Below are 56,934 nucleotides of genomic sequence, written 5' to 3'. Positions count from 1 at the left end.
TAAGTCTCATCGTCCATGCTCTAGTTCTACGATGGTAGAAAGCGGGGCCGATAGTGTAAGTGCCTCTAGGAAGTGGGCCGTTATCTTTTACACACTCATTAGCAGAATCATTTTTATATCCAGGTCTGCCAGAATATTTAGCATCAAATTGATAGGTTCCATTCAGATAAAAGTTGTGGGCGCTTACTTTATAAACCCAAGTCATTACGCTGCCTCCTTATTTCCGTTCCATGAATCAGAATGAATTATATTTCCATCAAGATAATGCCAGGTGATTTTTTCATATGCCAAATAGAATGCTTCAAGATGGTTGTGTTTTTCAAATGTAGGGTTTTTTATGTCAAACATGAAAGGTTCAATTTCATTAATTCTGACATTATCCATTGTTACACGGAAATATTCTTCTTCTTGTCCGTTATAGTTTATGCGGTAGAACTTCAATACAGCTTGTTTAAATTTTCTGCCGGATGATACACCTTGATAGAGGTAAGGAGATGAACAATCGACTTCTTTGATTAGTGCGTAATCACCATGCTGGCGCTTACTGGTGATCTTTCCGGTTTTGTCGTCAGTTGGTAACTCTACATTATGCATAAGCTCTAAAATCTCTATAGAATCTTCTCTACCATGCACATCAACACTGCCTTTAACTTGATTTCCTGCATCATCGGTAAGCCATAGATACACAGGTATTGCCATATCAAAATCCCTCTTAATTATGCTGGTATTGAGCGTTAATTGTACTACTTATGGATGTATACGGAGAATATTTTTCCGAGAAACCTATTGAAATAAAAGTGATTTAAGTAAAACTACATTGGGTGTTAGGGTAATCCCCCCGAAAAACCGGTGAGATAAGCACTGTGATAAATGCTGTGTTAAATCGAAAATTCTTGCTCCTGGGGCTAAGCCCCGGTTACACTAAATATCTACACATTTTCAATGTGTAACTGATTGTTTTATAAATGAAATGACTCGGGGTGCCCTTCCTTGTGAAGGCTGAGAAATACCCGTACCACCTGATCTGGATAATGCCAGCGTAGGGAAGTCTGACACTGCTCGTGTCCCTTCTTTCACGCGGGCAGGAGCTGAACCATGCAGCCTGACCTGCACAGCCGCGCACTCGCGGCCCACGCCTTACAGCAATTTAGAACCCTTTCTCCACTCACACATTGTATGACCAATGAGGTCGTGCAGAATTTTACCGCCAATACGCTTCTGGCATTGGGCGCGTCACCTGCGATGGTGATTGAACCCGAAGAAGCCAGCCAGTTTGCGGCTGTTGCCCATGCAGTGCTGATTAATGTCGGTACGCTGACCGAGAGCCGCGCCATTGCTATGCGTGCGGCGGTCGAGCAGGCGCAGCGGGCGAATACGCCCTGGACGCTCGATCCTGTTGCCGTTGGGGCACTGGAGTTTCGCCGTCGTTTTTGCCTGGATTTGCTCTCGCTCCAGCCTGCTGCCATTCGCGGTAACGCCTCTGAAATACTCGCGCTAGCGGGAATGCGCGGAGGTGGGCGCGGTGTAGATACCACCGACACAGCAGCCGCTGCGCTGCCGGCGGCACAGGCGCTGGCATGCAGGGTCGCCTCCATCGTCGTGGTAACCGGGGAGGTGGATTACGTTACCGATGGCCAGCGTACCGTGAGTATTCGCGGTGGCGATCCATTGATGACGCGTGTCGTTGGCACCGGATGTGCGCTGTCGGCGGTGGTGGCTGCCAGCTGTGCGCTGCAGGGGGATCGGCTGAGTAATGTCGCGTCTGCCTGTAGCTGGATGAAGCAGGCCGGTGAATTCGCCACTGAACACTCGACAGGGCCAGGAAGCTTTATTCCTGCATTCCTTGATGCTTTATATAACCTGAACGCGCAGGAGCTGGCATGAAACGGATTAACGCATTAACAATTGCCGGAACCGATCCCAGCGGTGGTGCAGGTATTCAGGCGGATTTAAAAACATTCTCTGCGCTCGCGGCCTATGGCTGCTCGGTCATCACGGCTCTGGTGGCGCAAAATACGCGTGGTGTGCAGTCGGTTTATCGGATCGAACCTGATTTTGTTGCCGCGCAACTGGACTCCGTGTTCAGTGATGTGCGCATAGATACCACCAAAATCGGTATGCTGGCAGAAACGGATATTGTGGAAGCGGTCGCCGAGCGTTTACGCCGCTTTCAGGTACGAAATGTGGTGCTTGATACAGTGATGTTGGCGAAAAGCGGCGATCCGCTGCTGTCCTCCTCTGCGGTAGAAACACTGCGTACTCGCCTGCTGCCGCAGGTGTCGATCATTACCCCGAATCTGCCGGAGGCCGCCGCATTGCTCGAAACAAGCCATGCCCAAACGGAGCAGGAAATGCTGGCGCAGGGGCGTGCTCTGCGGGCATTGGGCTGCGAGGCGGTGCTGATGAAGGGCGGTCATCTGGATGACGCGCAAAGCCCTGACTGGCTGTTTACTCGCGAGGGCGAGCAGCGCTTTACTGCGCCAAGAGTGAAGACCAAAAACACCCATGGCACCGGTTGTACGCTGTCGGCAGCGCTGGCGGCGCTACGCCCGCGTCATGCAAACTGGGCCGATACGGTGCAGGAGGCCAAAATATGGCTCTCGGCGGCACTGGCCCAGGCAGATTCCCTGGACGTGGGCGAGGGGATAGGTCCGGTACACCATTTCCACGCGTGGTGGTAACAGGGATAAATGCGTATACTGGCTGAAGATTCAGCGGTCAGGAAAAAGATAAATGGAACAAGCGCATACCCAGCTTATCGCGCAACTGAATGAACGCATTTCGGCGGCGGATAACACGCCGCTGTACCTTAAATTCGCCCAAACGGTGAAGAACGCTGTCCGCAGCGGCATCCTCGAGCATGGCAATATTCTGCCTGGTGAGCGCGATCTCAGCCAGCTGACCGGCGTTTCGCGCATTACGGTGCGTAAAGCGATGCAGGCGCTGGAGGAAGAAGGGGTAGTGACCCGCGCCCGTGGTTACGGAACGCAGATCAACAATATCTTTGAATATTCGCTAAAAGAAGCGCGCGGCTTTTCTCAGCAGGTGGTGTTACGCGGAAAAAAACCAGATACGCTGTGGGTCAATAAACGCGTGGTGCCGTGTCCGGAAGAGGTGGCGCAGCAGCTGGCGATTACCGCCGGCAGTGACGTTTTTCTGCTTAAGCGTATTCGCTATGTGGATGAAGACGCCGTATCCATTGAAGAGTCCTGGGTCCCTGCGCATCTTATTCATGATGTGGATGCCATCGGCGTCTCGCTGTACGACTATTTTCGCAGCCAGCATATTTTCCCGCAGCGTACGCGCTCCCGCGTCAGCGCCCGCATGCCGGATGCGGAGTTCCAGTCGCACATTCAGATGGACAGCAAAGTGCCGGTGCTGGTGATCAAGCAGGTCGCGCTTGACCAGCAGCACCGGCCCATTGAATACAGCATCAGTTACTGCCGCAGCGACCTATACGTCTTTGTGTGCGAGGAGTAACGCGCCGCGCGAGGGGGCGCAATCGCCGCCGCGATGCCCGACCACCCACGATCCCACCGCGTTGCCAAGCAACACGGCATCGGACAGCGACCAGCCAGATGCCAGCCCGGCCAGCATGCCGCCTGCGTGACTGTCGCCAGCGCCAATGGTGTCAACCACGTTCGTTGGAAATGCAGGCACGCAGCCGGATGTCGTTTCACTGAAATACCATGCGCCGTCTTTATCGTGGCGAACTACCACCGGCGTGGCAAAGCGCTTCACCCACTCAGCGCCAAAACCCTCGACATCCACGCTTAACCTGAACCGTTCTGCGGCAATGTCTGCTTCCTGCCGATTCAGTGACACCAGCGGGTGACAGGCCAGTATTCGCGCCATTAAGGTATCGGAGATGTCGCCGATGCGTGGCCCAAAATCGATAAATGGCGTCACCTCATCCAGACTCTCCAGCCACTGCACCAGCAGCTCGCCGCACGGCGAAGCCAGCTGATAGCCGGAAAGATACACCAGACTGTGGCGCGGGATCGTCAACTGCGCAAGCCAGTCGGCGTTCCACTGATTTTCGACGCCGCTGAAGGACATAAAGGTGCGTTCACCGTCCGGCTCAACTAGCGCCAGACACCAGCCATTATCACCTTCGGCATGATCAATCAGACTGTGTAAACCCTCTTTTGCCATCCGGTTGCGGATGATATCTGCCCACACGCCTTGACCTAGCGGCAAGGCATTGCTGGCGTCGATACCTAAACGCTTAAGCGCGACGGCGATGTTCAGCGCACAGCCGCCAACATTAACGCCTTGTTGTTTAAGCTCGATGTCACAACCGCGCCAGGGCAGGGCATACGCATCGGCAATCACATCGATCACCGCTGCACCGACTACCGTCACCGGGCGTTGGGTGTGCAATTGCGGGATAAGTGCCTGCAAACGCGTGGTGCTCATCGCGCCTCCCGTTGCTCACGCAGGCGCATTAATCCGCTGGCGTAGCGGGTAAAGTCCAACTGATTGACCGCATCCAGTTCCTGTTTCAACACAGGGTCAATCGCGCCGACGCCGTGCAGTGCGCCGCAAATTGCCGTCGCCATGGCACCGATGGTGTCGGTGTCACCGCCAAGATTCGCGCACAAAATAGCGCAGCGCTTAGGGTCGGTGTGTGCCAGTTCCACCATGGCGATAGCGCAGGGCACGGATTCAATGGTGCTGGTGCCAGCTCCCACCACCTGATACAGCTGCTCACTGGCAGACTCGATACCGTTAGCATCGCGGACGATTTTCAGTGCCAGTTCGAGGCGCGCCGCGAGCGATGCGCTAAAGGTGGTGATCCGTTTTTGCTGGGCGTGGTGGGCAATGGCGGGAAGCGCATCGACAATATCGCACCATTGTTCGCCGTCGATCGCGCGCGACACTGCCCACGCGATAACCACGGCCCCGGCCACCGCCAGATCCGATTTATGCGTCGGGCTGGACGCCAGCGCCACATCATCAATGAAGGCATCAAGATCGTGTGCGGGTAGCAGGCAGCCTAACGGTGAAACGCGCATGGCCGCACCGTTGGTGACACCGTTGTTTTCCAGCTCAGTAACGGGTTTTCCGTCGCGGATGGCCTTAAGGGCAATCTTCGAGGTGGGGCCCAGCACGTTTTTATTGAAGGCATCGAAATCTTCCGCCCAGGCCAGGATATTTCGGCCAATGACGTCGGGGACAATTTTCCCGTCGCATTCCAGCAGAGCATCTGCAAGGCACAGCGCCATGGCTGTGTCATCAGTGAACTCCGCCTGGTTAAAATAGCAGGCGGCGTTATTTTCCGCGGGGCCGGGCAAAAAGCGGTCAATCCAGCCAAAGTGTGCTTTCACGCGGGTTCTGGGCCATAGCTCTGACGGCATGCCCATCGCATCCCCTAACGCCTGCCCATAAAGAGCACCGAGAATACGCTCTGCTTTCATTTTACTTCCCCTTTTTTCAATGCCAGATCGCGGTCGTTCACGTTAATTGCGGTGATTTCTTTGTCAGACTCGCGAAAGAAAATCATAAACAGTACGGCAATGACGGCAATCATGACTGCGCCAAATCCCCACATGCCCGCCCAGTTAAAGGTGAGACCGTTAACCGGTTCTTTATACGCAAACATTTTTTCCATCATCACCCCGCCCAGGCGATAGCCCAGCAGACTACCGAATCCCTGACAGCAGAGGGTGATCAACCCCTGTGCGGCGGTACGCATATGCACAGGCGCTTTTTTATCCACGTAGATATAGGCCGTAACATAGTAGAAATCGTAACTGACGCCGTGCAGCAGAATGCCGAGAAACAGCAGTGCGTAGGTGAAATATTCTTCCGCGCCGCCGTAGACGAAAAAGCCATAGCGGATCGCTGCAGTAATAAGACCAAGCAATAATACCTTTTTAATGCCAAAGCGCTTAGTAAAGAACGGCAGCGCCAGCATAAAGAAGATTTCCGAGAACTGACCCAGCGTCATCCAGCCGGTGGCATTTTTCATTCCGACTTCGGTCAGGTAACCATTGGCGAAGATGTAGTAAAACGCCAGCGGCATTGCAAACAGAAACGAACAGAAGAAAAAGACAAGGAAGTTCTTATCACGCAGCAGGATCAGTGCATCCAGCCCCAGCATGACTTTGATATCCATCTTGCCGGTACTTTTTGGCGGCGTATCCGGCAAGAAGAAGGCGAAGACACCCAGCAGCGCGGAGCTCCCGGCGGTGATCAGCAACGGGATATTGGTGGGGGAGATATCGCTGTAGCCCAGCATTTGCGGTAAGAACCCGCAGGCTAAACCGGAGGCAATCCAGCCAATGGTGCCCATCACGCGGATGCGTGGGAAGTCACGCTCGACGTCCGGGACGTTGGCAAAGGCAATACTGTTGGTCAGCGCAATGGTGGGCATATAGGTCAGTGAATACGCCAACAATAGCGGGAAGAAGCCGCCGAAGGTGGTCTGCTGCGCGGCGAAGTACATCAGAATGGCGCCGACGAACATTAACACCGCCAGGACTTTTTGCGCGGAGAAAAAGCGGTCAGTGAGCGAACCGACAAAAATCGGTGACAGGATTGCGGCAATGGCGGTACAGGCGTAGGACCAGCCAATTTCTCCGGCGCTGAATCCGCTTTTACTCAGCCACAGCCAAAGCGGTACAAACCAGGCGCCCCAGATAAACCACTCCACGAACATCATGAACGACAGCTTTGCTGTAGTTTTCATCTTTACATCCTTCATGACAGGTAAGGTACGTTTTCATAGTACCAGTAGATAATACCTTTAAAATACCTTTGTGTTTTAATTTTGACCGCCTTAACGTTTTTTAATGCCTGAATCGAGCCAGCGGAAATGACTGAAAAGTGCGCTAAAGATGGAAAAAAAGCGCAGTCGGTACCAGGCTTATGGCTGCCCGCAACAAGGCGGGTCAGGACAATTCACATTCCGGTATCCAACCGGAACTTACGGGAGCATAGCTATGACTGATATTGCGCAGTTGCTTGGCAAAGATGCCGACAACCTTTTACAGCATCGTTGTATGACCATTCCTTCTGACCAACTTTACCTGCCAGGGCATGATTACGTCGACCGCGTGATGGTAGACAATAATCGCCCGCCTGCCGTGCTGCGTAATATGCAGACGCTGTACAACACGGGCCGACTCGCTGGCACGGGATACCTGTCGATTCTGCCGGTCGACCAGGGCGTGGAGCATTCCGCCGGGGCCTCGTTTGCCGCCAACCCGTTGTACTTTGATCCGAAGAATATTGTGGAGCTGGCTATCGAAGCGGGCTGTAACTGCGTGGCGTCGACCTACGGCGTGCTGGCTTCCGTATCTCGTCGCTATGCACACCGTATTCCGTTCCTCGTAAAAATTAACCACAACGAAACGCTCAGCTACCCGAATACCTTTGACCAGACGCTGTATGCCAGTGTGGAGCAGGCATTCAATATGGGCGCGGTGGCGGTCGGGGCTACGATCTATTTTGGCTCAGAGGAATCGCGTCGTCAGATTGAAGAGATTTCTGCAGCGTTTGAACGTGCGCATGAACTGGGGATGGTGACGGTGCTGTGGGCCTATCTGCGCAACTCCGCATTTAAGAAAGACGGGGTGGATTATCACGTTTCCGCCGACCTGACCGGGCAGGCAAACCACCTGGCGGCCACCATCGGAGCGGATATTGTTAAGCAGAAAATGGCGGAAAATAACGGCGGGTATAAGGCCGTTAACTTTGGCTATACCGACGATCGCGTCTACAGCAAGCTGACCAGCGACAACCCGATTGACCTGGTGCGTTATCAACTGGCGAACTGCTATATGGGCCGCGCCGGGCTGATTAACTCCGGCGGTGCGGCAGGGGGCGAAACCGATCTCAGCGATGCGGTGCGCACGGCGGTAATTAACAAGCGTGCCGGTGGTATGGGTCTGATCCTCGGACGTAAAGCGTTCAAGAAAACCATGGCAGATGGCGTTAAGTTGATTAACGCCGTGCAGGACGTTTATCTGGATAACAAAGTAACCATTGCGTAAATTATCGCGGGTTGTGGTCATGTCACGGCAACCCGCGTTTCTTGAAAAATTAAATTCAAAATATCATTTCAGTATAATCGCAATATTAGTCCGATCTACCTCACGTTTCTCCTGCCTTTTGTGAAAAGCATCACCTCTCCCTGTGCACTTGCACAGAAAATAGTCATGCCTTAGCGCGGAATGTCCGAGGCAAAGTTGCTTTTTTGCACATACATTTAGATGTGAAACAGCATTTCAAAGTTGCGCTAAGGACCCAATAATGAAAATTGAAGCTATCAATGTCTCCGTCTTCCAGTATCCCACCCGCCGGGTTTCTGATACCGCCGGACATTCCCATCCGGGGCCGGAAAGCCTCGCCAAAATGGCCATGCTGACCATTACCGCCGATGACGGAACCCAGGGGTATTCGTTTGCACCGCCGGAAGTGGTGCGCCCGTTTGTGGTGAATACCTTTTTTCGCAAAGTGATGGTCGGTCAGGACCCGTTTAATCGGGAGCGCATCTGGCAGGATCTGGTGCACTGGCAGCGGGGAAGCGCGCATCAACTGACCGAACGCGCGCTGTCTTTTGTTGAGCAGGCGCTGTGGGATTTGATAGGCCGCAAGCTCAACATGCCGGTCTACAAGCTGCTGGGTGGTTTTCGCGATAAGGTCCCGGCCTACGGCAGCACCATGTGTGGTGACGATCTGCCCGGCGGACTGTCGACGCCGGAAGAATATGCCTGCTTTGCCGAAAAACTGGTCGCTCGTGGATATAAGGCGATCAAACTGCATACCTGGATGCCGCCGGTCTCCTTCGCGCCAAATCCGAAGATGGATGTGAAAGCCTGCGCCGCCGTGCGCGAGGCGGTCGGACCGGATATTGATCTGATGATCGACGGCTATCACTGGTACAGCCGTACAGAAGCGCTGTACATCGGCAAGGAACTGGAAAAACTCAACTTTGCCTGGTTTGAAGAGCCGATGGAAGAAGAGAGCATGGCGTCTTACGCCTGGCTTGCCGAAAATCTCTCCATTCCGATCATTGGTCCGGAAAGCCTCGGTGGAAAACACCACAGCCGCGCGGACTGGGTGAAGGCGGGCGCATGCGACATTTTACGTGCTGGTGCCAACGGTGTGGGGGGGATCTCGCCCACCCTGAAAGTGGCCAACCTGGCCGAGTCGTTTGGCATGGACTGCGAAGTACACGGCAACGGTGCGGCGAGCCTCGCGGTGATTGGCGCGATTCGAAACTGTCGCTGGTACGAGCGCGGCCTGCTGCATCCGTTCCTCGACTACGACGAACCGGCCGCCTACCTGAACAGCATTGTTGACCCGATGGACGCCGACGGTTTTGTGCATCTGCCACAGCGCCCCGGTCTGGGGGAAGACATCAATTTTGCCTATATCGAAGCCAACACCGTCAGCCACGACTGACTGAAAACAATAAATGCCGGATAAGCCAAGCGTCATCCGGCAACATGTACCCTACAGTACAGGCAAACAATAGATGAAAAAAACTTCCTTACTGGGCGCGTGTTTACTCGCACTCGCCGTGTCGATGGGGAGCAGTGCGGCGTACGCCAAAACGCCGCCCGATCAGCTCATCATTGGTATGAACATGAATAACCTGCTGACTCTCGATCCGGCCGCCATGACCGGCAACGAAGTGGTGGGCATTGTGGTGAATTTATATGACTCGCTGGTGGAGTTGGATCCTGCCCAGTTGACCCATGTGAAACCCGCGCTGGCGACATCCTGGGATGTCAGTCCGGATGGCACCACCCTGACTTTTCATCTGCGCGATGACGTGACCTTTCACTCCGGTAATCCGTTGACTGCTGACGATGTGGTGTGGTCGATGCGTCGGATCCTGCACCTGAATCTGGCGCAGTCGTCGGTGTGGAAATCCTACGGCTTTAGCAAAAAAAATATCGACCAACAGGTCAGCGCCCCGGACAGGTTTACAGTGAAAATCACGCTGCCCAAAGCCAACGATCCGCAGTTGATTATCTATTCACTGGGGGCGCTGGGGAATCTCGGCGTGCTGGACAGCAAAACCGTGCAGCAACATGTGCTGAATAACGACTGGGGCAACCACTGGCTGACCACCAATGAAGCCGGGTCTGGCCCGTTTACCCTTGATACCTGGCAGGCGAAAGATGTCCTGCGCATGACGCGTAACCCGAACTACTGGCGCGGCGAGGCGAAAATGAGCCGCGTGGTGTTGCGTCATTTTCAGGAATCCCAGACCCTGCGTCTGATGATTGCCAAGGGCGATCTGGATATTGCCAGTAATATGGCGGTTTCAGACATCAATGCCCTGCGTAGCGATCCTGACCTGAGCGTGGATGCCGTCCAGCGAGGCACGATGTATTACGTGGCAATGAGCATGAAGGAGGCGCACTTCGCCAATCCGAAAGTCCGTGAAGCCGTGCGTTACCTGATTGATTATCAGGGGATCAATAAAGCGCTGATGCCGGGATACGGCGTATTGCATCAGCGACCTATCAAGGCAGGAATGCCCTCCACGCTGCGTGACCCCGGCTATCGCCTCGACATTCCGCGCGCTAAAAAGCTGCTGGCGGAGGCGGGATACCCGGACGGTTTCGACACCACGCTGCGGGTGCTGGCTGACCAGCCTTTCCAGAATATCGCGATTGCCGTGCAGTCCACGCTGATGCAGGCGGGTATTAACGCCAAAATTATCACCGGAACCGGTAATCAGATCTACGGCGCAATGCGCGAGCGTAAATTTGACATGCTGGTCGGGCGCGGCGGCAGCGGCATGGAACCGCATCCGCACTCCAGCCTGCGGGCGCTGGTCTATAACCCGGATAACAGCGATGCAGCCCGGCTTACCAACTTTCAGGGCTGGCGCACAGGTTTCTACGATAAACCGCTTAATGACATGATCGACAGCGCCCTGCTGGAGCGTGACCCGCAAACGCAGACTCGCGCGTATCAGGCGATCCAGACCCGCTACGACCAGCTCGTTCCCGCGCTAATTCCGCTGTCGCAAATGGTGGATTCGGTCGTTGTGCGCCGTGAGGTGCAGAATTATCAGCCGCATCCGTCGGCCACCACGTTTTTGCGTGATGTGTATAAAACCGGAGGTGAACAATGAGCGTTGCCATACTTGCACCTGGCTCACGCGCCCGGCGTGTCTCGACCCGTCTGATACAGGTGGCAATGACGTTGTTTGGATTGCTGCTGCTGACCTTTTTTATCGGTCGCGTCATGCCGATCGACCCGGTACTGGCGATCGTGGGACCTGATGCGGATCAGAGCACCTATCAGCAAGTGTATCACCAGTTAGGCTTTGATAAATCGCTGGCGGCGCAGTTTGGTATTTACTTCACCAATCTGCTGCACGGCGATCTGGGTAATGCGCTGCTGACCGGTAAGCCGGTGATGGATGACATTGTACGCGTTTTCCCGGCCACCATTGAGCTGGCGACGATGGCCATTGTGGTAGGGGCGGGTCTGGGGATCCCGCTGGGGGTGTTGGCGGCGGCACGACGCAATAGCCTGTCGGATTACGTGGTGCGCATCATTAGCCTGGCAGGTTATTCCACACCGATTTTCTGGGTGGGGATGATGGGGCTGCTGGTGTTCTACGCCTGGCTAAGCTGGGTGGGCGGCGCGGGGCGTCTGGATCTCGGACTGGACGGGCTGGTGCCACGCCAGACCGGATTAATGACCGTCGACGCGCTGTTGGCCGGTAATGCCACCGTGTTCTGGAATGCCATTAATCATCTGGTTTTGCCTGCTGCGCTATTGGGTTTTCACTCTCTGGCTTACATCAGCCGTATGACCCGTAGCTTTATGCTGGCGCAGCTTTCACAGGAGTTCATTATCACCGCGCGCGTCAAAGGGCTGACCGAGCGTCAGGTCATCTGGAACCATGCGTTTCGCAATATTCTGGTGCAACTGCTCACGGTGGTCGCGCTGGCCTACGGTTCGCTATTGGAAGGCGCGGTGCTGATTGAAACCGTCTTTTCCTGGCCCGGTTTTGGCTCCTATTTAACCGGCAGCCTGCTGCTGGGTGACATGAATGCGGTGATGGGCTGCGTGCTGCTGGTTGGGGTGATTTTCGTCATGCTCAATCTGCTCTCCGACATGCTGTATCAATTCTTTGATCCGAGGACAAAATCATGACGGTTTCTCTGGATACGCCGCGGGATAGCGGCAATAGCGAACAACGTCTGCGGGCGAAGCAGGCGCTGCTGCGAGCGCGCGGGTTCATGGGCAAGATGGCGCGTAACCCGCTGACCGCCATTGGCGGCGGAATTATTGCGTTGTTACTGCTGGTGGCCATTTTTGCCCCGCTTATCGCACCGTACAACCCGTTGGTGCAGGATTTAAACAGTGCGCTGGTGGCGCCGAACGCGCAGCACTGGTTCGGGACCGATGAGTTTGGCCGCGATATCTTTAGCCGCCTGGTGTATGGCTCGCGCATCACGCTGTATATCGTGCTGCTGGTGTCGGTCACCGTAGGGCCGCTCGGTCTGCTGCTTGGCGTCACGGCGGGTTACTTCGGTGGCAAGGTCGACATGGTACTGATGCGCGTCACCGACATTTTCATTTCTTTTCCAAGCCTGGTACTGGCACTGGCCTTTGTCGCGGCACTCGGTCCGGGGCTGGAGCACGTAGTAATTGCCATTACGCTGACCGCCTGGCCGCCGATTGCGCGTCTGGCTCGTGCGGAAACGCTCTCGTTGCGTCAGGCCGATTTTATCTCTGCCGTTCGCCTGCAGGGGGCATCGGCAGGACGTGTGCTGTGGCGTCACATCGTACCGCTATGCCTGCCGTCGGTGATTATTCGTATCACCATGAATATGGCGGGGATCATTCTGACCGCTGCGGGCCTTGGGTTTCTGGGGTTAGGGGCTCAGCCACCGGATCCGGAATGGGGGGCGATGATCTCCAGCGGGCGCACCTACATGATGGAATGCTGGTGGGTAGTGACTATTCCGGGGCTGGCGATTTTGATCAACAGCCTGGCGTTCAACTTCTTAGGAGATGGCTTACGTGACATCCTCGATCCTCGCAGCGAATGATTCGCCTCTGCTTGATGTGCGTAACCTGCACGTCGATTTTATCAACGGCGGCGCGGTCACCCAGGCGGTGCGCGGCGTCTCCTTTCAACTCGGACGTGAAAAACTGGCGATTGTGGGTGAGTCAGGCTCCGGTAAATCCACCGTCGGGCGAGCGCTGCTGCACCTGCATCCGAAAAAAGCACGGGTTACGGCAGACAAAATGCAGTTTAGCGATGTGGATTTAGCCCATGCCAGCGAGGCGCAGATGCGGCAAATTCGCGGCAAGCGTATCTCGATGATTATGCAGGACCCGAAATACTCCCTTAATCCGGTGGTGAGCGTTGGCGATCAGATTGCCGAAGCCTGGCTTACCCATCATCCGGGGCGCAAGGCTGAGGCCAAAGCCAGGGCGCTGGAAATGCTGGAGGTGGTGCGTATTCGTCAGCCGCAGCGGGTGTATCAGCTCTATCCGCACGAGATTTCTGGTGGCCAGGGGCAACGTGTCATGATCGCGATGATGTTAATCACCGATCCGGAACTGGTGATTGCCGACGAACCCACCTCGGCGCTGGACGTGTCGGTGCGTCTGCAGGTATTGGGGCTGCTTGACTCGCTGGTGGAGTCGCGTGGGTTGGGGCTTATTTTTATCAGTCATGACATCAACCTTGTGCGCAGCTTCTGCGATCGCGTCCTGGTGATGTATGCCGGGCGGGTGGTGGAATCCATCGCTGCAGGCGATCTCCACCATGCGCAGCATCCCTATACTCAGGGGCTGATTAGCGCATTGCCAGAAATCTACAACCGCCGGGCGGTGCTGCCGGTGCTGCAACGTCAGCCCAGTTGGCTGAGTGAGGAGGGGATATGATCGACGTTAAAAATCTGAACCTGGCATTTGGTGAGGGAGAAAAACGCAATCAGGTGCTGTATGACGTGACGTTTGGGGTTCAGCCCGGAGAGGTCTACGGTCTGGTTGGGGAGTCTGGTTCGGGAAAGACAACCGTACTGAAGTGCCTGGCTGGATTGTTTACCCATTGGCAGGGTGAACTGGCGATCGACGGACAAGCCCTGGGTCACCGTATTCGCCGCGAACGCTGCCGCCTGGTACAGATGGTATTCCAGGACCCATATGGTTCACTGCATCCCCGGCATACCATCAGCGATATCCTCGAAGAGCCGCTGTTGATCCACGGCATTGCTGACCGGGATCGGCGGGTTAACGGGCTGCTGGATAAGGTCGGTCTGAACCGGGCATTTCGCGACCGGTATCCGCATCAGCTTTCTGGCGGGCAGCGTCAGCGTGTGGCGATTGCTCGGGCGCTAATCCTCGAACCGCAGGTGCTGTTGCTGGACGAGCCGACCTCTGCGTTGGACGTATCGGTACAGGCCGAAATTCTTAACCTGCTGGCTGAATTGCAAAAGGAGTCCAGCCTGACCTATCTGCTGGTCACCCACGATCTGGGGGTTATTGCGCATTTGTGTCAGAAAGTGGCGGTGATGCAATACGGAAAAATTCTTGAAACGCTCACCGTGGATGCGCTGGTCAACGGTGAGGCGCAAACCGAGTATACCCGGATGTTAATAAGCGGCAGCCAGCGCTATTCCCGCGATCTGGCGCGGGAAGTGGCGGCGTACTAGCGTAACAAGGGACAACCAGGCGGTAACCGGCAGCGCAGCGCGGCGGGGAGGATTTCGATGTGAAATTCCTGCCCGCTTAGCGGTTCGCCATCGAGATTAAACGTGATTTCATGCGGGGCACGGATATCAAACCAGGATGACGCGCCATCAATAATATTGGGGTTGTCGTCGGATTGGGTAAGTGCCGAAAGTAGCGCCGGAAGAAGCTCATCGCCGGTAAAAATGCGCAGTTGCAGCAGACCGTCGTTGATCAGTGCCGTGGGGCAAAGTTGCTGCCCGCCGCCAGCCTGACGACCATTGCCGATGCCGATCACCAGCGCGTCTCCCTGCCAGTGAAAGTTTTCCCCGCGAATTTCGCAGCTGTCGGGCTTCAGCGTGTCCATGCGCATGAGCCCATGAATAAAGTACGACACGCCGCCCAGCGCGGCTTTGAGTTTTTCTGGTGTTTCTGTCGTGACCCGCGTGCCGAATCCGCCCGTCGCCATATTGATAAAACAGGTTTTATCATTGACCTGCACCATATCTATTTCAACCGCATTGCCGGCGATGGCCAGCTTCAAGGCTTTATCCAGAACATCAGGAATACCCACGCTGGTGGCGAAGTCATTTGCGGTTCCCAGCGGCAAAATCCCCAGTGCGGGTATATCCTCCCCCTGGCAATGGATGAGCGCGGTGGAGACTTCGTTGATGGTGCCATCACCGCCGCCCGCAATGACGGTGGCAACGCCCAACTGGCGGGCCTCATCAACGTAACGCCGGGCGTCGCCTTTTTCCCAGGTGACGCGCACATGGATCTCAACGCCCTCATCGCGTAGCAGGGCAATCGCCTCGCGCAGCGGGGGATTATCAGCACTTTTTCCATTCAGGATCAGTAAGCTGGCTGGGAATGCTATCATCCTGTTGCCTCACTTTTATCGTTTTAACAAGTGTATGCCAGGAATGGGTTTATGGCGTAAGAACTGACCGAAAGCGCGGACGTTAAACGTAAAAAGCCGCGATTTGCGGCTTTTTCAGGTAAGGCAGGGATTACTGCGGGAACCACTGATCGCTGATTTTTTGATAGGTACCGTCAGCTTTAATGGCGGCCAGCGCAGTGTTCAGTTTTTCCAGCAGCGCGGTGTTATCCGGGCGAACGGCAATGCCAAGGCCGGTGCCGAAGTATTGCGGGTCAGTTACTTTGTCCGTTGCTACGCCTAACTGCGGATTGGTTTTCAGCCACTCGTTAACTACGGCAGTGTCGCCAAATACGCCATCAATACGCCCGTTTTTCAGGTCAATGATCGCATTCTGGTAGCTGTCGTACGCCACGGTTTTCACTTCAGGATGTTTATCCTGCAGGTATTTCTGGTGCGTGGTGCCGTTTTCCATGCCGATACGTTTGCCTTTCAAATCAGCAAAGGTTTTATAGGTGTCTTTTTTCGCAATGACCAGCGCTGAGTTGGCATAGTAGGGCTGAGTAAAGGAGACCTGCTTACTACGTTCTGGCGTGATGTCCATACCGGAAATCACCGCATCGTATTTTTTGAATTTCAGCGCGGGGATCAGGCTGTCGAACGCATGATTAGTAAAAGTACAGTCAGCCTGCATTTGTTTGCACAATGCTGAAGCCAGGTCGATGTCAAAACCAACAATTTTATTGCTGGCATCCAACGATTCGAATGGCGGGTAGGTTGCTGAGACACCGAAATTGATTTTATCAGCAGCAGAGGCGCCGGTGGCGAAGGTAGCAAGTAATGCGGCCAGGACTAACTTTTTCATGGTGGAACTCCCGTCTGTCAATCTTATGATGATTCACCGTGTCTGCGGCGTTGATTTACAATGCCATTTAATGAATTTGTATGCAATAAAAATGATTAAATATTTTATGTGGAATAAAAAAAAGCGGACAGTCCAGAGACATGTCCGCCTTTACTATTCAGCTTTATGCAGTTATTGACTTAATTGCGGTGTTCAAACGCCAGTGCTTTACGCTCGATTAAGCGCATCATCAACGTCAGCAGGCCGTTAACAATCAGATAAATCACGCCCGCCGCGCCGAAGACCATGACGTCATAGGTACGACCATACAACAGCTGGCTGTAACCCATGACTTCCATCAGCGTGATGGTGTAGGCCAGGGAGGTACTTTTGAACACCAGCACCACTTCGTTGGAGTACGAGGAGAGGGCGCGTTTAAAGGCGTACGGCAGCAAGATGGCCAGCGTATCTTTCTTGCTCATCCCCAATGCACCACAGGATTGCCACTGACCTTCCGGGATTGCGCGAATAGCGCCGTAGAACAGCTGCGTAGTATACGCGGCACTGTTTAACGACAGCGCAATCAAGGCGCACAGCCAGGGTTCTGACAGCAGATGCCAGAGGACCGGATACTCCTGCAGCGCGGGAAACTGCCCCGGACCGTAGTAGATCAGGAAGATTTGCACCAACAACGGCGTACCGGTAAACAGCGTAATGTAGGCGCGTACCAGCCACACCAGCACCGGGGTTTTCAGCGTCAGGATGACGGTGAAAATCAGCGCCATGACCAGCGCAACCACGATGGAGGCAACCGTCAACGTCAGGCTGGTATGCAGCCCTTTCATCAGTTCTGGTAAATACTCAAGCATCAGCCCGGTCTCCGTTCAAAACGTGTCGCGCGCAGGTCAATGCGTTTGAGAATGTACTGACTCAACAGCGTTATCACCAGATAAATGGCCGCCGCCACGATGTACCAGGTAAACGGCTCCTGAGTACGTGTGGCAATGCTTTTGGTTTGCAGCATCAGATCGTTGACGCTGATCAGGCTTACCAGCGCGGTATCTTTCAGCAAAACCAGCCACTGGTTACCCAGTCCCGGCAGGGCATGACGCCACATTTGCGGCATCACCAGACGAAAGAAGATCGCGGTTTTGGACAACCCCAGCGCCTGACCAGACTCCCATTGCCCGAGCGGGACGGCTTTCAGTGCGCCACGCAGCGTTTGCGACGCATAGGCCGCATACAGCAATGACAGCGCAATGACGCCGCACAGGAACGGACTGACGTCGAAGTTTTCGATCTCCATCTGCACCGGGATCTGCACGATGCCAAGATTTATCGTAAACCCATCGGCCAGCGTCAGCAGCAGCTGAGAGGAACCGAAATAGATAAACAGAACCACCAGAATTTCCGGCAGTCCGCGCAGGAGCGTCACCAGGGCTGAACCCGTCCATGCCACTGGACGCCATTTAGCAGACTCCCAGACGGCAAACAACATTGCGAGAGCCAGGCCAATGATCAGCGCACAAACGGCAAGGCCGACGGTCATCCCGGCGGCGCTTGCTAAAGGAAAAAATTCATTCATCTAATATTACTTCTGGAACCATTTGTTATAGATGGTTTCGTACGTCCCATCTTTCTTCACTTTTTCCAGCGCAGCATTGAATTTCTGCTGCAGCTCGGTATTGCCCTGGCGCATGGCGATGCCCAGACCGGTACCGAAGTAATCTTTATCGGTGACTTTATCGCCAACGGCGGCCAGTTTCGGATTGTCCTTCAGCCATTCGGTCACGACAGCGGTATCACCAAAGACGCCATCAATACGCCCGTTCTGCAGGTCGAGTTTGGCATTCTGGTAGCTGTCATACGGGACGGTGGTGACTTCCGGATGTTTATCCATGATGAATTTCTGGTGCGTGGTGCCGTTTTGTACGCCCACTTTCTTGCCTTTCAGCTGGTCAATGCTGGTGTATTTACCCTGTTGACCAACAAACAACGCGGAGTTGTCATAGTAAGGCGTAGTGAACAACACCTGCTTTTCACGCTCCGGCGTGATGTCCATTCCGGCCATTACCGCGTCAAAACGGCGGAATTTCAGGCTTGGGATCAGGCTGTCGAAAGCCTGGTTAGTGAACGTACAGGTGGCGTCGATCTCTTTACACAGCGCATTTGCCAGGTCAACGTCAAAACCCACGATGTTGTTATTAGCATCAATGGATTCAAACGGAGGATAAGACGCTTCGGTAGCGAAGCGAATGGTTTGGGCTGCGGTAGCGGAAAGGCTAAAACCTGCGATTAGCGCGGCAATCAGAACTTTTTTCATTGTATTGTCCCGAATCTTAGTGAGAGAGATAGTTTTTAAACGCTTCGGTTTGCGGGTTGGCAAAGCAGCTCGCATTCCCAAACTCGACGATATGACCGTTTTCCATATACACCACACGACTGGCCGTTTTACGGGCGACTTCCACTTCGTGGGTGACGATCACCTGAGTAATATTGGTTTCTGCCAGCTCACGAATGATGCTGACTATTTGTGCGGTAATTTCCGGGTCAAGCGCTGCGGTCGGTTCATCAAACAGCAGCACCTGTGGCTCCATCATTAACGCGCGGGCAATGGCCACACGCTGTTGCTGGCCGCCGGAAAGATGCAGTGGGTAACGATCGCTATAGGGCTTCAGTCGCAGACGTTCCAGCAGCTTCTCGGCACGCGCCAGCGCCTGGTCCTTGCTCAGACCCAGCACGCGGCAGGGCGCTTCGATCAGGTTCTGCTGCACAGTAAGATGCGGCCAAAGATTGTATTGCTGAAAGACCATGCCCACGTTCTGACGCAGTTCGCGAATGGCTTTATCAGAAGGTGTTTTCGTGAAGTCGAAACGGTTACCGGCAATAGAGAGCGTGCCCGAACGCGGCATCTCAAGCAGGTTGAGTACGCGCAGTAGCGAGCTTTTCCCAGCTCCACTTGGGCCAAGTAACACCAGTGTTTCGCCCTGAGGGCAATCCAGCGTGATATCGAACAGCGCCTGATGTGCGCCGTAGAAGCAGTTAATGCCGTTTAATTGAATACTCATTGACACTCGTATACTGGCAGTCTGATAGCTATTGAAGCCGCAGATACTACCTTTGGCAGAATAGTTATGCAATATTTATGCGTTAAAAGTTAAATGCAAACCGCATTCTTCTCTAAACATAGCACAAAATAGCGGGGTCACCAGTGGGCAAGAATAATTGTCGGCATTCTATGCAGAATGCCAGACAATTTATGGGGTTTATGATTTGAACGAATGAATGGCGGGATTAACGGTTTTCGACAGACTGGCGCAGCGTCCCGGCTGGCGCATGTACACTACCGCCCAGATAGCGAACATCATCCACGACCCAGCACTGGCCTTCACGGATCATCAGTACTTCATCACGCCAGGTTTGATTACCCTGCTTAAGCTCTACGCGCAGCGGAATGTTACGTGCATCACTATTCGGAATGGTCGAGGCGCTGGCGACACTGGCGCTGTCCGGTAAGGTGGTGCGGCTGGAGAAGGGGTCGCTGGTCAGCAGCTCGCGGTGCGAGTTATCGCGGCTGGCATCGGTCAGCAATTTCGCCAGGTTGTCACTTAAGTACGGACGCAGGGCGGTGATGTCGTTGCTGCGATGCTGAATGCGGTAATCATAGAACTGTTGTGCCACGCTGTCTGGCCCGCCTTCCACGCAAGCGCCGCTACGCGGGCCGTTGTCTTTATAAGCCGGAGTTACGGTGGTACAGGCGCTGAGAAGAAGTGCACAGGGGACCAACAGAGAGAGTTTCGAGTAGCGCATAATGATTTCCTTATTAGCTTTCTACTAATAGTATTCTACGATGAAAAATTCTATCCTTTCAATGACTGTGTAATCGATTAACACTTTGTTTTTACTTGCATAACTTCGCAAATTTCACCGACTGGTACATCTGTGGCTATTGACTACTTACCTCGGTTCAGTATATCAAACTGCGGCATGATGTTGTCGCCAAGGATGCTCCCTATAGTGTATAGACCATCCACGTATCTGCATGCTTATTTACGAGGCAACAAAATGTGGAAGCCGGACTGCGACGGTATGTATAAGTGCACAATGACGGAGCAGTCCTTAGGCTATCAGGGTATCCGGATGGCTAAAATAAGGGTTGATTAATTCCTGGGCTCATGCGTTAATAGTTGAGTCGGTTTGAATAATAGACGATTTACAAAGTAGTTTACTTCCGCAGTTCTCATTTTCAGGTTTATCCATTTATCCCTTCTTTGAGTCACTCCGCTAAGCACTAAGTCGATTCTGTAATAAAACCAAATATGCCGAAGGGCTCAAATTAAGGAATAAAATATATGTCTAATAAAATGACGGGTTTAGTTAAGTGGTTTAATCCTGAGAAAGGTTTTGGATTCATCACGCCCAAAGATGGTAGCAAAGATGTGTTTGTGCATTTTTCTGCTATCCAAAGTAACGACTTTAAAACGCTGAATGAAAATCAGGAAGTCGAGTTTAGCGTGGAGCAGGGACCTAAAGGCCCATCCGCTGTTAATGTTGTGGCGCTCTAAGGTAACTATTATTACTAATCATATTCACTTTCGCTGCCCATGTTGCCATGGTTCGCAGTACAGAACATCGAGCTTCGATGTGACTGAGGGAAATCCGTTTGGCGCGAAATGTATTTTTTGCAAATCTAAAATGATTACATTTGATAATGTTGCAATGTACATTCAGTCCGGCCAGACTCCGCTGGATTTCAGAAAATAATTTTTTAGGCCCCTTCAAGGGGCCTTTTTTAATGACTTAACAGATGACCCTACCTGTTTATCGTGAGATCGTCATCTTGACGTTGTTGTCGTGATGCCAGAACATCGTTTACTGCGAACCTGCCTTCAGCCCCTCTCTTATCGTTTAATATGCAAACAATTTCTGGGTGTGTAATGACCAGTTGCGCCTGGGTTATTGAATCTTTTTATCGTATAGTTTATAGATATCCATGGTTATACAGATAATACTATCTACTGGCGCGTTGATGCCGTTACAGACCAGAAGAGGTGCATAATGGACGTCGAGAAATTAAAAAATAAAACTGAAGCGGATATATCTGAGTTCATCACAAAGAAAATTGTTGAGCTGAAGAAAAAGACCGGGAAAGAAGTTTCCGATATTCAGTTTATCGCTCGTGAGAAAATGACCGGGCTTGAAAGTTATGACATTAAAATTAAGTTGATCTAATTTTCAAATACCATCCAGTATGCGTTAAAGCATCGCCGTCCAGCTGAGGCGGTGCTTTTTATTTTTATAATTTCAAAATGAAATTATAAGTGTGATCTCTTCCGTGTGTGAACGAGGCGGTGGCAAAAGTGTGTGAATTTCAGCCGTACGCGATAACCCAGTATTTCATCCTGGTGGATATTTATTATCACAGGCGTAGGATGATTTTGCTGTCGACAAGATAAGACGTTCGTCCTGTCGTGTGCGGGCTTCTGATTATTCATTAACGACGAGGTGGTGCTGGTAATGAGTACACTGATCATTCGTTTATTGTTCTTAACGATTATATTGGCCCCTGTTTCATTACGCGCCGATGAACAGAGCGGAATGCAGCTTGAGCGTGTTGTCATCGTCAGTCGTCATGGCGTCAGGGCACCGACAAAGTTCACGCCGCTTATGCAGCAAGTCACTCCCGACCGCTGGCCGCAATGGGACGTTCCTCTGGGGTGGTTGACTCCTCGCGGCGGGGCACTCATTACTGAATTAGGACGGTATCAACGTTTACGCCTGGCGGACAAAGGTCTGCTGGATAATAAAACGTGTCCAACGGCAGGGCAGGTCGCGGTCATTGCCGATAGCGATCAACGTACCCGTAAAACGGGTGAAGCATTCCTGGCAGGACTGGCCCCGGAATGTAAAGTACAGGTTCATTATCAACAAGATAAGTCAAAATCTGATCCCCTTTTTAATCCCATCAAGGCGGGGCAGTGTTCGCTGAACACATCGCAGGTGAAAGAGGCCATCCTGACCCGGGCTGGCGGAAGTCTTGATGAGTACACGCGCCACTACCAACCCGCATTTCAAGCCCTGGAGCGGGTGTTAAATTTCTCCCAGTCAGAAAAGTGTCAAATAGCCGGGCAGCCTGCTCAATGTACGCTAACCGACGTCTTACCTGCTGAACTCAAGGTCTCTCCTGAAAATGTATCGTTGTCAGGCTCATGGGGACTGGCTTCAACCCTGACGGAAATCTTCCTGCTGCAACAAGCACAAGGGATGTCGCAGGTGGCCTGGGGGCGTATTCATGGCGATAAAGAATGGCGTACATTATTAAGTCTGCACAATGCGCAGTTTGACCTTCTGCAGAAAACCCCGGAGGTTGCCCGTAGCAGGGCCACACCGTTACTTGATTTGATACGTACAGCGCTCGTAACACAGGGGGCAACAGAAAATAAATACGCAATTCAGTTGCCCGTCTCTTTGTTGTTTATTGCGGGGCATGACACCAATCTTGCCAATATCAGCGGGGCATTAGGCCTTAACGTGTCTCTGCCCGGTCAGCCAGATAATACGCCGCCGGGTGGAGAGTTTGTTTTCGAAAGGTGGAAACGGGTTAGCGATCATTCTGATTGGGTGCAGGTTTCTTTTATGTATCAGACATTGCAGGAAATGCGTGATATGCAACCTTTGTCGTTGCAATCGCCTCCCGGAAAAATTGTGCTGCCCTTAGCGGCCTGCGATGAGAAAAATACGCAGGGAATGTGCTCATTAAAAAGTTTTTCTACACTCATTGATTCCGTTCGCGTGTCCGAATGTGCTGAGAAATAATATTTTTATTGCATCATTTCGATCATGTTGAAAATTAAATAATCGGAACCTTTCAATGATAGGGTATTGGTTCGATAATGCTTTAAGGCAGCGTTGTTAGCGTAATAAGGAGACATACCATGCAGTTTTCGACCACCCCTACTCTGGAAGGGCAAAGCATCGTGGAATACTGCGGTGTGGTAACCGGTGAAGCGATTTTAGGCGCGAATATCTTCCGCGATTTTTTTGCCGGGATCCGGGACATTGTTGGCGGTCGCTCTGGCTCATACGAAAAAGAGCTGCGCAAAGCGCGTGAAATTGCCTTTCAGGAACTCGGCGAACAGGCGAAAGCGTTGGGAGCAGATGCGGTCGTTGGTATTGATATTGATTACGAAACTGTGGGTAAAGATGGCAGCATGCTGATGGTGAGCGTCAGCGGTACTGCGGTGAAAACTCGCCGATGAAGCGTCTGTTATGGCTGCTGGCATTTGCTGTGTTGCTGACGGGCTGTGCCCGCGAGCCAGGGATTGTCGACAAAAACGGGTATCAACTGGATACCCGACGCCAGGCGCAGGCGGCATATCCACGCATTAAAGTGCTGGTAATTCACTACACGGCTGATGATTTTGACTCATCGCTGGCCACGCTGACGGATAAAAACGTCAGCTCGCACTATCTGATCCCGGCAGTACCACCGCTGCACGGCGGCAAGCCGCGGATCTGGCAGCTGGTCCCGGAAAAGGATCTGGCCTGGCATGCAGGGATCAGCTTCTGGCGAGGCGCTACGCGGATTAACGACACGTCGATTGGGATTGAACTGGAAAACCGTGGCTGGCAAAAATCAGCGGGCGTGAAATATTTTGCGCCATTTGAAGCGACGCAGATCCAGGCGTTGATCCCGCTGGCAAAGGACATTATTGCTCGCTACGACATCAAGGCGCAGAACGTGGTGGCGCATGCGGATATCGCTCCGCAGCGTAAAGAAGATCCCGGCCCGCTGTTTCCGTGGCGTGAACTGGCGGCGCAGGGTATTGGCGCCTGGCCGGATGCTCAGCGCGTCGCGTTTTATCTTGGCGGACGCGCACCCCATACGCCGGTGGACACCGCATCGTTACTTGATTTGCTGTCGCGCTACGGCTACGAGGTGAAACCGGACTTGACGCCGCGTGAACAGCAGCGGGTGATTATGGCGTTCCAGATGCACTTCCGCCCGGCGTTGTGGAACGGCGTGGCGGATGCCGAAACTCAGGCCATTGCCGAAGCGCTACTGGAGAAATACGGGCAAGGTTAACGCGGCAGCTTACCGTGGTCGCGCAGCCAGGCCGCGGTACGCTCAATCCCTTCATCCAGCGTCACGACAGGCTGATAACCCAGCTCTTCCTGGGCGCGGGTGGTGTCCAGCGTAAAGTCAAAATTGAGCTTTGAGACACCGTAGTGTGTGAGCTTGGGTTCTTTTGCCGATTTATTCCCCAGACGCTCCATGCTGCGGGCAATCATGTCCAGCATTGGATAAGGCACGGAGCGGATGCGGCAATCAATATTCAGTTCGTCAATCAGCTTCTGCACGATGCTGCGCAGCGTGCGATGCTCACCGTTGGTAATGTTATACACGCGACCTGATGGCAGATTGTCACAGGCTTCCTGACTTGCCAGCCACATCGCGTGAATCGCATTTTCATAGTAGGTCATATCCACCAGTGCGCTGCCGCCGTGTGGGAGCAGGACGCTGCCATAGTGATGCATCATGTGCGCCAGGCGGGGGATAAAAACTTTATCATGCGGGCCAAACAGGCTCTGCGGACGTAGTACCGTAAAGCGAGTTTGCGGATTGGCCTGGGCTAACAGCGCAATCACGTCTTCGCCGGCTGCTTTACTGCGGGCGAATTCGTTGGCGAAGCGGTGTGGGCGAAAGTCCTCTTTGATATCGCGATGGTGGTGATAATCAAAATAGAGCGACGGGGAGGAGATATGAATAAAGTTACGCACGCCCCAGGCAACCGACCACTCGCCCAGACGGCGGGTGGCGCGGACGTTAGCCAGGTCAAAGGCTTCCTGTGTTCCCCACGGCGAGGTAAAACTGGAACAGTGCCATAGCGTGTCGATGCCTGCGAGCATCACTTTTGCTTGCGAAGAGACCAGCTCGGTCAAATCCGCATGCACAAATTCTGCGCCCATTTTCTCCAGCAACTTACCCATCGCTTCGTTGCGACCGGTAGCTCTGACGCTGATGCCTTTCTTGCGTAAAAACTCAACCGCGTTTCGGCCTAAGCCGCTGGTGGCTCCGGTAACCAGTACCTTCATATCAATCCGCTGTGTTTAATAGAACTTCGTGCGCATTCTTCCGTGAATTACGCCTGTATGCAATGGGAAACATGAAAGAATACAGCCTCTTTTTGTCTTTAGTCTGTGATTTGTTCTGCAAGTTTGGCGATACGCTTTGCCATCCCCCTGAAAATAAACAGGTGAGCCGGGATCATCAGCAGCCAGTAGAACAGACCGGGCATACCGTGCGGGTGCCACCAGGCGCGGACGTCAATGCGACGGCGATCGCCTTTATCTTCCAGGGTAAAACTCAGACGACCGAGTCCTGGCGCCTTCATACCAAATAACAGTGTTAGCTGCTTTTCCGGTTCGACGATAATGACCTTCCAGCTATCCACGGTATCGCCGACCTGTAAAAGCGGACGCTCCGGCCGACCTTTTGCCAGTTTATGCCCCACCAGCAGATCCATGGCTGCGCGCGTCTTCCACAGAATATTGCCAAAGAAATAGCCCTCTTTGCCGCCGAGGCGATTCACCACTTGCCACAGCGCCTTCAGGCTGGCGGATGTCTCGACACTAAACCCGGCCTGTTTGGCGAAATAGCCGTATTCCGGTCGCCAGCGGGCAAAGGCCTGCGCGTCGTATCCCCACTCGCTGGAGTCGACCAGTTTCTCTTCTTCCTTCAGCGTGCTGCGTACCGCATCGTCAAAGGCGATGAGCTTTTGGGGGATCAATGCCCTCAGTTCGGTGTCATCGGCCAGCAGATCGTGTTTCAGGCCCTGTATCAGCGCCTGGGCGGTCGTCGGTGGAACCGAGGTGATCACATTTAAAAACCACACTGAAATCCAGCGGGTCGGGAAAGGGATAGGGATAAGCAGGCGATGCTTGCCGCTGACCGCCATAAAATGTTCGAACTGCTCTTGATAGCTTAATACCTGCGGCCCCGCCGCTTCGAGTACGCGGTGGCCGTTTGCCGGGTGCGCCAGCAGCGCAACTAAATAGTACAGCAAGTTCTCCAGCGCAATCGGTGTGGTACGCGATCGTACCCAGCGCGGTGGGGTGAGTACCGGCAGGTTGTAGACCATATCACGCATCACCTCAAAGGCCGCAGAGCCCGCGCCGACGATAATACCCGCCCGTAACTCCGTAACCGGGACGCCGGATTCGCGCAACGTGTCAGCCGTTATCTGCCGTGCGCGCAGGTGATCGGACTGTTCATGTTTGGGGGCCTGTAAGGAGCTCAGGAAAATCAGCTGGTTGACGGGCGTATGGCGCAGGGCGTCGCGGACATTCTGCGCCACCTGACGCTCGTGGGCGATAAAATCACCGCCTTCACCCATCCCGTGCACCAGGTAATAGACCGTATCAACGTCGGCTAGCAGCGGCGTCAGGGTATCTGGTTCGTTTAAATCAACCTTATGACAACTGACGCCGGGCAGTTGCTGTTTGTCCAGTCGCTCGATGCGACGTGCCGCCGCCAGCACCTGATGCCCTTGCTGGCTGAGCGCTTTTACCAGATGTTGACCAATGTAACCACTGGCGCCAAGTACCAAAATCCGTTGCGGCACGCCGGTCTCCTTAGCGGTTTAAAAAAGCACGCCAGTGAGCGGCGACTTCAGCAAGCTGTTCACGCGAAACGTCCAGATGCATCACCAGACGCACAATCGGCGAGGCGTTAATCAGCACGTCTTTAGATTTCATGTACTCGCCCAGCGCAGCAGCGTGTTCTTCACCCACGCGGACAAACAGCATATTGGTGTCGTGACGCATAACGTCGGCACCCGCTTCACGCAATTGTTCTGCCATCCAGGCAGCGTTGTCGTGATCAATTTGCAAACGCGCCACGTTATTTTTGAGCGCATACAGCCCGGCAGCCGCCAGAATACCGGCCTGGCGCATACCGCCGCCGGTCATCTTGCGCCAGCGAATCGCACGTTTGATGTAATCATGGCTGCCGACCAGCAGTGACCCGACCGGCGTCCCCAGCCCTTTGGAGAGGCAAATGGTGAACGAGTCACAATATTGGGTGACGTCCTTAAGCTCACAACCGTAGGCGACGATGGCGTTAAAAATACGCGCGCCGTCAACGTGCAGCGCCAGATTTCGTTCGCGGGTGAATTCCCAGGCCTCCTTCAAATACTCACGCGGCAGCACTTTACCGTTATGGGTGTTTTCCAGACTGAGCAGGCGGGTACGGGCAAAATGAATATCATCGGCTTTGATTTTAGCGGCGACTTTGTCCAGCGGCAGCGTGCCATCCTGCGCGGCGTCGATAGGCTGTGGCTGAATGCTGCCGAGCACCGCGGCACCACCGGCTTCGTATAAATAGTTATGCGCGCCCTGGCCTGCGATGTACTCCTCGCCGCGCTGACAGTGGCTGAGCAGCGCCACCAGATTTGCCTGGGTGCCGGTCGGTAAGAAAATAGCCGCTTCTTTACCAGAAAGTTCAGCGGCATACTGCTGAAGGGCATTGACGGTAGGGTCGTCGCCGTAGACGTCGTCCCCGACCGGGGCCGCCATCATCTCTTCCAGCATGGCGCGACTCGGGCGGGTGACAGTATCACTACGTAGGTCGATCACGGGCATTCCTTTTTAAGTGAGGTAATGCCCACTGTTTTACCTTAGCCAGTTGGTTTTCGCCAGTTCGATCACTTCATCACCGCGTCCGCTGATGATAGCGCGCAGCATATACAGGCTGAAACCCTTCGCTTGTTCGAGTTTGATTTGCGGCGGTATGGCGAGTTCTTCTTTCGCGACCACCACGTCGACCAGCACCGGGCCATCAATCGACAGCGCTCTTTGCAGCGCCTCATCGACGTCCGACGATTTTTCCACGCGGATACCGGTGATCCCGCAGGCTTCGGCAATGCGGGCAAAGTTGGTGTCGTGCAGTTCCGTTCCGTCGGTCAGATACCCACCGGCCTTCATCTCCATTGCGACAAAGCCCAGCACGCTGTTATTGAACACGATGATTTTCACCGGCAGCTTCATCTGCACCACCGAAAGAAAATCGCCCATCAGCATGCTGAAGCCGCCGTCGCCGCACATGGCGACCACCTGGCGTCCGGGTTCCGTTGCCTGTGCACCCAGCGCCTGCGGCATGGCGTTCGCCATCAACCCGTGATTAAACGACCCGAGCAGGCGGCGCTTGCCGTTCATTTTCAGATAGCGCGCGGCCCACACCGTGGGGGTGCCGACATCGCAGGTAAAGATGGCGTCATCAGCGGCGAAGTGGCTGATTTGCTGCGCCAGATACTGCGGGTGAATGGCTTTTTCGCTGGGTTTGGCTAAATCATCCAGTCCTTTGCGCGCATCGCGATAATCACTCAGGGCTTTATCGAGGAATTTGCGGTCGGTTTTTTCTTCTACGAGCGGCAGCAGGGCACTCAGCGTGGCTTTGATATCTCCAACGAGCGCCATATCCACCTTGCTGTGCGCACCAATGCTTGCCGGATTGATATCAATCTGAATAATTTTGGCGTCGGTGGGGTAGAAGGGGCGGTAGGGGAACTGGGTGCCCAGTAAAAGCAGCGTGTCGGCATTCATCATGGTATGAAAACCGGATGAAAAACCGATCAGTCCGGTCATACCCACATCGTAGGGGTTGTCATATTCGACGTGCTCTTTGCCGCGCAGGGCGTGGACAATCGGCGCTTTGATTTTTGCGGCAAACTCCACCAGCTCTTTGTGCGCACCCGCGCAACCACTGCCGCACATCAGCGCAATGTTGCTGGAATAGCGCAGCAGTTGCGCCAGTTTTCTCATCTCTTCTTCCGCCGGGGTAACCACCGGTAACGGCGCATGATACCAGTGCGTGCTGGCACTTTCCGGCGCGGCTTTCAGCGCAACATCGCCCGGGAGCACGACGACTGACACACCGCGGTTTAACACCGCTTTGCGCATGGCAATCGCCAGCACCTGTGGGATCTGTTCAGGGCTGGAAACCAGCTCGCAATAGTGGCTACATTCGCGGAACAACTCTTGCGGGTGGGTCTCCTGAAAATAGCCGCTGCCAATTTCACTGGAGGGGATATGTGCGGCAATCGCCAGCACTGGGACATGGTTGCGGTGGCAATCAAACAGGCCGTTAATCAGGTGCAAGTTTCCCGGTCCACATGAACCGGCACACACCGCCAGTTCACCGGTCAGTTGCGCTTCCGCGCCTGCGGCGAAGGCGGCAACTTCTTCATGCCGGGTTGGCATCCAGTCGATCGTTCCCATGCGATTGAGACTGTCACTAAGACCATTCAGTGAATCACCCGTTACGCCCCAAATACGTTTCACACCAGCCTGTTCAAGCGTTTTAGCAATAAAAGCGGCAACCGTTTGTTTCATGGTTTTCCATCTCCTTTAATGTGATACCGGTTACAAGTTTAGATGAAGATAATAGTTATGCTTCTCATTACCCCTTATTTTCGGCAGCTTACATTTGACGAAGATAACGCGTAGCTTGACTGTGGACATGGAAAACAAGGAACGAATTCAAATGGTTACGAACTTATTAAATGCAGTAAATCGCATGCTGACGCATGAGGACTTTGGCAAGTTTTTGTTACGCCTGGCGGTGGGGGGACTGATGCTGTTTCACGGTCTGCATAAACTGTTTGCCGGAATTGATGGCATTAGCGGCATGCTAATAGCGAAAGGTTTTCCGGGTTTCATTGCCTACGGCGTTTTGCTTGGCGAGGTGCTGGCACCGTGCCTGATTATTCTCGGCATTCTGACGCGTCCGGCTGCGTTAGGGTTGGCATTCACTATGGTTGTCGCGTGGCTGATGGTCGGAATGGGCGAAACCTGGTCGCTGGATAAAACCGGCGCATGGGCTATTGAAAGTCTGGTGTATTTCTTTATTGGCGCACTGGCGGTGGCATTTTTGGGTGCCGGAAAATACGCATTGGGCGGTCAGTCGGCCTGGCGCTAGTTTGCCATCGGACGACAAATGCGGAGGCGACAACGTAGTTACATTGCTGCTCGCCTCCTGATTCTATCAGGTCGTTAGTCTTCCTCGTTACGGTCCCAGCGTTTTCGCCGACGTCCCACCGTGCCTTGTGTCAGGGCGTTTGCCATCGCTGCGCCGATTTCAGCGCTGACGACCAGACCCTGAATAAAAGGGCGGTCGTGCATTAGCCATGGCAGCCCGCCAAAGGCGATGTGACCACAGGCATCCTTTGGCGCACGCAGCGTATAATTTTCGCTGATATCCGGGATCTCGTCACCACAGGCGAGGAGTTGATGGCGCAACGTGGGGAACGGGATATCTTTGCTCTTCAACGCTTTTTGCCCTCGGGCATCAATAAACACATCAAATTCGCTACGCTGATTGTTGTGGTAAATAACCGTCATACCTTGCTCATTTTGGCGTTGATAATCTGAGCCCAGCGCGAGGATTTCAATTAACCCGGCCTCATGCAGCGCCAGCAGGCGGCGAATGGATTCCGAAGGGATCGCCGCATAGTTATCGATAAACACGCGTGCCAGACCGTGCTTGAAGCGTTCTCTGTCGCCATCGTCAAGATGAGGCACGACCTGTTCGATGACCTCATGCAGCCGCAGCAGGGTATAGCGCCACGTGACGGTGCGTTGCTCCTGCTTGTTGCGTTCGACTTCCTGCAGGTTGCGTTTCGCCCAATCAAAAGCATTGTGCTGAATTCGGTCAGCAAAATAGATGTCAGAAAACGTATCTGCCGTCAGCGTCTCAAGCGCTATCTGCTGGCTCCACTGCGGTGCCGCGTCTTGCAGTTGTTTGACGATAAGCGAGAAGAGGCGATCCAGTAATCCGCGTTGACCCTGTTCAATGACGTGTTCAATCGCCTGACCGGTGGCGATGTTCAGCGGTTCATAAGGGAGAGGGCAGTAAAAATCGGCCTCCGGCAGCACACCGCTGCGTGACATCAGAGTCAACTTCAGGCTTTGACTACCGGGTTTGCGCGTAAAATGGAGGGTGTTATCAGCATCGGTGGTGAAGGCGCCATGTTGACTGACCACGGCTACTGCCGCATCGATAGCGCTTAACGACGTACCCAGAATGCCCACTCTGCAGGCGTTAATTTGTGCGTCCATCAGGCCGGTCCACGGGCTGGGGAAAAACTCACGTGGTGTGTCGTCTCCCTCAGGCCACAGATGGCCGGTGGCGATAACTGCAAAATCCACCTCGACAGGTTGTGGTGCGTGGTTTACCCACAACGTAACACCCTGCGGGTTTGCGCGCAGATCGGTGACTTCGCTGGACTCATGAACACAAACCTCAAAACCGGACTCACGGGCTTTATCGACAATGGCTAAAAAGCGATCGCGAAAATAGTCGCCAAGGATCACGCGGGGTAAAAATTGCCGTTCATGCAATGACGTGCGTTCTATACCAAATTGTGTCAGGTAGTCATCGCTTTGGTTTTGTAGCCACGTCAGATAGGTGATGTAAATCGGCGGGATTTCAATACTGGCAATATTCGCCAGCATATGGTCCGCGTTATTGTCGTTGTTGTAAGGCATGCCCACACCCGCTTCTTCCGCTTGCTCGTAGAGTTGCACGGTCATCGGTTCACCGCGTTCAACCAGGGCATGGAAGGTATAGATTCCAGTGGGGCCGACGCCGACGATGGCCACTTTTTTCATGGGGATCCTTTTTTGAAAAGCTCGACGATGGTCGGGGATATTGATTAGTTTGTGAATGTTAATTGTGGTTGAAATATTGAGGGGTGAAATGTTTATGCTCACCTTTTTGCGGCTACGATCCCCACACAGACTCACCAATTTCTCAGTAACCTGTTAAAAATAAAAGCCTTTACGCCATAGGTTATGTACCTAACCGCGTACCAGCACGCCTGCGCTGAAGTTGAGCGGCAAGGGGTCGCGGGAGGCGGGTTTGATACTGGAGTTGGTGGTGAAAGCAGTGGGGTAAAGGAAGGGGCGGTATCAGGGGGCATCCCCGAGTAGCCCGGACGAGGCGCATAAGTACCGACTCCGGGGACGTTCCCGGCGTCACTTCGTTCGGCCGGGCTACCCGAAGATACTTTTGTCAGCAATCTGAACCCAGCGATAGGCTGGATTTTTTAGACGGCGGTGTTGATGTTGTGGACTGTCTCAAGCATGGAATAAGACAAATGAATATAAGGACAAGATTAGCTCTATCCACTGATATAGAGGGTATTTTTGAAGTCAGAACTTCGGTTAAAGAAAATCATCTCAGTCGAGAAGAAATGGAGCAGATGGGAATTACCGAGAGCGTTGTCACCGATATGATTGAGAAAAGTCATTGCGCATGGGTTGCCGTAGATGACGGAAAAGTGATTGGTTTCTCGATGATTTTGCCAGATGAAGGATGTCTTTTTGCGGTCTTTGTTCTCCCTGAATATGAAGGCAGAGGTGTAGGTCGCAGCCTTGTTGACCTCGCAGAGCAGGAATTATTCAAACACCATAAGGCAGTCTGGCTTGAAACCGACAAAAACAGTCGTGCGGCAAAATTTTACATGCGACTGGGTTGGGTTAAAAAAGAAAATATTAGTGAATCTGATATTAGATTGGAGAAACCCCGCTGCGTTTAAGCAAAGATCCTCTTCTTTAATATCCGCTCCTGGCACGTAGCGGACATTGCTGACTGAGCTGAAGGTCCGCTGTGAGCGAAGTATAGTCATTCGCACCCTGAGAATTACACTTTTTAGTTATTCAGGATAAGATGTAGTTATTCAAACCATCACAGGTATATTGCAGCTTCATCGCATCAATAAATATTCAGGAGAAGTCAATGCCATCAGTTTTACAACATCGTTTCATTCTTACAGGTGGCCCAGGGTCAGGCAAAAGTACGATAATTGATACGATTATAAAACGAGGATTTTGGTGTTCTAAAGAAGCTGGAAGAGGTGTGATACAAGACCAGGTTAACATCGGCGGCGATGCATTACCGTGGGCCAACCAGACTGCATTTGCAGAGCTGATGCTATCCTGGGAAATGCGTTCGTGGCATGAAGCGGAGGGGCAAACACAACCCTGCTTCTTTGATCGTGGTGTTCCTGATATTGCGGGTTATTTACGTCTTTCTGAGCTTACCATACCGAGGCATCTGGAGAACGCCATCGAGAAATTTCGCTATAACCGAATCGTATTTATTGCACCACCCTGGCGTGACATATATGTACAGGACACAGAGCGTAAACAATCTTTCGATGTTGCCATCGCGACATATCACGCAATGGTGAAAACCTATCGTAGGTATGACTATCAGTTGATTGAATTACCATGCGCTTCAGTAGAGGAGCGTGTGGATTTTATCCTTTCCAATATATAGCACATCAAATATAGCCTAAATGTTTAAAAATTCTCTGATAGATATCGTGTACCACTTTACTTTTATTTTCATGATATTTTTGAATGTCAAAGCTGCAACCTTTAACTGCCTCAAATTTGGCATCAGCGTACAGTTTACAGTCTTTTTCTGACTGTCTAAGCCAATCTCGAAAAAGCAAATGCCGAGCTGTTTCAGGGGTGTCCCGAGTAAAAATATGTAGGTTAACTCTAGGATTTTCATAATGAAAAAGTCGATGGCCATGAAAGCGGGGTTCACGAACAATGAGTTCGTATCCAAGGTTTTCAAGTGCTAATAAATATATTCCTTCATCCGCAGCATCGGCAACCGTCACGTCAATATCAATAACGGGTTTAGCGGCCAGACCAGGTACTGCCGTGGAACCCACATGATCAATTTTTAGTAGATTCGAACCTAATTTATTCTTAATTTTAGATTCCAATGCTGAATATATTTCCGGCCACGAGGGATCATAAACAACGACCGTAATATTCTCAATCGGCGGTACACCATTAACAAAGTAGCTGTCCTGAGGGTCGATGACATAATGCTCCATCATCTCTTTTTTGCTAATCATAAACTGATACCCATAGATCATTCAAATTATGAACAATAGTGTACAGGACATGGGGTTGGATGTCTCTCAAGCGACCGCTTTTGGCACATGGCAGACAATCACCTCAACATACACAACCTGCAAATCACCATACGTGCCTCACAAGCAAAAAAAAGGCCGCCCAGCATAACCAGGCAGCCTTTTAATCTCAGATGCTCAGCAACTACGCCAGCACTAAATCACCCTGCGGGTGGCAGGAGCAGGCCAGTACGTAGCCTTCGGCGACTTCCGCATCGGTTAGCGTCATGGTGCTGGAAACCGTGTAGTTACCATCAACCACTTTGGTTTTGCAGCAGCCGCACACGCCTGCACGGCATGCGGCGACAACCGGCACTTTATTGCTTTCCAGTGCTTCCAGTAGCGTGCTGCCTACCGGCGCATAAAATTCTTTTGCCGGTTGTAGCTTGGTGAACTTCAGACCACTGGTGGCGGCTTCCGCTACCGGCGTGAAGAACTGTTCTTTAAAGAAACGCGTTACGCCGAGCGCTTTCACTTCTTTTTCGACCAGATCCATGTACGGAGCAGGGCCGCAAGTCATCACGGTACGTGAAGTTAAGTCCGGAACGCTTTTCAGCAGGTCGGTGGTCAGTCGGCCAGAAACAAAGCCATGGGTGGCATTGTTTTCAGCGACCAGCGTCACCGGATACTCGCGCCATTCGTCGGCAAAAATGACATCTTCCGGCGAACGAACGTTAAAGATTACCTGCACATCGGCCTGCGGACGGTACTTCGCCAACCAGCGACGCATCGACATGATAGGCGTCACGCCACAGCCGGCCGCCAGCATCAGGAACTTGTCTTCTGCTTTATCTTCACAGGTAAACTCACCCATGGCATCAGACAGCCAGATATAGTCGCCGCGCTTCACGTCACGGGTTAGCCACTGTGAACCCGCACCGTCGTCAATGCGGCGGACGGTCAGCGTGATGTACTCGCTAACGCCTGGCGTTGAAGAGATGGTGTAGGCACGTAGCGTCTCCGCTGAGTTACGTACGCTGACCAGTGCATACTGCCCGGCACGATAAGGATAATAATCGTGGCACAGCAACGAAATCGTCCATACATCCGGCGTTTCCTGATGGATGTGATGAACCTGCATCCGCCACGGGCACTGATGGGTTGGCATTGTCATGACTTAACTCCTTACGCGCTCAGCAGCTGCTTCATGTCTTCTTCAACGGTGGTCACGGAACGCAGACCGAATTTCTCGTTGAGCACAGCCAGCAGGTCCGGCGTGAAGAAGCCTGGTGCAGTCGGGCCAGTGACGATATTTTTCACGCCCAGAGACAGCAGGGTCAGCAGAATAACAATCGCTTTCTGTTCGAACCAGGAGAGCACCAGAGACAGCGGCAGGTCGTTCACGCCACAGCCCAGTTTCTCAGCCAGGGTCACCGCCAGGATGATGGCAGAGTATGCATCGTTACACTGACCGGCATCAACCAGACGCGGCAGACCTTCGATATCACCGAAATCCAGTTTGTTGAAACGGTATTTACCACAGGCCAGGGTCAGGATCAGGCAGTCGTCCGGTACGCTGGTGGCGAAATCGGTGAAGTAGTTACGTTCGCCGCGTGCGCCATCGCAACCGCCGACCAGGAAGATGTGACGCAGTTTTTCGCGGCTCACCAGGTCGATCAGCGTATCAGCAGCACCCAGCAGCGTCTGACGACCGAAACCTACGGTGATCAGGTGCGGGATTTCGCTGTACGGGAAGCCTGCCATTTGTTGTGCCTGCGCGATAACCGGACCAAAGTTGTCGCCTTCGAGGTGGCTCACACCCGGCCAACCGACGATGCTACGGGTCCAGATGCGGTCGTCGTATGCACCAACGGTTGGATCGATGATGCAGTTAGAGGTCATCACGATTGGGCCAGGGAAGCGGGCGAACTCAACCTGCTGATTCTGCCAGCCGCTGCCGTAGTTACCGATCAGGTGTTTGAATTTACGCAGTTCCGGATAGCCGTGTGCTGGCAGCATTTCACCGTGGGTGTAGACGTTAACGCCGGTGCCTTCGGTCTGCTCCAGCAGATTGTATAAATCTTTCAGGTCGTGACCTGAAATCAGGATGCATTTACCTTCGGTCGCTTTAACGTTGACCTGAGTTGGGGTTGGGTGACCGTATTTGGTGGTTTCACCAGCATCCAGAATGCTCATCACTTTGAAGTTCATCTGGCCGATTTCCATAGAGCACTCCAGCAGAGCGTTCATATCGGAAGGCCAGGTACCCAGCCACGCCATGATTTTGTGGTACTGCGCGTAGATATCGTTGTCGTACTGACCCAGAACGTGCGCGTGCTCCATGTAAGCTGCCGCACCTTTCAGGCCGTACAGGCACAGCAGACGCAGGCCGAGAATGTTCTCGCCGATAGTCGCTTTGTCTTTGTTCGGGGTAAATTCAGCCGCCTGGCGCTGCAGGTCGCCCAAATCGTCGCTCACCAGCTGCAGGTCAGCCATTGGGTTTTCAACCGTTGCGTTGGCATCAATGTTCAGACACTGCGCTTTCAGGGCGTCACGCATGGCAATGGCTTCACGGGCATAGCCGACGATACGTGGGGAGTCGAAGTTAACGTTGGTCAGGGTAGAGAAGAATGCGCGCGGGGCAAAGTTATCCACTTCATGATCGATGATACCGTATTCACGCGCTTTAACAGCCCATGCAGACAGACCTTGTAGGGAAGCAATCAGCAGATCCTGCAGATCGGAGGTTTCTGCTGTTTTACCGCACATACCTTGCGCGTAAGAGCAGCCGTTCCCTGCCGGAGTACGGATGGTTTGTTCACATTGCACACAAAACATGGTCACACCTTTTAAAGTTATATTTAATATACATGTTTAAGATTATGCCTGCGCGCGAAGGGATTAAAGGGATTTCTGCTACTACTTGCAGGGAGATTGATTTAGCGCAATTTTGGCGGTAGGTGACTACCGCCAGAGGGGTATTTGTGCTGTATCAGGCGGAGAAAAAGGCCATCAACAAAGGCACTAGCAGACTAAGAATAAAGCCGTGAACGATGGCCGCAGGTACCATTTCCAGCCCGCCGCTGCGTTGTAAAACGGGTAGGGTGAAATCCATTGAGGTGGCGCCACACAGTCCTAATGCGGTGGAACGACTGCGGCCGACTAAGCCCGGAATCAGCATAATGGCGATCAGCTCACGAGCCAGATCGTTGAAGAAGGCGGCGCTGCCAATGACGGGACCGAATGACTCGGTCAACAGAATGCCGGACAGGGAATACCAGCCAAAACCCGAGGCCATCGCCAGCGCGGTTTTCAGCGGCAGTCCGAGGATCAGCGCATTAATCACGCCAGCCAGCATTGAACTTGCCACCACGACGACGGCCACAATCATACCCCTACGATTCAGCACAATCTGTTTTAAGGTCATGCCGCTGTTACGCAGTTGGATACCGACCAGGAACAATAAAAAGATCAGCGTATATTCGCTGGCTTCGGTGGCGTGCTGTAAGAATGAGAACCCGGTGAGTCCCAGCAGAAACCCCAGCACAACAACGCCACAAAGTTGTAGCGACTCCAGCGCCATGGCAATGCGTGATGGCAGCTTTTCCTGCCGATGGTTGTGCCGCCAGGGAAGTGAACGCTCGAGCCACAACAGCGCGGCGATATTACATAGCAGAATGACCGTCACGCTGACCGCAGAATAATGCAATATCGATAGCAGATTGCTGGCGAGATTATCCAGAAACGCCAGACTGATACCCATAAAGAAGAGAATAAGGTAAACGATCCAACTCAACAGGCGATTGATGAGTTTTAATGCCGCTCTGTGCCTAAGCGGAATAAGATAGCCCACAATAAGTGGAATCAGAATGATTAACAGCCCTGAAAACATGAAAACCCGGTCCTTGCTGAGAAGTAAGACGAAATGCGCCACTATAACCTAAATAATTCAAGTTGCAGGAAGGCGGCAAGGGAGTGAATCCCCGGGAGCGTACATAAGTACGTGACTGGGGGGAAAGAGCGCAGCCAACACATCTGCAACTTGAAGTATGACGGGTATACACACTACTGAAAGCAAAGAGGGGAGTAAAGTTGCAAATAAAAGGAAATAAAGCGGGGAGGAAAAGACCTGACGTAATGCCAGGTCTTTTTCGTTATCGATTAATCACGCTTTTCCAGCAGCGTGCGATAAATAAGGCCACCGATGATTCCGCCGATAATCGGCATAACCCAGAACAGCCACAGCTGTTGTAACGCCCAACCGCCCTGGAAGAGGGCTACCGCGGTGCTACGCGCCGGGTTTACAGAGGTGTTAGTTACCGGAATACTGATCAGGTGAATTAGGGTCAGTGCCAGACCAATAGCAATCGGTGCAAAACCTGCCGGAGCATGTTTATCCGTGGCGCCATGGATCACTAACAAGAAACCTGCGGTCAGCACAATTTCAATAACAATGGCAGAAAGCATGGAATAACCGCCTGGCGAATGTTCGCCATAGCCGTTTGATGCAAAACCGCTGGCCGTGGCGTCAAAGCCTGCTTTACCGCTGGCGATCAGATACAGCACCGCTGCCGCAACAATCCCGCCGATAACTTGCGCAACAACATAACCAATCACGTCTTTTGCCGGGAAGCGACCGCCCGCCCACAGGCCTAATGTCACGGCCGGGTTAAAATGGCCGCCTGAAATATGTCCCACGGCGTATGCCATGGTTAATACTGTCAGACCGAATGCCAGTGCGACACCGGCAAAACCAATTCCTAACTCCGGGAATGCTGCGGCCAGCACGGCGCTTCCGCACCCACCAAACACAAGCCAAAACGTACCGAAGAATTCAGCTGCTAATTTCCTGAACATAACCACCTCAATTAAAAGTTCCGGGTTCGTTTTCCTGGCCCGGTATTTCATCGCTAAAAGGGACGATGATTAAAGAGCGTGTATTCTAGAAAAAAATATCATCCCTTTGCCACTTAAATTAATGAAAAAATTTGATTTAAGGCAATATGATGTGAATCCTTTTTGGTGTTGAGGTGAATACAGCATAGTTCAATTAGCGAAAAGCAAATGGTTGTCCCCTGTAATAATATCTGGCGTGAATTTAAAGAAGAATATTCTTATTTTTTATTGTTCTGATTTCTGTCTGTGCGATCTCAGGTGTTCTGCACGCCAGCTTGACGCTATACTCCTGATAACTTGAAGGAAAAAGTTAGCATTTCCGGAGGCTATATGATTCTCGAACGCGTTGAGATTGTTGGGTTTCGTGGTATTAATCGGCTGTCGTTGATGCTGGAGCAGAACAACGTGCTGATTGGGGAGAACGCGTGGGGTAAGTCCAGCCTGCTGGATGCACTGACCTTGCTGCTGTCACCGGAATCGGACTTGTATCATTTTGACCGTGAAGACTTCTGGTTTCCGCCGGGCGATATCCAGGGCCGGGAACATCATCTACATATTATTCTTACTTTTCGTGAATCGCAGCCGGGCCGTCATCGGGTGCGCCGCTTTCGTCCGCTGGAAGCCTGCTGGTCTCCCTGTCACGATGACTATCACCGTATTTTCTATCGTCTGGAAGGCGAGTGTGCGGATGACGGTAGCGTCCTGACGCTGCGCAGTTTCCTTGATGGCGAAGGGCGTCCGCTCGCGCTCGACAATATTAACGACCTGGCTTGCCACCTCGTGCGTCTGATGCCGGTGTTGCGACTGCGCGATGCGCGCTTTATGCGGCGTATCCGCAACGGCACGGTGCCGAATATTGCGGAAGTCGAAGTGACTGCCCGCCAGCTGGATTTCCTGGCGCGTGAACTGGCAACCCGGCCACAAAATCTGACGGACGGCCAGATCCGCCAGGGGCTATCGGCGATGGTACAACTGCTGGAACACTACTTTTCTGAGCAAGGCGCGGGCCAGTCTCGCTATCGTCTGATGCGTCGGCGTTCCAATAATGAGCAGCGTAGCTGGCGTTATCTGGATATTATCAACCGGATGATTGACAAGCCTGGCGGACGTACGCATCGCGTGATCCTGCTGGGGCTGTTTTCAACGTTGCTCCAGGCCAAAGGTACGCTCAGGCTGGACAAAGACGCCCGTCCTTTGCTGTTGGTCGAAGATCCGGAAACGCGTTTGCACCCCATCATGTTGTCAGTGGCCTGGCAGTTGCTGAATCTGTTACCTCTGCAGCGTGTGGCGACTACCAACTCCGGTGAATTGCTGTCGCTTACCCCCGTTGAACATGTGGTGCGCCTGGTGCGTGAATCTTCCCGTGTCGCCGCCTGGCGTTTGGGACCAGGCGGTCTGAGCGCGGAAGACGGGCGGCGGATTGCCTTTCATATTCGCTTTAATCGCGCATCGTCATTATTTGCCCGCTGCTGGCTGCTGGTGGAAGGCGAAACGGAAACCTGGGTGATCAACGAACTGGCTCGTCAGTGCGGTCATCACTTTGATGCCGAAGGGATTAAAGTGATTGAATTTGCCCAGTCCGGGCTTAAGCCGCTGGTGAAATTTGCCCGGCGGATGGGAATAGAGTGGCACGTGTTGGTTGATGGCGATGAAGCCGGGAAAAAATATGCCGCCACCGTACGCAGTCTGTTGAGTAACGACCGTGAAGAAGAACGCGATCACCTGACAATGCTGCCCGCGCTGGATATGGAGCACTTTATGTATCGCCAGGGCTTCTCAGATGTCTTTCACCGGGTGGCACAAATCCCGGAGAATGTGCCGATGAATATGCGTAAAATTATCTCCAAGGCGATTCATCGTTCGTCAAAACCGGATCTGGCGATTGAAGTGGCGATGGAAGCAGGGCGGCGCGGTGTTGATGCCGTTCCCACCCTGCTGCGAAAAATGTTTTCGCGCGTGCTGTGGCTGGCACGCGGACGTGCTGATTAGTGGCGGAACATCAGCGACAGCTGTTCGTGGATAGTGTCCAGTAATTGATAGCGGCGGCGATATTCAGCCCGCTTCTTACTGGCAATCTCCGCCTCGCTTTTTCGTGCCAGCGTGCGTGGAATATGGTAATACCCGCGGCTGTCGCATTCACCGCCAACCGACGCCCAAAACGCATTATAGTCGGAGAGAATAACCTTATTTTTATCATGGTAACGTGGGCTGCGAAAGATATGCTGTTCATTGCTGACAGCCATCACGTTTTCTATATTCAACCGTTCGGCTAAACGACAAATCGCTTCCATCACAATCCGTTTTGGGAAAATTCCGTGACAGGACTTCGTTGCTTTTTGTGTTGTCTCGTGAGGCAATTGTGAATTGCCCTGCATGCCACCAATAAAAAGCGTACTTTTTCCGTGATATTCGCAGAACGTAAAGGTTATTTTAGTCAGAACATCTCCAGCGCCATTTTGTACCAGAATGGTACTTTCTCCCTCTTTGTCCAGTACCGGGAACATCATCATGGTGACGGTAAATATTTCGTCGTCTTTGCCTTTAATTTGTGCCAGTTGTAAGCCGCTATTACTTAACAATGCTTTAAATTCAGCAGGTAAAAATGTCTGGCGGATGACATGATAGTGAAAACGCACGGCATCTAAGCGCATTTTACGATCGAAGTTAGCGGCAAGGTAAGGGCGATGCAAACGAACTGGGATTCGGGGCTGGCGGGTGAGCAGGCTATCAAGATCCGGCCACTGAGCCAGTTCAGTCATCCATTCTCTGGTGAGGTGGGGTATTAGTAAAGAACGCCAGATAAACTTACGGCGAAAACTCCGTTTATCCCAGCATTGCCCGGGACGTAATTGACCACGGCTTAGGCTGTAAAAAAGGTTAAAGCTGGTGACAGGATTGCTGGAATGAAAAGTGCTTTCAGTTAGCTGACTCATAATATAAATCCGATGGAAGCCTGAGACGTATTTGTAGTAATTTCAGCACAGCGGATCTTAACCATTCATCAATAACTCTGTTATTCTTGGCGCTTTTCAACGGCTATTTATTTATCGTTGACGTTTAACACTCCACTCTGGTGGACGTTTTGGGGGAATTGGGACATTTATGAAGCTCAAGGGAAAAATCAAAAAACGCTATTTTATCTTCGCCGTCATCATTATTGTGGCGGTAATTGCACTTTGGCGAACGCTTAATGCGCCATTGCCGCAATATCAAACATTAATTGTGCGACCCGGCGATCTTCAGCAAAGTGTATTGGCAACCGGGAAGCTGGATGCGCTGCGTAAAGTTGACGTCGGGGCGCAGGTGAGCGGGCAGTTAAAAACGCTGTCCGTGGCGATTGGCGATAAAGTTAAAAAAGATCAGCTGCTTGGCGTTATTGATCCTGAGCAGGCGCAAAACCAGATCAAAGAAGTCGAAGCCACGCTGATGGAATTACGTGCCCAACGTATGCAGGCCGAGGCCGAGTGGAAACTGGCGCGGGTGACGCTTTCTCGCCAGCAACAGCTTGCGAAAACGCAGGCGGTTTCGCAGCAGGATCTCGATACAGCAGCCACGCAGATGGCGGTCAAACAGGCGCAAATTGGCACCATTGATGCACAAATTAAGCGTAATCAGGCTTCTCTTGATACGGCAAAAACGAACCTCGACTACACCCGTATTGTGGCGCCAATGGCTGGCGAAGTGACGCAAATTACCACCCTGCAGGGGCAAACCGTGATCGCCGCCCAGCAGGCACCTAACATTCTTACGCTGGCTGACATGAGCACCATGCTGGTTAAAGCCCAGGTTTCCGAGGCAGATGTCATTCACCTGCATCCGGGGCAAAAAGCCTGGTTTACCGTGCTGGGTGATCCGCAGACACGCTACGAAGGTACGCTCAAAGATGTGCTGCCGACGCCTGAGAAAGTGAACGATGCGATTTTCTACTATGCCCGCTTCGAAGTACCCAACCCGAAAGGGATCCTGCGCCTGGAAATGACCGCGCAGGTACATATCCAACTGACGGACGACAAAAACGTCCTGACCATCCCGCTGGCGGCGCTGGGCGAGCCTGTTGGCGACAACCGCTATAACGTCAGGCTGCTGCGCAACGGCGAAACCCGCGAGCGCGAAGTTTCTATCGGCGCCCGTAACGATACCGATGTGGAAATCGTCAAAGGGCTGGAAGAGGGTGATGAAGTCATCATCAGCGAGGCGAAACCCGGAGCGGCACAATGACGGCGTTGCTTGAGCTGAGCCATATCCGCCGCAGCTACCCGTCAGGCGAAGGGCAGGTAGAGGTGCTAAAGGACGTCTCTTTGAGCATCCAGGCGGGTGAAATGGTGGCGATTGTCGGGGCGTCTGGTTCGGGGAAATCGACGCTAATGAATATCCTCGGCTGTCTGGATAAGCCTTCCAGCGGCACGTATCGGGTTGCGGGGCGTGACGTCTCCACGCTCGATAGTGATGCGTTAGCGCAACTGCGGCGCGAGCATTTCGGTTTTATTTTTCAGCGCTATCATTTGCTCTCGCATTTAACGGCGGCGCAAAACGTGGAGGTGCCAGCGGTCTATGCCGGAACCGAACGCAAGCAGCGTCTGGCGCGGGCACACGCGTTACTGCAGCGCCTGGGGTTGGGCGATCGTGTGGATTACCAACCTTCCCAGCTTTCCGGTGGCCAGCAGCAGCGCGTCAGTATTGCGCGTGCGCTGATGAACGGCGGACAGGTCATTCTCGCAGACGAACCTACCGGTGCGCTGGACAGCCATTCCGGCGAAGAGGTGATGGCCATTCTGCATCAGCTGCGCGATCGCGGGCATACGGTGATTATTGTCACCCACGACCCGCAGGTTGCGGCGCAGGCTGAACGGGTGATTGAAATTCGTGACGGTGAAATTGTGCGCAATCCACCGTCGCACAAAACAGCCAGCGGACACGGCATAACCGAACCTACGGTAACGACGGCATCCGGCTGGAGTCAGTTTGTCAGTGGTTTTCGCGAGGCGCTGACCATGGCCTGGCTGGCCATGGCTGCCAACAAGATGCGTACGTTGCTCACTATGCTGGGCATCATTATTGGTATCGCGTCGGTCGTGTCGATTGTGGTGGTCGGCGATGCAGCAAAACAGCTGGTACTGGCCGATATTCGCGCTATCGGCACAAATACTATTGATATCTATCCCGGCAAAGATTTTGGTGACGATGACCCGCAATATCAGCAAGCGCTGAAGTATGACGATCTGACGGCGATTCAGAAGCAACCGTGGGTCAGTTCCGTGACGCCTGCCGTGTCGAAGAATCTACGGCTGCGTTATGGCAACATCGACGTGGCAGCCAGCGCTAATGGCGTGAGCGGCGATTACTTCAATGTCTATGGTATGACGTTCAGCGAGGGAAACACCTTTAACGCCGAGCAGTTAAATGGTCGGGCGCAGGTGGTGGTGCTGGACAGTAACACCCGACGCCAGTTGTTCCCGAATAAAGCGAAGGTGGTGGGTGAGGTCGTGCTGGTCGGCAATATGCCGGCCACCGTCATTGGTGTGGCGGAAGAGAAGCAGTCGATGTTTGGCAGCAGCAAAATTCTGCGGGTCTGGCTGCCTTACAGCACCATGTCCGGGCGCATTATGGGGCAATCGTGGCTGAACTCTATTACCGTTCGCGTGAAGGAAGGTTTTGACAGCACTCAGGCGGAGCAACAGCTTACCCGACTGCTGTCGTTGCGGCATGGTAAAAAAGATTTCTTCACCTGGAATATGGATGGCGTTCTGAAAACCGCTGAAAAAACCACGCGCACCTTACAGTTATTCCTGACGCTGGTGGCGGTCATTTCGCTGGTGGTGGGCGGGATCGGTGTGATGAATATTATGCTGGTTTCCGTCACCGAACGAACGCGCGAGATTGGCATTCGTATGGCGGTTGGCGCGCGCGCCAGTGATGTACTGCAGCAGTTTTTGATTGAAGCGGTGCTGGTGTGTCTCGTTGGTGGGGCGCTCGGTATCAGTTTATCGATGCTGATTGCTTTCACGCTACAGCTTTTCCTGCCCGGTTGGGAAATCGGATTCTCACCTTTCGCCCTGTTGACGGCTTTCTTGTGTTCAACGGCGACCGGGATTTTGTTCGGCTGGCTCCCGGCGCGCAACGCGGCAAGGCTGGACCCGGTGGATGCCCTGGCGCGGGAATAACGTGTTGTATTGAAAAAGAAATAAAAATGCCAGCTCTGGGGGCTGGCATTTTGTCTGCAGGATGTACACAATGAGACAGAAGAGCTATGCGACAGCTTCTGCTTCAAGTACGGGCACAATAAGACTGGCGTGATTGCCTTTTGGACCCTGGTGGACATCAAACTGGACAGATTGTCCGGCTTTTAGCGTTCTGTAACCATCCATCTGAATGGTGGAGTAATGAGCGAAGATATCTTCGCCGCCGCCTTCAGGGCAGATGAAACCGAACCCTTTGGCATTGTTGAACCACTTAACAGTACCCGTTTCCATACTTCGACATCCTTCGTAAATCTTATATAAGTAAGATGGAATGAACCGGTGGCGGAGTGGGGGCTGTTCAAAACCTCGCCAACTCTCGAGACTACAATTTAGAGAAATCAGGCGGGGCGTCAAGCGCCAGACGGGCGGAATCGGGTAAAAATGCATCAAAATTTGAAGCAGTTAACGCTATTGTCGGATATGTGACAGATGTCGCGGATGACACTGATAGATGATAGTTATCTAATAATTGAGGTAGATTGATTGTGCGCATAGGCTCTTGTCAGCGGCAAGTTATTCTGCCGGTAACCGTAACTGAAGATGACGACTGACAATGGGTAAGACGAACGACTGGCTGGATTTCGATCTGCTGGCGGAAGATAAATTGCGCGACGCGCTAAAACCGCCATCTATGTATAAAGTGATATTAGTCAATGATGATTACACTCCGATGGAGTTTGTTATTGACGTGTTACAAAAATTCTTTTCTTATGATGTAGAACGTGCAACGCAACTGATGCTTGCTGTTCACTATCAAGGTAAGGCTATTTGCGGCGTATTTACCGCCGAAGTGGCTGAGACCAAAGTGGCGATGGTGAACAAATATGCGAGGGAGAACGAGCATCCGTTGCTATGTACGCTGGAAAAAGCCTGAATCAGGCATAAACATTGGGGGAGGTGCCTATGCTCAATCAAGAACTGGAACTCAGTTTAAACATGGCTTTCGCCAGAGCGCGCGAGCACCGACATGAGTTTATGACCGTCGAGCACTTGTTACTGGCGTTGCTCAGTAACCCATCGGCCCGCGAAGCGCTGGAAGCGTGTTCTGTGGACCTGGTGGCGCTCCGTCAGGAACTCGAAGCCTTCATTGAACAAACCACTCCCGTATTGCCTGAGAGCGAAGAAGAGCGCGACACGCAGCCGACGTTGAGTTTTCAGCGTGTGCTGCAACGCGCGGTCTTCCATGTTCAGTCCTCGGGGCGTAATGAAGTGACGGGCGCCAATGTACTGGTTGCCATCTTCAGCGAGCAGGAATCCCAGGCGGCCTATCTGCTGCGTAAGCATGAAGTTAGCCGACTGGACGTGGTGAATTTTATTTCTCATGGCACGCGCAAAGACGAACCGAGTCAGTCTGCTGACTCCGGTAATCAGCCAAATAACGAAGAGCAAGCTGGCGGGGAGGATCGTATGGAGAACTTCACCACTAACCTTAACCAGCTCGCTCGGGTGGGTGGGATTGACCCGCTCATTGGCCGCGAAAAAGAGCTGGAGCGGGCTATTCAAGTACTGTGCCGTCGTCGTAAAAACAACCCGCTGCTGGTCGGTGAGTCTGGCGTCGGTAAAACCGCGATTGCCGAAGGTCTGGCCTGGCGTATTGTCCAGGGCGATGTGCCGGAAGTGATGGCCGACTGCACGCTTTACTCCCTGGATATCGGTTCGCTGCTGGCGGGCACCAAATACCGTGGGGATTTCGAAAAACGCTTTAAAGCGCTGCTGAAACAGCTGGAACAGGATACCAACAGCATTCTGTTTATCGATGAGATCCACACCATTATCGGTGCGGGTGCGGCATCGGGCGGCCAGGTGGATGCGGCAAACCTGATCAAACCGCTGCTCTCAAGCGGTAAGATCCGCGTGATTGGCTCAACCACTTACCAGGAGTTCAGTAACATTTTCGAGAAAGACCGTGCGTTAGCGCGTCGCTTCCAGAAAATTGATATTACGGAACCGTCGGTGGAAGAAACCGTGCAGATCATCAACGGGCTGAAACCGAAATACGAAGCGCACCATGACGTTCGCTACACCGCCAAAGCGGTACGTGCAGCGGTGGAACTGGCGGTGAAATACATCAACGATCGTCACCTGCCGGATAAAGCGATTGACGTGATCGATGAAGCGGGCGCGCGGGCGCGTCTGATGCCGATCAGTAAGCGTAAGAAAACCGTCAACGTGGCGGATATCGAGTCCGTGGTAGCCCGCATAGCGCGGATCCCGGAGAAGAGCGTGTCGCAAAGCGATCGCGATACGCTGAAGAATCTGGGCAACCGTCTGAAAATGCTGGTATTCGGACAGGATAAAGCCATTGAGGCGCTGACCGAGGCCATCAAGATGAGCCGTGCTGGCCTGGGCCACGAGCACAAACCTGTGGGATCGTTCCTGTTTGCCGGTCCGACTGGTGTCGGGAAAACCGAAGTGACGGTGCAGTTGTCCAAAGCGCTGGGCATTGAACTGCTGCGTTTTGATATGTCTGAGTATATGGAACGCCACACCGTCAGCCGTCTGATTGGTGCGCCTCCGGGATATGTCGGCTATGACCAGGGTGGTTTGCTGACCGATGCGGTCATTAAGCATCCGCACGCGGTGCTGCTGCTGGATGAAATTGAGAAAGCGCACCCGGATGTCTTTAACCTGCTGCTGCAGGTGATGGACAACGGTACGCTGACCGACAATAACGGGCGCAAAGCGGATTTCCGCAACGTGGTGCTGGTGATGACCACCAACGCCGGGGTGCGTGAAACCGAACGTAAATCGATTGGCCTTATTCATCAGGACAACAGCACTGATGCGATGGGGGAAATCAAAAAAGTATTTACGCCGGAATTCCGTAACCGTCTCGACAATATTATCTGGTTCGATCACCTCTCTACCGAGGTAATCCATCAGGTGGTCGATAAATTTATTGTTGAGCTTCAGGTGCAGCTGGATCAGAAAGGCGTCTCTCTGGAAGTGAGTCAGGAAGCGCGTGACTGGCTGGCAGAGAAAGGCTATGACCGTGCAATGGGCGCACGTCCGATGACGCGTGTAGTCCAGGATAACCTGAAGAAACCACTGGCCAACGAACTGTTGTTCGGTTCGCTTGTCGATGGCGGTCAGGTGACCGTAGCGCTGGATAAAGAGAAAAATGAGCTGACCTATGGCTTCCAGAGTGCACAAAAGCACAAGCCAGAAGCCGCACATTAATCTTCTATCGCATCACAGACCGGGCGTAATGCCCGGTTTTTTTTCGCCTGGTTTTCGGAAAGGTAGATTACAGGCAAAAAATAAGCCTGCGTAAGGGAGATTACGCAGGCTAAGGAGGTGGTTCCTGGTACAGCTAGCATTTATGGGTTATGTTTTTCAGCGAAACGGATAATACCCTTATTGAACGAAACGGTATGTGATCGATTTCTAAGAATCTTCCGAACGCTGAAAAATAACCGTAACTAACTACTTATCATGCGGGTTGCGCGTGGACTCACCGGCAAAATTACGCATTAACAATGCATAATTCAGATCGATATCTTCTGGGACCGGCATCCAGACGGTGTAACCGTCGCCCGGCGCCACAGGCATCGCTTCGCCTTTGGCATTTTCCATCTGCTCGAGCGTGAAATTGACGTTGCCCTGCGGGGTCATCAGCTCCAGGCTATCGCCGACGGTGAATTTATTTTTCACGATAACCGCAGCCAGTTCACCTTTACGCTCACCGGTGAATTCACCGACAAACTGCTGGCGTTCGGAAACGGAGAAACCATATTCGTAGTTCTGATAGTCGTCATGCGTATGGCGACGCAGGAAACCTTCGGTATAACCGCGATGCGCGAGGCCTTCCAGCGTTTCCAGCAGCTGCGGATCGAACGGTTTACCGGCGGCGGCATCGTCAATTGCTTTACGATACACCTGCGCGGTACGTGCGCAGTAGTAATAAGACTTGGTGCGACCTTCGATTTTCAGCGAGTGCACACCCATTTGGGTCAGGCGCTCAACGTGGGCAATAGCGCGTAAATCTTTGGAGTTCATGATGTAGGTGCCGTGTTCGTCTTCGAACGCGGTCATGTACTCGCCCGGACGCTGGGCTTCTTCGAGCATAAACACTTTATCCGTTGGCGCGCCAATACCCAGCGTCGGCTCAACGTTTTGTACCGGGATAGGCTCGTACTTGTGCACGATGTTACCCACCACATCTTCTTTGCCTTCCTGCACGTTGTATTCCCAGCGACAGGCATTGGTGCAGGTTCCCTGGTTTGGGTCACGCTTGTTGATGTAACCGGAGAGCAGGCAGCGGCCGGAGTAGGCCATGCACAGTGCGCCGTGAACGAAGATTTCAAGCTCCATATCCGGCACCTGGGTGCGGATCTCTTCAATTTCTTCCAGTGACAGTTCACGGGACAGGATCACGCGGGTCAGCCCCATCTGTTTCCAGAATTTTACCGTCGCCCAGTTTACGGCGTTCGCCTGTACTGACAGGTGAATATCCATGTCCGGGAAGTTTTCGCGCACCAACATAATCAGACCTGGATCGGACATGATTAATGCATCCGGCCCCATTTCCACCACCGGCTTCAGGTCACGAATGAAGGTTTTCAACTTGGCGTTGTGTGGTGCAATGTTGACCACTACATAGAATTTTTTACCCAGTTCATGGGCTTCATTGATGCCGAGCTGTAAGTTTTCGTGGTTGAATTCGTTGTTGCGTACGCGCAGGGAGTAACGTGGTTGGCCTGCGTAGACGGCATCTGCGCCATAGGCAAAAGCGTAACGCATGTTCTTCAGCGTTCCCGCAGGGGAAAGGAGTTCCGGTTTAAACATAATTTTCTCGTTCTGATGACAGGTCAGACTCGCCTCACTCGGTGAGGCGGTTAGGGGAGTGCCCCCATATTAAGGGCGGGCATTGTAGCGCTGCGCGAGGAGACAGTAAACCTTGCGGGTTCAATCAACCCGCAGATAGTGCCCGTCGGCGCGCACGTACATACCGAAGCCGCAGTTTTGCGGATCGTCGGTACTGGCGTCGATGCCTTCAGGTGTGACCGTCAGCGAGATATCGCAGTGGATGTAGTCACTCTCTCTGAGTGCAATCACGCCTTTATTGTTTTTCAGCGTGACCAGTTCTGAGAATTCACCGATGTTTGGTCCGTAATAGAGGGCCATCATGCCGAAATAATACCCTTGGAAATCAACCTGAAAGTCTGATTTTTTCTCTGTAGGTTTAACAATCAGCGTTTCCCAGGTTGCCAGACCGGCGTAGTTCCAGTATTCCCCGGCAGGGGAGTCGCTTTTCGGCAATGCGGCTAACTTTTCTTTGATAAGCCCCAGGTTGTAGATTGATTTGGCATCGTTGGGATTAATGGTCAGCCAGGCTTGCGCTTTGCGCCATTCACCCTGACGCATCCAGGTTAGCGCCACGTTGTTATAGGCTGTCGCCACGGTTTTATCATCAAGCTGACAACCTTCGCTCCAGGTCACCTGTTTTTCAAAGGCTTCACGCGCTTTGGCATAGTTCCTGGCTTTATAGAACTGCTCACCCTGGCTGGCGTAGGTAGGGACTTTCGCGCAGTCGGCTTGCAACTGCTGCTCGGTGATTTCTGCTCTGGCAGGCGTGCAAAGCAGCAACAGAGGGCAGAAGGAGAGTAATATTAAGCGCATTATCTGTTCCATATATCTTTATTCGGCAGTTCTGAATCAGCAATTTTCGAGGTATGCCAGGCAAAGCGACAGCGTTTCGCGAGGGTATCGAAATGTAGCGGAGATAATTCAGTAAATAACGCGTGATCCGGGAAAAGTGTAATAAAGAAATAGGCCCAGCGCGCACTGGCTTTCATGTTGAACAGTTTCTTGTCGTGTTTATTACCATACAGCCACGACAGCGTCACCATGGCTTCCGCCGTACCGTTGTAGCCTTCTTCCTCCAGGATGCTCAGGTAGGAATGCGCCAGGGTAAAATCGTTTACCTCGCGAAGTTTCAGCAGGAAGACGCTCCAGGCTTGCTTCGAACCGAACCGATCGGCCTGATGTAAATTATCAAGCAGGTTTTTTTCGTAAACGGAACGCATGCCGGCATGGGTTTCTTGCTGGGCTAAACGTTCGTAGCAATCGGCGATTTTGCTGTGAATATCCTGCAGGTCATGTTGATACGCGTGGTATCCGGCGTTAACGACCAGTCGATAGGGGGTCTTCTCTTGCAGCGCGACCTGTTGGTGCAAAATCTCCGCTGCACGCTGAAAATAATTTAGCGCAGTAACGGGATCATAAGGAAGCAGGCTATTGTTGTCTGGGTTATTGTATTCGAGGGCCTGCAAGTAGTAGGCGCAGGGCAGGTTTCTCTGAGCACCCAGCTCTGCCAGTAAGGCAAAATGCTGCGGTAGATCGAGCCAGTCAATATCTTTGATGGCTGACTGCCAGTTATTGTTATATTCCAGTGCAGCTACGCTATCGAGTACGGCAATGCCCTGTGCTTCATCTTTTTCAAACCCGAATAATCCCGCGTACTGGAAATAACCGCTGTAGATTCTGGCGGCGTAAAACTCGGTTTGCCTGGCGTTCTGGTGCAAGAAATTATAAATCCACCAGGTGTCCGGGAAGTCGCGTAGCGCAAATTTTAGCGCGTACACGGTGTAGTAATGACTCAGCTTGAGGTTTTCCGCGACCGCACGTTGAATGGTATACCACAGGGCGTCGAGATCGCTCAGATCGTTATAGCAGGTTAACAGCCACTCCAGCGCATGATGACGAGAACTTTGGCTATGCGCCCGCTGGGCAATATCTTCGGCTTTGGCGATAAACGTTTCCCGTTCCGGTGGGTACTCGAGTTCCTTAATACGCAAATCGCGACAGGTGTCCCACCAGATTAATAATTCCAGATGCTCGCGCTCGGCGGCACAAAGATGGCCGCAGGTTGGTGAGGCCAGAAATTCACGAATGCCCTCGTGTGAACCACCCCAGCGTGGCATCTGAAATGGAATGTATTCATCCAGCGCGTAAAATGCGCGCGGAAAAATAGCCAGACACACAGAGAGCCAGTATTCAGCCTCGGCATCGCCCTTGCAATCTGGCAGTACCGCTGGACGCGGTAGATTTGGGCACGCTGCATCTTCCAGAGAAAGCCCGGAAAAGGCCATCAGCGTTTCCATTTCCTGCGGCGAATCCTGATGATATTTGGCTAACACCTGCATCAGCGGTTGCCCGGTGAAATCGGTACCCTCAAGAAATTCAATTAACCAGTCGGGTTGACCGAAGACTTTTGTGTTGGTGCTGGTTAATAAGGCAACCATCCACTGGCGTGGCTCGCAATCGATAGCATTCAATGCGGCAATGACCATTCGCTCGTTGCAGGCCCCGGCGCAAACCCACATTGCGGCAGACGTCTCCTCTGCCCAACCATAGCTACGGTAAAGCCACGCGCGGTGGTTCCAGTACTGGGCTTCGGCAAGCCAGGCGTGAGTCGAGCGCGGGCGGGCGTGCTGCCAGGCTTTGATGAGAGCTAATCCTTGCGGACCTGCATCGACGAGAGCATCCATATCATAAAAACGGTTGCACATTTGGGTCCAGGCGAGGAAGTAACGCTTTTCAGCTTCACGGCTGGTGAAGCTGTCCGTCAGCGCCTGGTTGAAGCGGGCGTCTAGCTCATCGTAGCGCGCTTCGCGCAGCAGTACGGGAATATTGGCGATATGCCAGACGCGTTGCTCGTCAGTATGCGGCAGTTTGCTATTGCACATCTCACGCATTGCGTTGAGTATGCGTTCATCCTGAACCATGGACAGTCCTTTTGGCTACGATGTAGGTGTAAATTCCCTACACTGTAGCCTATAACTGCGAAGCGTGAGATTTTTTTAATTACGCTATCCGACAGGCATCCGCTTCCCAACGATACCCGACGCCGTACACTGCGCGGATAAACGACTGTTCGGCGTCCAGCGACTCCAGCTTGCGCCGCAGGTTCTTGATATGGCTGTCGATGGTGCGATCGGTCACGACCCGGTAGTCATCATAGAGATGGTTAAGCAACTGCTCGCGGGAGAAGACTTTTCCCGGCTCATGCGACAACGTTTTCAGTAGGCGGAACTCCGCCGGGGTTAAGTCGAGCATCTTCCCGCGCCATGACGCCTGAAAACGGCCTTCATCAACGATCAGCGGGCTGGCAGCATCCAGTTGTTGCAACTCGCGCTGGGGTTTACAGCGGCGCAGTATTGTCTTCACGCGGGCGACAACTTCGCGCGGGCTGTAGGGCTTACAGATGTAGTCATCGGCACCGATCTCAAGTCCCAACAGACGGTCAATTTCTTCGATTTTGGCGGTGACCATCATGATCGGCACTTCAGAGAAACGTCGAATTTCCCGGCATAGGGTCAAGCCGTCAGTGCCTGGCAGCATCAGATCCAGCAAAATCAGATCGGGTGGCGTCTGGCGCACGTACGGTAAAACCTGGTCACCGTGGTTGATGAGCGTCGGGGCATAGCTCGCTGCACGCAGGTAGTCGATAAGCAATTGTCCCAGCTTGGGTTCATCTTCCACGATCAGAATACGCGGCGTGTTTTCATCAATGGGTAACTCTGTCATACATCTCTCTGTAAATCGCGTTCCAGCGGTAACTCTACTGTAATGCTTACCCCGCCAAAAGGCGAATGGGCGGCGCGGATATGCCCATTGTGCGCCTCAACAATATTGACGCAAATCGCCAGACCCAGACCGGAGCCTCCGCTGGCGCGGTTACGCGAACCTTCGGTGCGATAAAATCGCTCAAACAGTTTTTGCAGCTGTGCATCGTTTACGCCCGGGGCTGAATCGGCGAAGGTCAGTAAGACCTGGCGCTCGCGCTGTTCGGCGGAAATACGCAGCCCGCCGCCGCTGTCGGTATAACGTAGGCTGTTTTCCAGCAGGTTATTGAACAGTTGCATCAGACGATCCCGGTCGCCAAACACCGTCATGCTGTCCGGCAGCGAGAGTTGTATTGTCAGTCCGCGGCTGGCAAAACGCTCGCGAAACGCGCCGCTTGCGACTTCCAGTAACGGGATCAGATCCAGGGAGGTTTTTTGGTAGGCCAGGGCGCCTTCATCTGACATTGAGAGCTGATGGAGATCGTCCACCAGTTTGGTCAGCGTGCCCACTTCGGCCTGTAAAGAGGCCACCGAATCTGGAGTGAACTGGCGAACGCCATCCTGAATCGCTTCCAGCTCGCCGCGCAACACCGCCAGCGGCGTGCGCAGTTCGTGAGAAATATCGGCCATAAAATCACGGCGCATTTGCTGGTTCTTTTCCAGCGTACTGGCCAACTGGTTGAAATCCTGCGCCAGTTTGCCCAGTTCATCGGTGCTGGTGGGGGCAACGCGGGTGGTGAAATCCCCCGCGGCCAGCTTGTGCGTGCCGTCCACCAGACGCTTGACGGGGGCCAGCAGACTACGCGCCAGTGTAAACGTAGCCAGCGCTGCCAGGATAGTGGAGAGCGCGACGATCAGCCAACTGGTACGGCGCTGCTGTTTATCGAAATTAATATCTGTATTACGCGTTAAGCGTTCTACGGGCGACGCGATGACGGCACCCACTTCGATCCCGTTAACCATGATTGGGCGGCGCGTGCCGTCGCCGGGAACCGGACCACGTGGGCCGACCAGCACGCGGGCGTTTTGGTCGATGACCCAAAACTGGGTACGCCAGCCGTGCGGCGGCATACCGGGGCCTGGCTTGTCATCGTTGTTGTCGTGTTCAAAAGAACGCAGGATCTGAAAAACAAAACGATCGTTATTGCGCAGAAACCGCCAGTTGCCATGTTGCTGATATTGTTCGCCCAGCGCGTCGCTCAGCATTTGTAGCCGCTGTTCATTGCCGTGTTTGATGTAGTCAATAAATCCGCGTTCGAAGCTTACCCGTACGGCCCAGTGCATGCTAATGAGTAGCACAATGCAGGTGGCAAAAATCGCCAGAAACAGTTTGCCGGTTATTCCGGGTCGCCATAACTTCATCAGTTGCTCCTTTTACGCCGTGAAATCACCGCGTTGGTTTGCGTATCGTTTGGCACGCGGGCAAAAATCATCGCTGGCAGCGCGATAATCAGGGCAATGCACAGCCAGGTATACATAAAGACGGTATGGGTGCTGCCGCTGTCGAGAGCGATATGCTGTTGACCAAACATGCCCAACAGCAGGCCAGCGATGGTTACCCCGATACTCATCGACAGCTGCATGATCATCGACAGCAGGCTGTTGCCGCTGCTGGCGAGATCGTCAGGTAAGTCTTTTAAGGTCAGGGTGTTCATCGATGAAAAACGGGTGGAGTTGACCATGCCTTGTAAAAACAGCACGAAGGGCAGCACGTAATACCAGCCGAGCAGGGCGGTGGTCATCAGCAACAGGCAGACCAGCGACAGGCCCAGCGTGGTGGCAACCAGCACCCGACGATAACCAAACCGGTTGACGACCTGAACCACAATACGCTTCATGCCCATGCTGCCCAGTACCATCGGGATCATCATCAGCCCGGCATGAAACGGCGAAAAGCCCAGCCCAATCTGCAAAAACACCGGCGTCATAAACGGTAACATTCCGCTACCAATGCGCCCGGCAAAACTGCCAAGCAGGCCTAATGAGAAGGTGGGGGTGCGAAACAGATGCAGACTGAACAGTGCACGCGGGTTGTTGCTGGCGTGTCTGATATACAGAAGGATTGCCAGCACGCCGCAGATAACCAGCGCCGCCAGCGTAATGTCTGAGATCCCGCTGCCTTTGCTGCCATCCAGCGCCAGCGTCAGTGCCGCCATGCCAACGGCCAGCAGCATAAATCCCGAAAGATCGAAGCGCCGGGTTTGCAACGTGTAGTTAGGCATCAGCATTAAGGTGGCTATTGCCCCAATAATGCCGACGGGAATGTTAATCAGGAAAATCCAGTGCCAGGACGCATACTCCACCAGAATGCCGCCTAATGCCGGGCCGAGCAACGGGCCAATTTGCCCCGGTAAGGTGACGAAGGTCATTGCCGCCATATACTGCGTGCGCGGGACAATCTTCATCACCGTCAGCCTGCCGACTGGCACCATCATCGCACCGCCGACGCCTTGTAACACGCGGGCCATTACCAGCTCATTGAGCGTGCTGGACCCGGCGCAAAACAGCGATCCCAGCGTGAACAGGATGATGGCGGTGAAGAAAATATTACGTACGCCGATCTTGTCTGCCAGCCAGCCGCTGGCGGGCAGCATCACCGCCACAGTTAAGACATACGACACAATGACCATATGCATATGCAACGGGCTTTCGCCGAGGCTTTTGGCCATTGCAGGCAGCGCGGTATTGACGATGGTGGTATCCAGCGATTGCATAAAAAAGCCGAACGCCACAATCCAAAGCTGCCAGCGGGTGCTGTCGGGAAGTTCTGTCATAAGTCTGCTACCGGGTTGCTGTTTTTACGCGAAAAACGCATACGCAGACGGTCGAAAAAGAGATACACCACCGGGGTGGTGTACAGCGTCAGCAGTTGGCTCACTACCAGCCCGCCGACGATAGTTATCCC

The 56,934-nt window shown here is 53.1% G+C and carries 55 protein-coding genes and 1 riboswitch (1 of these 56 running past the window's edge); of the genes, 24 read left to right on the top strand and 31 right to left on the bottom strand.

Annotated features, from left to right (window positions below; genetic code table 11):
- Both FDX01_RS07295 and tssD read right to left on the bottom strand, forming a co-directional pair.
- Positions 1-205, bottom strand: partial view of a tlde1 domain-containing protein gene (locus tag FDX01_RS07295; protein ID WP_137399529.1) — the 5' portion only. Its footprint begins 164 nt before the window's first position; the window shows 205 of its 369 coding nt (coding positions 1-205); the start codon lies at positions 203-205; its stop codon lies off the left edge, out of view.
- Positions 205-699 carry a type VI secretion system tube protein TssD gene (tssD, locus tag FDX01_RS07290; RefSeq protein ID WP_137399528.1) on the bottom strand — a complete coding sequence of 165 codons (495 nt, stop codon included), beginning with the start codon at positions 697-699 and terminating at the stop codon, positions 205-207. The genes FDX01_RS07295 and tssD overlap by 1 nt, the downstream gene beginning before the upstream one ends.
- Before the next feature lie 267 nt (positions 700-966).
- Positions 967-1,063, top strand: a riboswitch (TPP riboswitch).
- A gap of 32 nt (positions 1,064-1,095) precedes the next feature.
- On the opposite strand from tssD, the gene thiM reads away from it, so the two are divergent.
- From thiM to FDX01_RS07275, 3 genes are read left to right on the top strand one after another with little or no spacing between them, the layout of a single operon-like run.
- Complete coding sequence (gene thiM / locus FDX01_RS07285) at positions 1,096-1,884, top strand: hydroxyethylthiazole kinase (RefSeq protein WP_096756523.1); 789 nt, start codon at positions 1,096-1,098, stop codon at positions 1,882-1,884.
- Positions 1,881-2,681, top strand: coding sequence for a bifunctional hydroxymethylpyrimidine kinase/phosphomethylpyrimidine kinase (gene thiD / locus FDX01_RS07280; protein WP_137399527.1), 801 nt, complete (start codon positions 1,881-1,883; stop codon positions 2,679-2,681). Before thiM ends, thiD begins: the two co-directional genes overlap by 4 nt.
- A 52-nt stretch (positions 2,682-2,733) precedes the next feature.
- Positions 2,734-3,480: a GntR family transcriptional regulator gene (locus tag FDX01_RS07275; protein WP_096756525.1), complete on the top strand. Its 747-nt coding sequence runs from the start codon at positions 2,734-2,736 to the stop codon at positions 3,478-3,480.
- Here FDX01_RS07275 and FDX01_RS07270 read toward each other — a convergent pair.
- From FDX01_RS07270 to FDX01_RS07260, 3 genes are read right to left on the bottom strand one after another with little or no spacing between them, the layout of a single operon-like run.
- The gene (locus FDX01_RS07270; protein WP_137399526.1) at positions 3,454-4,419 is read right to left on the bottom strand and encodes a PfkB family carbohydrate kinase; all 966 of its coding nucleotides are present in this window, start codon (positions 4,417-4,419) and stop codon (positions 3,454-3,456) included. The two genes, FDX01_RS07275 and FDX01_RS07270, sit on opposite strands and share 27 nt — an antisense overlap.
- The gene (locus FDX01_RS07265) at positions 4,416-5,420 is read right to left on the bottom strand and encodes an ADP-ribosylglycohydrolase family protein (RefSeq protein WP_115258058.1); all 1,005 of its coding nucleotides are present in this window, start codon (positions 5,418-5,420) and stop codon (positions 4,416-4,418) included. The genes FDX01_RS07270 and FDX01_RS07265 overlap by 4 nt, the downstream gene beginning before the upstream one ends.
- The gene (locus tag FDX01_RS07260) at positions 5,417-6,694 is read right to left on the bottom strand and encodes a nucleoside permease (protein WP_117343241.1); all 1,278 of its coding nucleotides are present in this window, start codon (positions 6,692-6,694) and stop codon (positions 5,417-5,419) included. The genes FDX01_RS07265 and FDX01_RS07260 overlap by 4 nt, the downstream gene beginning before the upstream one ends.
- A gap of 253 nt (positions 6,695-6,947) precedes the next feature.
- Here FDX01_RS07260 and fbaB point away from each other — a divergent pair, with 253 nt between their 5' ends.
- From fbaB to FDX01_RS07225, 7 genes are all read left to right on the top strand, one after another.
- Entirely contained in the window at positions 6,948-8,000 is a 1,053-nt protein-coding gene (gene fbaB / locus FDX01_RS07255) for a class I fructose-bisphosphate aldolase (RefSeq protein ID WP_005129139.1), read from the top strand.
- Positions 8,001-8,259: 259 nt separating this feature from the next.
- The gene (locus tag FDX01_RS07250; protein WP_115258060.1) at positions 8,260-9,414 is read left to right on the top strand and encodes a mandelate racemase family protein; all 1,155 of its coding nucleotides are present in this window, start codon (positions 8,260-8,262) and stop codon (positions 9,412-9,414) included.
- A gap of 73 nt (positions 9,415-9,487) precedes the next feature.
- The gene (locus tag FDX01_RS07245; RefSeq protein WP_137399525.1) at positions 9,488-11,104 is read left to right on the top strand and encodes an ABC transporter substrate-binding protein; all 1,617 of its coding nucleotides are present in this window, start codon (positions 9,488-9,490) and stop codon (positions 11,102-11,104) included.
- A complete protein-coding gene (locus FDX01_RS07240; protein ID WP_115258061.1) occupies positions 11,101-12,138 on the top strand; it encodes an ABC transporter permease in 1,038 nt (345 codons plus the stop codon). Before FDX01_RS07245 ends, FDX01_RS07240 begins: the two co-directional genes overlap by 4 nt.
- The gene (locus FDX01_RS07235; RefSeq protein ID WP_096756532.1) at positions 12,135-13,040 is read left to right on the top strand and encodes an ABC transporter permease; all 906 of its coding nucleotides are present in this window, start codon (positions 12,135-12,137) and stop codon (positions 13,038-13,040) included. The genes FDX01_RS07240 and FDX01_RS07235 overlap by 4 nt, the downstream gene beginning before the upstream one ends.
- Entirely contained in the window at positions 13,012-13,884 is an 873-nt protein-coding gene (locus FDX01_RS07230) for an ABC transporter ATP-binding protein (RefSeq protein WP_137399524.1), read from the top strand. The genes FDX01_RS07235 and FDX01_RS07230 overlap by 29 nt, the downstream gene beginning before the upstream one ends.
- Positions 13,881-14,654, top strand: coding sequence for an ABC transporter ATP-binding protein (locus tag FDX01_RS07225; protein WP_137399523.1), 774 nt, complete (start codon positions 13,881-13,883; stop codon positions 14,652-14,654). The genes FDX01_RS07230 and FDX01_RS07225 overlap by 4 nt, the downstream gene beginning before the upstream one ends.
- Here the strand turns inward: FDX01_RS07225 and yegS are convergent.
- The 7 genes from yegS to FDX01_RS07190 form a co-directional block, all read right to left on the bottom strand.
- Entirely contained in the window at positions 14,651-15,550 is a 900-nt protein-coding gene (gene yegS / locus FDX01_RS07220; RefSeq protein ID WP_096756535.1) for a lipid kinase YegS, read from the bottom strand. The two genes, FDX01_RS07225 and yegS, sit on opposite strands and share 4 nt — an antisense overlap.
- 130 nt (positions 15,551-15,680) lie before the next feature.
- A complete protein-coding gene (gene artJ / locus FDX01_RS07215; RefSeq protein ID WP_096756536.1) occupies positions 15,681-16,412 on the bottom strand; it encodes an arginine ABC transporter substrate-binding protein ArtJ in 732 nt (243 codons plus the stop codon).
- A gap of 179 nt (positions 16,413-16,591) precedes the next feature.
- The gene (gene artM, locus FDX01_RS07210; protein WP_096756537.1) at positions 16,592-17,260 is read right to left on the bottom strand and encodes an arginine ABC transporter permease ArtM; all 669 of its coding nucleotides are present in this window, start codon (positions 17,258-17,260) and stop codon (positions 16,592-16,594) included.
- Positions 17,260-17,976, bottom strand: a complete 717-nt coding sequence (artQ, locus tag FDX01_RS07205; RefSeq protein ID WP_096756538.1) for an arginine ABC transporter permease ArtQ — start codon at positions 17,974-17,976, stop codon at positions 17,260-17,262. The genes artM and artQ overlap by 1 nt, the downstream gene beginning before the upstream one ends.
- Positions 17,977-17,982: 6 nt before the next feature.
- Positions 17,983-18,714, bottom strand: coding sequence for an arginine ABC transporter substrate-binding protein ArtI (artI, locus tag FDX01_RS07200; RefSeq protein ID WP_096756539.1), 732 nt, complete (start codon positions 18,712-18,714; stop codon positions 17,983-17,985).
- Positions 18,715-18,730: 16 nt separating this feature from the next.
- Positions 18,731-19,459 (bottom strand): arginine ABC transporter ATP-binding protein ArtP, encoded by a 729-nt coding sequence (gene artP, locus FDX01_RS07195; protein ID WP_096756540.1) that lies wholly within the window; start codon positions 19,457-19,459, stop codon positions 18,731-18,733.
- Between the two features lie 226 nt (positions 19,460-19,685).
- Positions 19,686-20,201, bottom strand: a complete 516-nt coding sequence (locus tag FDX01_RS07190; RefSeq protein ID WP_115258065.1) for a lipoprotein — start codon at positions 20,199-20,201, stop codon at positions 19,686-19,688.
- Between the two features lie 542 nt (positions 20,202-20,743).
- Here FDX01_RS07190 and cspG point away from each other — a divergent pair.
- From cspG to FDX01_RS07160, 6 genes are all read left to right on the top strand, one after another.
- Positions 20,744-20,956 carry a cold shock protein CspG gene (cspG, locus tag FDX01_RS07185; protein WP_046479624.1) on the top strand — a complete coding sequence of 71 codons (213 nt, stop codon included), beginning with the start codon at positions 20,744-20,746 and terminating at the stop codon, positions 20,954-20,956.
- A gap of 10 nt (positions 20,957-20,966) precedes the next feature.
- Positions 20,967-21,155 (top strand): cold-shock protein, encoded by a 189-nt coding sequence (locus FDX01_RS07180; RefSeq protein WP_115259921.1) that lies wholly within the window; start codon positions 20,967-20,969, stop codon positions 21,153-21,155.
- Positions 21,156-21,449: 294 nt separating this feature from the next.
- Positions 21,450-21,623 carry an addiction module toxin, GnsA/GnsB family gene (locus FDX01_RS07175; RefSeq protein WP_096756542.1) on the top strand — a complete coding sequence of 58 codons (174 nt, stop codon included), beginning with the start codon at positions 21,450-21,452 and terminating at the stop codon, positions 21,621-21,623.
- Positions 21,624-21,908: 285 nt separating this feature from the next.
- The gene (locus tag FDX01_RS07170) at positions 21,909-23,207 is read left to right on the top strand and encodes an AppA family phytase/histidine-type acid phosphatase (RefSeq protein WP_137399522.1); all 1,299 of its coding nucleotides are present in this window, start codon (positions 21,909-21,911) and stop codon (positions 23,205-23,207) included.
- Positions 23,208-23,326: 119 nt separating this feature from the next.
- On the top strand, positions 23,327-23,650 hold the full coding sequence (locus FDX01_RS07165) for a heavy metal-binding domain-containing protein (protein ID WP_096756544.1): 324 nt from the start codon (positions 23,327-23,329) through the stop codon (positions 23,648-23,650).
- Positions 23,647-24,477, top strand: coding sequence for an N-acetylmuramoyl-L-alanine amidase (locus FDX01_RS07160; RefSeq protein ID WP_137399521.1), 831 nt, complete (start codon positions 23,647-23,649; stop codon positions 24,475-24,477). Before FDX01_RS07165 ends, FDX01_RS07160 begins: the two co-directional genes overlap by 4 nt.
- On the opposite strand, the gene FDX01_RS07155 is transcribed toward FDX01_RS07160, so the two are convergent.
- The 4 genes from FDX01_RS07155 to poxB form a co-directional block, all read right to left on the bottom strand.
- Positions 24,474-25,487: an NAD(P)-dependent oxidoreductase gene (locus FDX01_RS07155; protein WP_096756546.1), complete on the bottom strand. Its 1,014-nt coding sequence runs from the start codon at positions 25,485-25,487 to the stop codon at positions 24,474-24,476. The two genes, FDX01_RS07160 and FDX01_RS07155, sit on opposite strands and share 4 nt — an antisense overlap.
- Positions 25,488-25,585: 98 nt before the next feature.
- Positions 25,586-27,016, bottom strand: a complete 1,431-nt coding sequence (locus FDX01_RS07150; RefSeq protein WP_117343251.1) for an SDR family oxidoreductase — start codon at positions 27,014-27,016, stop codon at positions 25,586-25,588.
- A 10-nt stretch (positions 27,017-27,026) separates the two neighbouring features.
- Complete coding sequence (ltaE, locus tag FDX01_RS07145) at positions 27,027-28,028, bottom strand: low-specificity L-threonine aldolase (protein WP_137399520.1); 1,002 nt, start codon at positions 28,026-28,028, stop codon at positions 27,027-27,029.
- 36 nt (positions 28,029-28,064) lie between these two features.
- Positions 28,065-29,783 carry a ubiquinone-dependent pyruvate dehydrogenase gene (poxB, locus tag FDX01_RS07140; RefSeq protein ID WP_137399519.1) on the bottom strand — a complete coding sequence of 573 codons (1,719 nt, stop codon included), beginning with the start codon at positions 29,781-29,783 and terminating at the stop codon, positions 28,065-28,067.
- A gap of 151 nt (positions 29,784-29,934) precedes the next feature.
- Here poxB and FDX01_RS07135 point away from each other — a divergent pair, with 151 nt between their 5' ends.
- Entirely contained in the window at positions 29,935-30,369 is a 435-nt protein-coding gene (locus FDX01_RS07135) for a DoxX family protein (RefSeq protein ID WP_096756550.1), read from the top strand.
- Positions 30,370-30,443: 74 nt separating this feature from the next.
- Here the strand turns inward: FDX01_RS07135 and FDX01_RS07130 are convergent, their stop codons facing one another.
- Positions 30,444-32,060 carry an FAD-NAD(P)-binding protein gene (locus FDX01_RS07130; protein ID WP_137399518.1) on the bottom strand — a complete coding sequence of 539 codons (1,617 nt, stop codon included), beginning with the start codon at positions 32,058-32,060 and terminating at the stop codon, positions 30,444-30,446.
- Between the two features lie 488 nt (positions 32,061-32,548).
- On the opposite strand from FDX01_RS07130, the gene FDX01_RS07125 reads away from it, so the two are divergent.
- Together FDX01_RS07125 and FDX01_RS07120 are read left to right on the top strand one after the other, a co-directional pair.
- The gene (locus FDX01_RS07125; RefSeq protein ID WP_115258074.1) at positions 32,549-32,989 is read left to right on the top strand and encodes a GNAT family N-acetyltransferase; all 441 of its coding nucleotides are present in this window, start codon (positions 32,549-32,551) and stop codon (positions 32,987-32,989) included.
- A 200-nt stretch (positions 32,990-33,189) separates the two neighbouring features.
- Positions 33,190-33,732 carry an AAA family ATPase gene (locus tag FDX01_RS07120; protein WP_100037147.1) on the top strand — a complete coding sequence of 181 codons (543 nt, stop codon included), beginning with the start codon at positions 33,190-33,192 and terminating at the stop codon, positions 33,730-33,732.
- Positions 33,733-33,736: 4 nt separating this feature from the next.
- Here FDX01_RS07120 and FDX01_RS07115 read toward each other — a convergent pair whose 3' ends face one another.
- The 5 genes from FDX01_RS07115 to aqpZ form a co-directional block, all read right to left on the bottom strand.
- Positions 33,737-34,327: a GrpB family protein gene (locus FDX01_RS07115; RefSeq protein WP_249360897.1), complete on the bottom strand. Its 591-nt coding sequence runs from the start codon at positions 34,325-34,327 to the stop codon at positions 33,737-33,739.
- 202 nt (positions 34,328-34,529) lie between these two features.
- On the bottom strand, positions 34,530-35,498 hold the full coding sequence (gene hcr / locus FDX01_RS07110; RefSeq protein WP_137362641.1) for an NADH oxidoreductase: 969 nt from the start codon (positions 35,496-35,498) through the stop codon (positions 34,530-34,532).
- Between the two features lie 11 nt (positions 35,499-35,509).
- Positions 35,510-37,162 carry a hydroxylamine reductase gene (hcp, locus tag FDX01_RS07105; RefSeq protein ID WP_096756556.1) on the bottom strand — a complete coding sequence of 551 codons (1,653 nt, stop codon included), beginning with the start codon at positions 37,160-37,162 and terminating at the stop codon, positions 35,510-35,512.
- Between the two features lie 154 nt (positions 37,163-37,316).
- Positions 37,317-38,216, bottom strand: a complete 900-nt coding sequence (locus tag FDX01_RS07100) for a lysine exporter LysO family protein (RefSeq protein WP_096756557.1) — start codon at positions 38,214-38,216, stop codon at positions 37,317-37,319.
- Between the two features lie 269 nt (positions 38,217-38,485).
- The gene (aqpZ, locus tag FDX01_RS07095) at positions 38,486-39,181 is read right to left on the bottom strand and encodes an aquaporin Z (RefSeq protein WP_168246947.1); all 696 of its coding nucleotides are present in this window, start codon (positions 39,179-39,181) and stop codon (positions 38,486-38,488) included.
- A 369-nt stretch (positions 39,182-39,550) separates the two neighbouring features.
- Here aqpZ and FDX01_RS07090 point away from each other — a divergent pair, with 369 nt between their 5' ends.
- The gene (locus FDX01_RS07090; protein ID WP_137399517.1) at positions 39,551-41,209 is read left to right on the top strand and encodes an ATP-dependent endonuclease; all 1,659 of its coding nucleotides are present in this window, start codon (positions 39,551-39,553) and stop codon (positions 41,207-41,209) included.
- Here the strand turns inward: FDX01_RS07090 and FDX01_RS07085 are convergent.
- Positions 41,206-42,153 carry a VirK/YbjX family protein gene (locus FDX01_RS07085; RefSeq protein ID WP_137399516.1) on the bottom strand — a complete coding sequence of 316 codons (948 nt, stop codon included), beginning with the start codon at positions 42,151-42,153 and terminating at the stop codon, positions 41,206-41,208. The two genes, FDX01_RS07090 and FDX01_RS07085, sit on opposite strands and share 4 nt — an antisense overlap.
- Positions 42,154-42,322: 169 nt before the next feature.
- Between FDX01_RS07085 and macA the strand changes: the two genes are divergently transcribed.
- Entirely contained in the window at positions 42,323-43,438 is a 1,116-nt protein-coding gene (gene macA / locus FDX01_RS07080; protein ID WP_137399515.1) for a macrolide transporter subunit MacA, read from the top strand.
- On the top strand, positions 43,435-45,381 hold the full coding sequence (macB, locus tag FDX01_RS07075) for a macrolide ABC transporter ATP-binding protein/permease MacB (RefSeq protein ID WP_137399514.1): 1,947 nt from the start codon (positions 43,435-43,437) through the stop codon (positions 45,379-45,381). The genes macA and macB overlap by 4 nt, the downstream gene beginning before the upstream one ends.
- 84 nt (positions 45,382-45,465) lie before the next feature.
- Here macB and cspD read toward each other — a convergent pair whose 3' ends face one another.
- Positions 45,466-45,690, bottom strand: a complete 225-nt coding sequence (gene cspD / locus FDX01_RS07070) for a cold shock-like protein CspD (RefSeq protein WP_096756563.1) — start codon at positions 45,688-45,690, stop codon at positions 45,466-45,468.
- 322 nt (positions 45,691-46,012) lie between these two features.
- On the opposite strand from cspD, the gene clpS reads away from it, so the two are divergent.
- Both clpS and clpA read left to right on the top strand, forming a co-directional pair.
- The gene (gene clpS, locus FDX01_RS07065; protein ID WP_003036810.1) at positions 46,013-46,333 is read left to right on the top strand and encodes an ATP-dependent Clp protease adapter ClpS; all 321 of its coding nucleotides are present in this window, start codon (positions 46,013-46,015) and stop codon (positions 46,331-46,333) included.
- 29 nt (positions 46,334-46,362) lie between these two features.
- Positions 46,363-48,639 (top strand): ATP-dependent Clp protease ATP-binding subunit ClpA, encoded by a 2,277-nt coding sequence (clpA, locus tag FDX01_RS07060; protein ID WP_096756564.1) that lies wholly within the window; start codon positions 46,363-46,365, stop codon positions 48,637-48,639.
- Between the two features lie 246 nt (positions 48,640-48,885).
- Here the strand turns inward: clpA and yegQ are convergent, their stop codons facing one another.
- The 7 genes from yegQ to FDX01_RS23620 all read right to left on the bottom strand — a co-directional run.
- On the bottom strand, positions 48,886-50,247 hold the full coding sequence (gene yegQ, locus FDX01_RS07055) for a tRNA 5-hydroxyuridine modification protein YegQ (RefSeq protein WP_115258081.1): 1,362 nt from the start codon (positions 50,245-50,247) through the stop codon (positions 48,886-48,888).
- A 120-nt stretch (positions 50,248-50,367) separates the two neighbouring features.
- Entirely contained in the window at positions 50,368-51,081 is a 714-nt protein-coding gene (locus FDX01_RS07050) for a tetratricopeptide repeat protein (protein WP_168246948.1), read from the bottom strand.
- Positions 51,081-53,189, bottom strand: coding sequence for a DUF4034 domain-containing protein (locus FDX01_RS07045; RefSeq protein WP_137399513.1), 2,109 nt, complete (start codon positions 53,187-53,189; stop codon positions 51,081-51,083). The genes FDX01_RS07050 and FDX01_RS07045 overlap by 1 nt, the downstream gene beginning before the upstream one ends.
- A 79-nt stretch (positions 53,190-53,268) precedes the next feature.
- Positions 53,269-53,991 (bottom strand): two-component system response regulator BaeR, encoded by a 723-nt coding sequence (baeR, locus tag FDX01_RS07040; protein ID WP_115258084.1) that lies wholly within the window; start codon positions 53,989-53,991, stop codon positions 53,269-53,271.
- On the bottom strand, positions 53,988-55,391 hold the full coding sequence (gene baeS / locus FDX01_RS07035) for a two-component system sensor histidine kinase BaeS (protein ID WP_137399512.1): 1,404 nt from the start codon (positions 55,389-55,391) through the stop codon (positions 53,988-53,990). The genes baeR and baeS overlap by 4 nt, the downstream gene beginning before the upstream one ends.
- Complete coding sequence (locus FDX01_RS07030) at positions 55,391-56,803, bottom strand: MFS transporter (RefSeq protein WP_137399511.1); 1,413 nt, start codon at positions 56,801-56,803, stop codon at positions 55,391-55,393. The genes baeS and FDX01_RS07030 overlap by 1 nt, the downstream gene beginning before the upstream one ends.
- The coding region (locus tag FDX01_RS23620; protein ID WP_249360899.1) for a hypothetical protein at positions 56,800-56,934 on the bottom strand (135 nt) is incomplete at its 5' end. The genes FDX01_RS23620 and FDX01_RS07030, both read right to left, overlap by 4 nt.

The sequence above is a fragment of the Citrobacter sp. wls613 genome (genome assembly GCF_005281195.1).
In the GTDB taxonomy this organism is placed as follows: domain Bacteria; phylum Pseudomonadota; class Gammaproteobacteria; order Enterobacterales; family Enterobacteriaceae; genus Citrobacter; species Citrobacter gillenii.
The sequence above is the reverse complement of the archived record's forward strand: the minus strand, read 5'-3'. Positions and strand labels throughout refer to the sequence as shown.

What these genes read in the sequence shown, in the direction of transcription:
- FDX01_RS07120 (WP_100037147.1), top strand. Translation starts at nt 33,190, where the DNA reads ATGCCATCAGTTTTACAACATCGTTTCATTCTTACAGGTGGCCCAGGG.
- FDX01_RS07240 (WP_115258061.1), top strand. Translation starts at nt 11,101, where the DNA reads ATGAGCGTTGCCATACTTGCACCTGGCTCACGCGCCCGGCGTGTCTCG.
- aqpZ (WP_168246947.1), bottom strand. Translation starts at nt 39,181, where the DNA reads ATGTTCAGGAAATTAGCAGCTGAATTCTTCGGTACGTTTTGGCTTGTG.
- FDX01_RS07050 (WP_168246948.1), bottom strand. Translation starts at nt 51,081, where the DNA reads ATGCGCTTAATATTACTCTCCTTCTGCCCTCTGTTGCTGCTTTGCACG.
- macA (WP_137399515.1), top strand. Translation starts at nt 42,323, where the DNA reads ATGAAGCTCAAGGGAAAAATCAAAAAACGCTATTTTATCTTCGCCGTC.
- FDX01_RS07100 (WP_096756557.1), bottom strand. Translation starts at nt 38,216, where the DNA reads ATGTTTTCAGGGCTGTTAATCATTCTGATTCCACTTATTGTGGGCTAT.
- thiD (WP_137399527.1), top strand. Translation starts at nt 1,881, where the DNA reads ATGAAACGGATTAACGCATTAACAATTGCCGGAACCGATCCCAGCGGT.
- FDX01_RS07270 (WP_137399526.1), bottom strand. Translation starts at nt 4,419, where the DNA reads ATGAGCACCACGCGTTTGCAGGCACTTATCCCGCAATTGCACACCCAA.
- tssD (WP_137399528.1), bottom strand. Translation starts at nt 699, where the DNA reads ATGGCAATACCTGTGTATCTATGGCTTACCGATGATGCAGGAAATCAA.
- FDX01_RS07245 (WP_137399525.1), top strand. Translation starts at nt 9,488, where the DNA reads ATGAAAAAAACTTCCTTACTGGGCGCGTGTTTACTCGCACTCGCCGTG.
- yegS (WP_096756535.1), bottom strand. Translation starts at nt 15,550, where the DNA reads ATGATAGCATTCCCAGCCAGCTTACTGATCCTGAATGGAAAAAGTGCT.
- artP (WP_096756540.1), bottom strand. Translation starts at nt 19,459, where the DNA reads ATGAGTATTCAATTAAACGGCATTAACTGCTTCTACGGCGCACATCAG.
- FDX01_RS07045 (WP_137399513.1), bottom strand. Translation starts at nt 53,189, where the DNA reads ATGGTTCAGGATGAACGCATACTCAACGCAATGCGTGAGATGTGCAAT.
- FDX01_RS07115 (WP_249360897.1), bottom strand. Translation starts at nt 34,327, where the DNA reads ATGATTAGCAAAAAAGAGATGATGGAGCATTATGTCATCGACCCTCAG.
- FDX01_RS07250 (WP_115258060.1), top strand. Translation starts at nt 8,260, where the DNA reads ATGAAAATTGAAGCTATCAATGTCTCCGTCTTCCAGTATCCCACCCGC.
- cspG (WP_046479624.1), top strand. Translation starts at nt 20,744, where the DNA reads ATGTCTAATAAAATGACGGGTTTAGTTAAGTGGTTTAATCCTGAGAAA.
- cspD (WP_096756563.1), bottom strand. Translation starts at nt 45,690, where the DNA reads ATGGAAACGGGTACTGTTAAGTGGTTCAACAATGCCAAAGGGTTCGGT.
- hcr (WP_137362641.1), bottom strand. Translation starts at nt 35,498, where the DNA reads ATGACAATGCCAACCCATCAGTGCCCGTGGCGGATGCAGGTTCATCAC.
- FDX01_RS07275 (WP_096756525.1), top strand. Translation starts at nt 2,734, where the DNA reads ATGGAACAAGCGCATACCCAGCTTATCGCGCAACTGAATGAACGCATT.
- FDX01_RS07090 (WP_137399517.1), top strand. Translation starts at nt 39,551, where the DNA reads ATGATTCTCGAACGCGTTGAGATTGTTGGGTTTCGTGGTATTAATCGG.
- FDX01_RS07170 (WP_137399522.1), top strand. Translation starts at nt 21,909, where the DNA reads ATGAGTACACTGATCATTCGTTTATTGTTCTTAACGATTATATTGGCC.
- FDX01_RS07125 (WP_115258074.1), top strand. Translation starts at nt 32,549, where the DNA reads ATGAATATAAGGACAAGATTAGCTCTATCCACTGATATAGAGGGTATT.
- FDX01_RS07130 (WP_137399518.1), bottom strand. Translation starts at nt 32,060, where the DNA reads ATGAAAAAAGTGGCCATCGTCGGCGTCGGCCCCACTGGAATCTATACC.
- yegQ (WP_115258081.1), bottom strand. Translation starts at nt 50,247, where the DNA reads ATGTTTAAACCGGAACTCCTTTCCCCTGCGGGAACGCTGAAGAACATG.
- FDX01_RS07260 (WP_117343241.1), bottom strand. Translation starts at nt 6,694, where the DNA reads ATGAAAACTACAGCAAAGCTGTCGTTCATGATGTTCGTGGAGTGGTTT.
- FDX01_RS07265 (WP_115258058.1), bottom strand. Translation starts at nt 5,420, where the DNA reads ATGAAAGCAGAGCGTATTCTCGGTGCTCTTTATGGGCAGGCGTTAGGG.
- fbaB (WP_005129139.1), top strand. Translation starts at nt 6,948, where the DNA reads ATGACTGATATTGCGCAGTTGCTTGGCAAAGATGCCGACAACCTTTTA.
- FDX01_RS07190 (WP_115258065.1), bottom strand. Translation starts at nt 20,201, where the DNA reads ATGCGCTACTCGAAACTCTCTCTGTTGGTCCCCTGTGCACTTCTTCTC.
- FDX01_RS07235 (WP_096756532.1), top strand. Translation starts at nt 12,135, where the DNA reads ATGACGGTTTCTCTGGATACGCCGCGGGATAGCGGCAATAGCGAACAA.
- FDX01_RS07165 (WP_096756544.1), top strand. Translation starts at nt 23,327, where the DNA reads ATGCAGTTTTCGACCACCCCTACTCTGGAAGGGCAAAGCATCGTGGAA.
- artJ (WP_096756536.1), bottom strand. Translation starts at nt 16,412, where the DNA reads ATGAAAAAGTTAGTCCTGGCCGCATTACTTGCTACCTTCGCCACCGGC.
- FDX01_RS07085 (WP_137399516.1), bottom strand. Translation starts at nt 42,153, where the DNA reads ATGAGTCAGCTAACTGAAAGCACTTTTCATTCCAGCAATCCTGTCACC.
- baeS (WP_137399512.1), bottom strand. Translation starts at nt 55,391, where the DNA reads ATGAAGTTATGGCGACCCGGAATAACCGGCAAACTGTTTCTGGCGATT.
- artI (WP_096756539.1), bottom strand. Translation starts at nt 18,714, where the DNA reads ATGAAAAAAGTTCTGATTGCCGCGCTAATCGCAGGTTTTAGCCTTTCC.
- clpA (WP_096756564.1), top strand. Translation starts at nt 46,363, where the DNA reads ATGCTCAATCAAGAACTGGAACTCAGTTTAAACATGGCTTTCGCCAGA.
- FDX01_RS07175 (WP_096756542.1), top strand. Translation starts at nt 21,450, where the DNA reads ATGGACGTCGAGAAATTAAAAAATAAAACTGAAGCGGATATATCTGAG.
- baeR (WP_115258084.1), bottom strand. Translation starts at nt 53,991, where the DNA reads ATGACAGAGTTACCCATTGATGAAAACACGCCGCGTATTCTGATCGTG.
- artM (WP_096756537.1), bottom strand. Translation starts at nt 17,260, where the DNA reads ATGCTTGAGTATTTACCAGAACTGATGAAAGGGCTGCATACCAGCCTG.
- artQ (WP_096756538.1), bottom strand. Translation starts at nt 17,976, where the DNA reads ATGAATGAATTTTTTCCTTTAGCAAGCGCCGCCGGGATGACCGTCGGC.
- poxB (WP_137399519.1), bottom strand. Translation starts at nt 29,783, where the DNA reads ATGAAACAAACGGTTGCCGCTTTTATTGCTAAAACGCTTGAACAGGCT.
- FDX01_RS07155 (WP_096756546.1), bottom strand. Translation starts at nt 25,487, where the DNA reads ATGAAGGTACTGGTTACCGGAGCCACCAGCGGCTTAGGCCGAAACGCG.
- FDX01_RS07030 (WP_137399511.1), bottom strand. Translation starts at nt 56,803, where the DNA reads ATGACAGAACTTCCCGACAGCACCCGCTGGCAGCTTTGGATTGTGGCG.
- FDX01_RS07135 (WP_096756550.1), top strand. Translation starts at nt 29,935, where the DNA reads ATGGTTACGAACTTATTAAATGCAGTAAATCGCATGCTGACGCATGAG.
- FDX01_RS07160 (WP_137399521.1), top strand. Translation starts at nt 23,647, where the DNA reads ATGAAGCGTCTGTTATGGCTGCTGGCATTTGCTGTGTTGCTGACGGGC.
- macB (WP_137399514.1), top strand. Translation starts at nt 43,435, where the DNA reads ATGACGGCGTTGCTTGAGCTGAGCCATATCCGCCGCAGCTACCCGTCA.
- thiM (WP_096756523.1), top strand. Translation starts at nt 1,096, where the DNA reads ATGCAGCCTGACCTGCACAGCCGCGCACTCGCGGCCCACGCCTTACAG.
- hcp (WP_096756556.1), bottom strand. Translation starts at nt 37,162, where the DNA reads ATGTTTTGTGTGCAATGTGAACAAACCATCCGTACTCCGGCAGGGAAC.
- FDX01_RS07225 (WP_137399523.1), top strand. Translation starts at nt 13,881, where the DNA reads ATGATCGACGTTAAAAATCTGAACCTGGCATTTGGTGAGGGAGAAAAA.
- clpS (WP_003036810.1), top strand. Translation starts at nt 46,013, where the DNA reads ATGGGTAAGACGAACGACTGGCTGGATTTCGATCTGCTGGCGGAAGAT.